Here is a 57131-nt window from a genome sequence, read left to right on the forward strand (position 1 = left end):
GCGCGCTCGAGGTTGGCGGCCTCGCACAGCCAGTCATACAGGCGCCAGCTGAGGGTGGCGGGGGAGAAGGCCGACTGCTCCGGCAGCTGGCCGAGCACCTGGCGGCTCAGCTCCCAGACGAACTTGGCCGGCAGCTGCACCTCCAGGTGCATGGCGATGCCCTGGCTGCGCGCCAGCTCCAGGCTCAGCCAGCGGCCGATGCCCTGGCTCGGCACCACCACCCGTGCCGGCGCCAGCGGATCGCGCTGCGGCTGGGCGAGCAGGCGGGTGGCCAGCGCGCCGAGGGTTTCCAGATCGGGGGCGTGAAAGAGGTTGAGCATGAGGCGAGCCGGCGTCCTGTCGAGGGCGTTAGCGTATCAGCTCGATCAGGAGGGTGGGCAGGCGCGACTGCCGGTGTCGCGCGCGAGGCAGGGCGCCGCGTGGGTTACCGCGCGGCACGGGAACGTAGGTTGGGTTGAGCGCAGCGATACCCAACGGCGAAGGTGATGCCGGAGCGGGTGCTGCGCCATGCCTCGGTCGTTGGGCTTCGTCGCAGGCTCCTCAACCCAACCTACCGGCTACTGCGCCGCCGGCACCACTTCGAGTTTCAGCCGCGGTTTCGCCCAGTAGCCGGTGCAGCTGTCCTCGTTCTTGGCCAGGGCGCCGTGCGGCGGAGCGAGCACGAAGCCGAAGTTGGGATGGTCGTTGAGCACCCACTGCTGCACCTCGGCGGTCACCGGGATGCTCACCCTGGTGGTCGTGCTGCTTTGCGTCACCTGCTTGAGCAGCTCCGGCAGCGGCGTGCCGGCGACCACGGCGAAGTTGCCGCCGGCGTCCGGCGTCTCGCTGGCCATCAGCAACGGCAGGGCGCACTGGTCGCCGCCGGCCACGCGGTTGCTCACTTCGGTGTTGCGCCGCTCGAGCAGCAGCTCGGCGGAGACGATGGTGGCGCCCTGGAGGTCGTCGAGGTTGAAGCCGAACACGCCGTTGTAGGCGTGGCTGATCTGCGTGCTGCAGGGCGAGCCCAGTTCGACGTGGTTGTGGTAGCCGGCGATGAATTCACCGGGCTGGCCGGCGGCGATCGGCTTGGGCAGGCTGGCGGGGTCGAACTCGCCCGGCAGGCAGCCGAAGCGGTCGACGTACTGCGAGACCTTGGTGGCGACCCGCTCGGCGTCGCGTTCGGGCAGGCTCTGCGCGGGCGGCGCGGAGGGCGTGGCGCAGGCGGCGAGGACGGGGAGCAGCGCCAGCAGCAGGGGTAGGCGCGGCAGGGACGGGACGTTGCGCATCAGCGATTCCTCCAGGCGCGTGGGCCAGCGGCGACGAGGGCGGCGCCCGGGCCCGCGGTCAGCAATTGCCGCTGTGGACTGGCGTCGTCACTCATCTACAACTAAAGCTAGACATAGGACCGCGCCGGCGAGGAAAAGTCCGAACTCGCCCGCTTTCACTGCGGTCCCACGAAAGAAGCGGCGCCGGCCATGCGCCAGAGCGCCGCCCGATAACCGGCAAGCCGCCAGGGAGGCCGCTCCATGCTGACCCTGCTGAACCTGTTGTCCGCCGTCGCCTTGCTGATCTGGGGCACGCATATCGTCCGTACCGGCATCCTGCGGGTGTTCGGCGCGCAGTTGCGCAAGATCCTCAGTCAGAACATGAACCGCCGGCCGTTGGCCTTCCTCGCCGGTATCGGCGTCACCGCCCTGGTGCAGAGCAGCAACGCCACCGCCCTGCTGGTCACCTCCTTCGTCGCCCAGGGCCTGATGGCGCTGACCCCGGCGCTGGCGATCATGCTCGGCGCCGACGTCGGCACTGCCTTGATGGCGCGGGTGCTGACCCTCGACCTGTCGTGGCTGTCGCCGCTGCTGATCTTCCTCGGGGTGATCTTCTTCCTCTCGCGCAAGCAGACCCGCGCCGGCCAGCTCGGCCGGGTGGCGATCGGCCTGGGGCTGATCATCCTCGCCCTCGAACTGATAGTTGGCGCCGCCGCGCCGATCACCCAGGCGCAGGGGATCAAGGTGCTGTTCGCCTCGCTGACCGGCGACCTGCTGCTCGACGCCCTGGTCGGCGCGCTGTTCGCCCTGCTGTCCTATTCCAGCCTGGCCGCCGTGCTGCTCACCGCGACCCTCGCCGGCGCCGCGCTGATCAGCCTGCCGGTGGCCATCGGCCTGGTGATCGGCGCCAATATCGGCAGCGGCCTGCTGGCCCTGCTCAATACCAGCATGCAGAGCGCGGCCGGCCGGCGGGTGGCGCTCGGCAGCCTGCTGTACAAGCTGATCGGCCTGCTGCTGATCATCCCGGTGCTCGCGCCGCTGACGCAGTGGCTGGACGGCCTGGCGCTCAGCCCACAGGGCCTGGTGATCGGCTTTCACCTGCTCTACAACAGCCTGCGCTGCCTGCTGCTGCTGCCGACGGTGCGGCCGATGGCGCGCTTCTGCACCTGGCTGCTGCCGGAACAAGCCGAGGCCAGCGGCCTCGCCCGGCCGCGCCATCTCGACCCCGCGGCCCTGGGCACGCCGAGCCTGGCGCTGGCCAACGCGGTGCGCGAAACTTTGCGCATCGGCGACCTGATCGAAACCATGCTGGAGCATCTGCTCGAGGTGCTGCGCGGCAACCAGCCGGCGCTGAGCCGCGAGCTGCACCGCCTGGACGACGACGTCGATGCCCTCTACAGCGCGGTCAAGCTGTACCTGGCGCGGATCACGCGCGAGGGGCTGAGCGAGCAGGACAATCGCCGTTGGGCGGAAATCATCGAGCTGGCGGTCAATCTCGAACAGGCCGGCGACCTGGTCGAACGCATGCTCGGCAAGATCCAGGATCAGAAGACCGCGCAGCGCCGCTCGTTTTCCGCGCACGGCCTGGAGGAGCTGGCCAGCCTGCACGCTCAGTTGCTGGTCAACCTGCGCCTGGGCCTGTCGGTGTTCCTCTCCGGTGACCCGGAAAGCGCGCGCCAGCTGCTGCGCGAGAAACGCCGTTTCCGTGCCCTGCAGCGGCGCCTGGCCCACGCCCATGTCGGCCGCCTGCACCACCAGAACGTGCAGAGCCTGGAAACCAGCTCGCTGCATCTGGAATTGATCGCCGACATGCGCCGGCTCAACTCGCTGTTCTGCAGCAGCGCCTACGTGGTGCTGGAAGAGGCCGACACCGGCGCCCTGCAGCAGGATCTGCCGGCGAACGAGGCGTTGGCCGATTTCAACCATTCGCCCTGAGAACCTGTCTCGGATCTGCTGCGCGTAGGCGATACAGCGTTAAAAACAGCCTCAGAATGCTCATTTACAACGCGTAAACTGCGCTTCTTCGGCTGTTTTTGCCTTGTCTCGCTCTAGCTCGCGAGATCCGAGACAGGTTCTGAGAACCTGTCCAATATCTGCTGCGCTTGGCCATGCGGCGTTGAAAACAGGCTCGCTAGCGCTCACCCTGCGGGCCAGCCTGCGGCTGTTACTCCCGTTGGTCGTAGCGCCTTGCCTGACCTGCGCTCGCGACGATCTTGAACAGGTTCTGAAACTCATAGCGCACTACCGCCTGGCCGGCGCCTTGGGCAGAATCAGCCCCATGACCACGACCGCCCTCGATCCCCACCACGCCTCCGTCAGCGCCAGCATCACCCAGGCGGTGCTGCATGCCGCCCAGCGCCTGGGCCTGGAGCGCGATGCCCTGCTGCACGCCTGCGGCCTGCAGGAAGCGCAGTTGAGCGACCCCGACGCGCGGGTGCCGTTCGCCGCCCAGGAGCAGCTCTGGCAACAGCTGGCCAGCCGGCTGGCCCTGCCCGAGCCAGGCCTGGTCCTGGGGCAGAACCTGGCGCCGGGGCCGTTCAGCGTGCTCGGCTACCTGCTGCAGAGCAGCGCCACTCTCGGCGACGCCATCGCCGCCGGGCTGCGCTACCAGCGCCTGGTCGGCGAGGGCGGTGAGCTGCTGCTGGAGGAGGGCGACGGCGAGCTGCGTCTGGTCTATCGGCCGCTGCACCCCGAGCTGCCGGCGACGCGTACGCGGGTGCTGGCGCTGATGGCCTTCTGGGTACAGATGATGACGCCGCTGCTGGAGGATTTCCGCCTGCTGCGCGCCGACTTCGGGCATGCCGAACCGGCAGCGCTGGAACCTTACGCCGAGGTGTTCGCCTGCCCGCTGCGGTTCAATGCCGCCGCCTACGCCCTGGTGCTGCCGCCGGCGCTGCGCACGGCGCCGCTGATCCAGGCCAATCCGCCGCTGCAGCATCTGCTGCGCCAGCACGCCGAGGCGCTGCTGGCGCGGCTGCCCAGCGAAGGCCTGATCGCCCGGGTGGTGACCCTGCTCGGCGCCCAGCTGGCGCATGGCGAGCCGGACCGCGCCGAGCTGGCGCGCACCCTCAATCTCAGCGAGCGCACCCTGCAGCGGCGCCTGGCCGAGGAGGGCAGCAGTTATCAGCAGCTGCTCAACGACACCCGTCAGCAACTGGCCGAGCGCTACCTGCGCGACGGCCAGCTGCCCGCCGCCGAGATCGCCCTGCTGCTCGGCTATTCGGAGCCCAGCGTGTTCTTCCGCGCCTTCCGCCACTGGACCGGGCTGACCCCCGGCGAGTACCGCGCCCGGCACGGCCAGGCGGGCGGCTAGCCAGCGCTTGGTTCGCCGCCCGGATCCGCACCCCGCGCACCCGGGTTTATTCCCCTTCGGGTCAGCGCCAGCGCTCCTTCGCCGCCCGTAGACGCGGCAATGGCAGGGCCACCAGGATGGTCAGCAACAGCAGGCCGCAGCCCAGCAGCGGCAAGTGCGGCAGACCGAACTGCGTGCTCAGCCACAGGCCGCCGAACCAGGCGCCGCTGGCGTTGCCGAGGTTGAATGCGGCATGGCTCAAGGTCGCCGCCAGGCTCGCCGATTCGCCGGCCTGCTCGACCAACAGCAACTGCAGCGGCGAGGAAATCGCGAAGCTGGCCATGCCCCAGACCAGCAGCAGGGCCAGCGGCGCCAGCGGCAGCTGGATCAGGGCGAACAGGCCGAGCAGGGCCAGGCCACTGACGCCTAGCGCCAGCGGCACCGCATGGCGCAGGCCGCGATCGGCCAAGCGGCCGCCGAGCAGGTTGCCGAGGGTCAGGCCGATGCCGAACAGCAGCAGCGCGCCGTTGTTCTGCTCGGCCGAGTAGCCGCCGACCTCGCGCAGCAGCGGGCTGATGTAGGTGAACACGCTGAACAGCGCCACCGACGACAGGCAGCAGACCAGCAGCGGGTGCAGCACCGGCCAGCGCAGGATGCCGTTCCAGGCGCCGGCCGGGTTGCGCGCCGGCGCCTGCACCGGCGGCAGCCACAGCGCCATGGCCAGCACCGCCAGCAGGCCGAAGCCGGCCACCGCGAAGAAGGTCATGCGCCAGCTGGTCGCCTGACCGAGCCAGGCGCCGAGCGGCACGCCGAGCACGTTGGCGATGGTCAGGCCGCTGAGCACCAGGGCCATGGCCGAGGCGCGCCGATGCAGCGGCGCCAGCTCGGCCGCCAGCAGGGTGGCGCAGCCGAAGAAGCCGGCATGGCTGATCGCCGTGAGCATCCGCGCGGCCAGCAGCCAGCGGTAGTCCGGCGCCAGGGCGCAGGCCAGGTTGCCGAGGGCATAGGCGGCCATCAACCAGAGCAACGCGCGCCGCCGCGGCAGGCGGCCGAGCAGCGGGCCGAGCAGTGGCGCGCCGATCACCACGCCGATGGCGTAGGCGCTGACCAAGAGGCCGGCATCGGCGAGGCTGACGTGCAGGTCGGCGGCCACTTCCGGCAGCAGGCCCATGATGATGAATTCGCTGCTGCCGACCACGAAGCCACCCAGGGCCAGGGCCAGCAACGGCAGGGACAGCAGGGTGCGGGAGTGCATGCAGGGTTCCAACAGTGACGGCGACGGAGAAGGGCGCGCATTGTCGACCAAGCGGCCAGGAAAATCCCGATCTGATGCGGGTGCTGACGTGCCATTCAGGCCGCTTTCCCTCACCCGGCCCTCTCTCAAGGGGAGAGGGCATGGTCCGTTGCGGTCGTGCCGCGCGCGGTTTGCATCTGGCCTCGGTAACCCCTTCTCCCTCCGGGAGAGGGCTGGGGCTGCGGTGGCGTGATGGGGAGCGCCACGCTCGCCCCTGCGCAGCTTGCCTGCCGTGCAACGGCGCCGCGGAAAGCTGGCAGGCCGGGAGCCGGCGACTACCCTGAGGTAACGACGTGAGCCTGGTGCCGATGCGCTGCGGCTGCGTCACCCCGCCGTTCCGGGGCCAGCGGCGCAGCGGCCGGCTCTCCCCAGGCCCAGGCACCAGGAGCATGCTCATGTCATCCATCGCGGTTTTCGGCGCCGGCAACATCGGCTGCTATGTGGGCGGGCGCCTCGCCACCGCTGGCGCGCGCGTCCGTTTCATCGGCCGCAGCCGCATGGCGGATACCCTGGTGCAGCAGGGACTGACGCTCAGCGACCTCCAGGGCTGGCAGGCCACGCTCCCGGCGGAGCAGCTGCGCTTCGGCAGCGACCCGGCCGCGGTGGCTGACGCCGACCTGGTGCTGGTCACCGTGAAGTCGGCGGACACGGCCGGCGCCGCCGCCGCCATCGCGCCCCATCTCAAGCCGTCGGCGGTCGTGCTCAGCCTGCAGAACGGCCTGCACAACGCCGAGCAGCTCGCCGCGCTGCTGCCGCAACATGCGGTGCTCACCGGCGTGGTGCTGTTCAATGTGGCGCAAACCGGCGGCGGACATTTTCATCAGGGGACGGAAGGCGGCCTGGCGGTCGAGCGCTCTGCGCTGCTCGAGCCTGCCGTCGCGGCTTCCGAGCGCGCCGGCCTGGCGCTGGTGCAGCATGACGACATCCTTGCCGTGCAGTGGGCCAAGCTGCTGTTCAACCTCAACAATGCCGTCAACGCCCTCTCCGGGCTGCCACTGAAAGCCGAACTTTCCCAGCGTGCCTATCGGCGCGTACTGGCGGCCGCGCAACGCGAAGGCATTGCCCTGCTGCGCGCGAAACAGCAGCCGCTCGCCCGGTTGACACCGCTGCCGGCGCACTGGGGGCCGGCCCTGCTGGAAATGCCCGACACCCTGTTCCGCATGGTCGCCAGCAAGATGCTGGCCATCGACCCGCTCGCGCGCTCTTCCATGCAGGACGATCTGGTCGGCGGCCGCAGAACCGAAATCGATTATCTGCAGGGCGAGATCCTCAGGCTGGCCGCCAGCCTGGGCCGCCCGGCGCCGGTCAACGCCCGGCTGCTGCAGTTGGTCCGCGCCGCCGAGCAGGGCGGCCGCCGCGACTGGTCGGGCGAGGCGCTGCTGGCCGAGATACGCGCCTGAGCGGTGCGGGGCGGGCATCTTGCGCGCTTTTGCCGGTCCCGGTGGGGCTGCTCGTGGGCGCGGATTTATCCGCGAAACGGGCAGCACGGCATTGTCGGTAGCGAATAAATTCGCGCCTACAACGCCTATGGCGCGCCGAGCTCGTAGGATGGGTTGAGCAACGCGATACCCATCGGCCGGGGGTGATGGGTATCGCTACGCTCAACCCATCCTACGGTTGCGTTGCCTCGCCGAGAAACTTGCGCAGAAACTGCCGGGTGCGCTCCTCCTTGGGCGCGCTGAACAGTTCGCGCGCCGGGCCCTGTTCGACTATCACGCCCTGGTCGATGAACACCGCGCGGTTGGCGACGTCGCGGGCGAAGCTCATCTCGTGGGTGACTATGACCATGGTGCGCTGCTCCTCGGCCAGCGCGCGGATGGTCGCCAGCACTTCGCCGACCAGCTCGGGGTCGAGCGCCGAGGTCGGTTCGTCGAACAGGATCACGTCCGGCTGCATGGCCAGCGCGCGGGCGATCGCCACCCGCTGTTGCTGGCCGCCGGACAGGCGCTTGGGATAGGCATCCTCCTTGCCCGCCAGACCGACCTTGGCCAGCAACGCGCGGCCGCGCGAGACGGCCGCCTCGCGCGGCTCCTTCTTCACCACCACGGGACCTTCGATGACGTTCTCCAGGGCGGTGCGGTGGGGGAACAGGTTGAAATTCTGGAACACGAAGCCGACGTGCTGGCGCAGCCGGCGGATCAGGTTCTGCTGCGCCTTGAGCGGGCGGTCGGCGTCGATCTCGATGCTGCCGACCTGGATCTTGCCGCCGCTGGGGGTCTCCAGCAGGTTGAGGCAGCGCAGCAAGGTGGTCTTGCCCGAACCACTGGGGCCGATGATCGCCACCACCTCGCCGGGGGCGACGTCGAGGTCGATGCCCTTGAGCACCGCTTGACCGTTGAACAGCTTGCTCAGGTTGCGCACGGCGATCATGGGCTGTCCTGCTCATGGCGGTTGACCCGCGCTTCCAGGCGGCCCTGGAAATGCGCCAGGACGCTGGCCAGCACCCAGTAGAGCAGCGCGGCGGCGAGGTACATGGTGAAGATTTCGAAGGTCCGCGCGGTGATCAGCTGGGCCTGGCGGAACAGTTCCGGCACCTGGATGGTGGCGGCCAGGGCGGTGTCCTTGACCAGCGAGATGAAGCTGTTGCCCAGCGGCGGCAGGGCGGTGCGCGCGGCCTGCGGCAGGATCGCCCGGCGCAGGGTCTGCACCCGGGTCATGCCGATGCTGGCGGCGGCTTCCCACTGGCCGCGGTCGATCGAGGCGATGGCGGCACGGAGGATCTCCGAGGTGTAGGCGGCCATGTTCAGCGAGAAGCCGATCAGCGCCGCCGGCAGCGGTTCCAGCTGGATGCCCAGCTGCGGCAGGCCGTAATAGATCATGAACAGCTGCACCAGCAGCGGCGTGCCGCGGAAGAACGACACATAGACCCGCGAGGTCCAGCGCAGCGGGGCGACGCCGTAGAGGCGCATCAGCGCCAGGAGAAAGCCCAGCAGCAGGCCGAAGAACATCCCGCCGAGGCTCAGCACCACCGTGTAGATGGCGCCCTTGAGCAGGAAGGGCGCGGAGTCCAGCGCAAGCTGCAGGCTTGCTTCGATCATTGCGTCACGTCAGCCTTGAACCACTTCTCGGACAGTTGCTTGAGGGTGCCGTCGGCGCGCAGCTTGGCGATCGCCAGGTTGAGCGCCGCGAGCAGCTCGGGATTGCCCTTGCGCAGAGTGACGCCGGCCTCCTGACGGGAGAACGGCGCGCCGGACACCGCCAGGCTGTCGCCGGTCTTGCCGATCAGCTCGAAGGCGGCCAGGCGGTCGACGAGGATGGCGTCGATGCGGCCGACGCGCAGGTCCTGGTACTTGGTCGGGTCGTCGTCGTAGGTCTTGATCTCGGCCTTGGGCACGTTGTCCTTCAGCCACTGCTCGTAGTTGGTGCCGAGGCCGACGCCGACCTTCTTGCCGGCCAGGTCGGCGGCGCTCTTGTACTGGCCTTCGTCGCCCTTGCGGGTCAGCGCCTGGATGCCGGACACGGTGTAGGGCGTGGAGAAGTCGTACTTCTTCTTGCGCTCCTCGGAGATGGTCACCTGGTTGATCACCACGTCCAGGCGCTTGGACTCCAGGGCGGCGAGGATGCCGTCCCACTTGGTCGGCTGGAACTCGGCCTCGACCCCCAGCTGCTTGGCCAGCGCCTCGGCGAACTCGACTTCGAAGCCGGTCAGCTTGCCGTTCTCGTCCTGGTAGTTGAACGGCGGGTAGGTGCCTTCGAGGCCGACCTTGAGGCTGCCCTTGGCCTTGATCTGCTGCAGCAGATCCTCGGCGGCGAAGGTCGGGGCGATGAAGCTGGCGCCGAGCACCAGGCTCAGGCTGCCGAGGAGCAGATGGCGACGCAGGAAGGATGGGATCATGGCTAGCCCCTTTGGCTGAAGGTGTCTATGCAGGGTAGTCGCTACGCCGCCGTCTGTCGGGCGTACTCGCGAAGCAGTGCGGGGGGGCACGCCGGCGAACTGTTCGCGGCGCTCCTGAGCCCGCCCTACGACGCGGTGCCCGCCGTCGCCGGGTGGTAGGCGAACAGCGCCGGCGAGCCGCCGGTGTGCAGGAACAGCAGTGGACCCCCGCCGGCGAAGGCCTGGCGGGCGATGCCGTCGAGCAGGCCGGCGAAGGCCTTGCCGGTGTACACCGGGTCGAGCAGCAGGCCCTCGCTGCCGGCCACGCGGCGGATGGCGTGCAGGGCGGCGGCATTCGGCTCGCCATAACCTGGGGCGAAGTACTGGTCCCAGAGTTCGATGCGCAGCCCGGGCGGCACCGGCACGCCGAGCAACTCGGCGGTGTGCTGCAGCAGGCCCTCGACCTTGGGCCGCTGCTGGGCATCCAGGCGCGACACGCTGACGCCGATCACCCGTGTGCCAGGCAGCGCGTATTCCAGCGCCAGGGCCAGGCCGCTGTGGGTGCCGGCGCTGCCGGAGGCCAGGAGCACGGCGGCAAAGTCCACCCCGCTGTGCTTGATCTGCGCCGCCAGCTCCAGGCCGGCGCGCACGTAGCCTAGCGCGCCGAGCGGGTTGGAACCGCCGATCGGCACTATGTAGGGTTGCTTGCCCGCGGCGTGCAGGCGGGCGGCGCTGGCCAGCAACTGATTGTCGGCATCGTCGAGGTTGGCCACGAGCTCGACCTCGGCGCCGAACAGCTCGAGCAGCAGGCGGTTGCCGTTGGAGAGGTAGTTGCGATCCGTGGTGCCGATCGGGTTCTCCAGCAACGCATGGCAGCCGAGGCCCAGGCGGGCGGCGACGGCGGCGGTCTGGCGCACGTGGTTGGACTGGATGGCGCCGGCGGTGACCAGGGTGTCGGCATCGGCGCGCAGCGCGTCGGCGGCCAGGTATTCGAGCTTGCGCACCTTGTTGCCGCCGAGGGCGAACGGCGTGAGGTCATCGCGCTTGACCCACACCTCGTGGCCGAGCTGGCGCGACAGGTGGGCGAGCTTCTCCAGCGGCGTCGGCGCGCCGATCAGTTCGAGGCGCGGGAAGCGGGCGAGGGCGGTGCTGAGCATGGTCATGGCTCCCGGGGGGATGGTTACCACTCTAGTTCGTAGGATGGGTTGAGCAACGCGATACCCATTACCCCTACCCGATGGGTATCGCTGCGCTCAACCCATCCTACGGTCTGCGCGGTTTTTCACCCTAGGGGCTAGATGTAGCTTGGCGTTGAGCGTAGCGATACCCAACGCGTAGCCGATCGGGCCAAACGGCCGGCTCTCACGCCTTGCGCCAGACGCTGGCCAGCCACGGCTGCTGGGCGCGCGGCAGGCCGGCGGGGCGGTAGTAGTGCTCCAGCTCGACGAAGCCGGCCGCCCGCAGCAGGCGGCGCCAGGCCGCCAGGTCGTGATAGGCGCCGTAGCGCTCGCCATTCCAGCCTTCGTCGTTGTGCCCGCGCGGGTTGGAACTGAACAGCACGCCGCCGGGCTTGAGCGTGGCGTGCAGCTGGCCGAGCACCCGCGGCAATTCCTGCAGCGGCACATGGAACAGCGAAGCGTTGGCGAAGACGCCGTCGAAGCGTGCCGGCGGCAGGTCGAGCTGGAGGAAGTCCTGCTGCCACACCTCGCAGCCGGAATCGGCACGCGCCATCTCGGCGAAGCGCGGGCAGCCGTCGAGGCCGACCGGCGCATGGCCGAGGGCCTTGAAGGTGCACAGGTCGCGGCCCGGGCCGCAGCCGAAGTCGAGGATGGCGAACGGCGGCGCGGCCTGGATATGCCGCAGCAGGGCGGCGATGTTCTGGCTGACATCGTGGTCGCGGGTGCCTTCGCGGAAGGCTTCGGCGCTGCGCTGGTAATGTGCCAGGGTCAGCGCGCTGATCTGGGCGAGTTCTTCGTGGGGCAGTTTCGGGCTCATGCGGCGTTCACGGTTGCGCAGGCGGGCACACAGTTTAGCGGCCCAGCACGCGCCGATAGAACAGCCCACAGATCAGCCCGAACAGCGCCAGGCCCAACCACTGCGCGGTGCCGGCGAAGTTTTCGCCGACCAGTGCCAGCGGCGCGGCCTGGCCGCTGGTGCCGATCAGCGCGGCGAGCAGGATGCCCATCAGGCTTTCGCCGACGATCAGCCCCGAAGCGAGCAGAACGCCGCGGCGCTTGGCGCTTTCCGCATCGCCGCCGCGCTTGGCCAGGGCGTTCTCCAACAGCCAGGCGAGCAGCGCGCCGATCACCAGGGTCATGCCGATGGTCGGTGGCAGGTAGATGCCCAGGCCGACCGCCAGCACCGGCAGGCTGGCGCTGCTGGTGCGGCGCAGGATCAGGTCGAAGAGGATCAGGGCCGCGCCCAGCGCCACGCCGATGAGGATCATGGTCCAGTTCAGCGCGTCGTGGAAAATCCCGCTGGCGATCGCCGTCATCAGCGTCGCCTGCGGCGCGGCGAGCGCCTGCTGCGGGTCCATGCCGGCGCGCGGCAGGGCACCGGTGAAACCGTAGGCGCCGTACAGCAGCTCCAGCACCGGTGGGATCACCAGGGCGCCGACCAGGCAGCCGACGATCAGCGCCACCTGCTGACGCCAGGGCGTGGCGCCGACCAGGTAGCCGGTCTTGAGGTCCTGCAGGTTGTCGTTGGAGATCGCCGCGATGGCCAGGATCACCGAGGTGGTGAACAGCGCCAGGGCGATCGCGACCTGGCCGTCGCCGCTCTGCAGCAGGCCGGCCTCGACGTTGCCGAAGCCGAGGATCAGCAGCGACACGAGGATCACCGCGATGATGCCGATGCCGGAGATCGGGCTGCTCGACGAGCCGACCAGGCCGGCCATGTAGCCGCAGGCGGCGGCGATCAGGAAGCCGAAGATGAAGGCGAACACCACGCACACCAGCACCAGGCTCCAGAAGGCGAAGCCGCTGAGGTGCGGCGCCGCCTCGTGGAGGAAGTAGCTGAACACCAGGAACAACGCCAGCAGCAGCACCGCGGCGATGGCCAGGATCCACTGCGCCGGCATGTCGCGCTGGCTGCGCAGTTCGCTGTGCTCGGCCGTGCCGCGCACCGCGGCGAGCGAGTGCCAGACGCCTTCGGCCATCGGCTTGAACAGCGTGGCCAGGGTCCACAGCGCGGCGACGCCTATGGTGCCGGCGCCGAGGAAGCGCACCTGCGAGGTCCACAACTGGCTGGCCAGCTCGCTCAGGCTCTGCCCGGCCGCCGGCGTGGCATTCACCGTCAGCAGCGGCACCGCCACGCCCCAGGCGATCAGCACGCCGATGATGATGGCGATGCCGGCGGTGATGCCCATCAGGTAGCCGGCGCCGACCAGCGCCAGGGAGAAGCCGGTGCTCAGGCGGAACGCCGCCTGGCCGGCGGTCAGCCACAGGCTGATGCTCTCGCCGAGCAGCTTGAAGCCGCTGCTGGCCAGGCTGAACAGCGCCGCCACCAGGCCGCCGGCGAGGATGTCGCGCAGGCCCGGGGCGTTGCTGTCCTCTGCTGGCCCGCCCTCGTCGTCGCCGCTGCCGACCCGCAGGATCTCCGCCGCCGCCACGCCTTCCGGATAGGGCAGCTGGCTGTTGACCACCATCACCCGGCGCAGCGGGATGGTGTAGAGCACGCCGAGGATGCCGCCGATGGCGCAGATCGCCGCGGTCTGCCAGAACGGGAAGCCGCTCCAGTAGCCGATCATCAGCAGGCCGGGGAGGATGAAGATGATCGACGACAGGGTGCCGGCCGCCGAGGCCTGGGTCTGCACCATGTTGTTCTCGAGGATGTTGGCGCCGGGGAAGTAGCGCAGCACCGCCATGGAAATCACCGCGGCGGGAATCGACGAGGCGAAGGTCAGGCCGACCTTGAGTCCGAGGTAGACGTTGGAGGCGGTGAACACCACGGTGATCAGCGCGCCGAGGATCGAGCCGCGCAGGGTCAGTTCGGCCAGGTTCGCGTCGTCGGGGACTCGTTGCAGCATGAAGGGCACTCGGCAAAGGCGGGAGGTTGCGCCTCAGCTTAGGCCAGGGTGCCCCGCTGCACTTGGCGGGTTAGACGGCTGAGCCGCGCGCCGACATCGGCAGCGCTTCAACTCTCCGCCTCTCCGGCTTTCGCATCGGCAGCTGCCCCACCAGTTCCGCGGCAGCTTGGCGCGAGTGAAGGGGTGTACCCATATATGCATTTAAGTAATTAAAATCTAACTAACAATTCTTTTTTGGTTTATTAATTTTTCATTACTGTTGCCTCCGTTGGCTATGAGCCGCTGTGTAGAGAGCCTGGCAACAAGCGCAGGCAAGGAAAGTTGACTGGGTAGTCATGAGTTTCGCTGTATATTAATGTATATAGCGAGACCTGATTCCCCCTAAGAAAAAATCAAGATCAGACCATTTCTGGAGTAAGCCCCATGAACAAGTCCACCCTGGCGCTGGCCGTCGCTTCCGGCCTGCTGGCCGGCCAGGCCGGCGCTGCCGGCTTCATCGACGACAGCAAGGCCAGCCTCGGCCTGCGCAACTTCTACATCAACCAGGACACCCGCAACGAGCAAGCCAACACCCAGGAAGAATGGGGCCAGGGCTTCCAGTTCAACTACGCCTCGGGCTTCACCGCCGGCACTGTCGGCGTCGGCGTCGACGCCCTGGGCCTGCTCGGCGTCAAGCTCGACTCGGGCAAGGGTCGTCACTACAACCCGGACTCCAGCAAGTACAGCGGCACCGTGTTCCCCACCGAGGAGGATGGCCGTGCGGTAGACGAGTTCAGCAGCCTGGGCCTGACCGGCAAGCTGCGCCTGTCGAAGACCGAGGCGCGCCTCGGCACCCTGCTGCCGAAGCTGCCGGTGGTGACCTACAACGACGGGCGCCTGCTGCCGCAGACCTTCGAGGGTGGGCAGATCAGCTCGAACGAAATCGACAACCTGACCCTGATCGGCGGCCAGCTGGAGCACGCCAAGGGGCGCAGCTCGAGCAGCAGCGAAGGCCTGTCGATCGGCGGCGCCAACAACGCCCAGACCGGCCAGTTCAGCAACAAGTTCTACTACGCCGGTGGCGACTACAAGATCGGCAAGAACCTGCTGGCGCAGTACTACTATGGCAACCTGGAAGACTTCTACACCCAGCACTTCCTCGGCCTGGTGCACAACTGGGCGATCGGCTCGGGCGCGCTGAAGACCGACCTGCGCTATTTCAACAGCGCTTCCGACGGCAAGAACGGCAGCGCCGTCGGGCGTGCCGAAGGCTTCACCAGCACCGGTTTCTACGGCGTCAACGGCGCGGGCCGGGCCATCACCCGCGGCGAAGTGGACAACGACACCTGGAGCGCCCTGTTCACCTACAGCCTCGGCGGCCATGCCCTGAGCGCCGGCTATCAGCAGCTCTCCGGCGACAGCGCCTTCCCCTACCTCAACCAAGGCGACGGCGCCACCGCCTACCTGATCACCGACCGCCAGATCGGCAAGTTCCTCAGCGCCGGCGAACGCACCTGGGTCGCCGAATACGGCTACGACTTCGCCGCGGCCGGCGTGCCGGGGCTGAAAGCCGTCGCCACTTACCTGAAGGGCGACCATATCGACTCGGCCGCTGGCGACAAGCAGGAGTGGGAACGCGACTTCCGCCTCGACTACGCCCTGCAGTCCGGCCCGCTCAAGGGCCTAGGCTTCTCCTGGCGGAATGCCAGCCTGCGAGGCAACGCCAGCGCCGACCAGGACGAGAACCGCCTGATCCTCAGCTACACGCTGTCGCTGCTGTAAGTTTCCTCAAGTGGTGCTTGGCCGGGCCCCAGGGCCCGGCATTTTTTTGCCTGTGCCGCACGCCGGCCAGATCGGGGTGGTCCAGTAGGGCGGATGCAACCCGTAAGGTCAGAGAACGGCTTCGATGCGAAATTGCATGCACTTGACCATGCGTTTGCATTCGCTCTGACCACCTATCGCACCGACTTGACCATCATGTTCGTGAATCGCGTGACAGGCAGAGATCGGCCAGAAGAAGACCATGGGCTAAGGTTTCGCGGAGGCTATCGAAGCCTAGGGCGCCGTCCTGAACGAAGACGAAAATGAGCAGAGGGCGAAGACAGAAACCGCCAGTATCAAAGGCATCGGGAGTCAAACGAAGTCGCTCAAGCACAGGCAGAGAATAGCTATAACGAACAGTGGAGCAGATACAGCTATCCAGCATAGACTGCCGTCGGCGCGGGTCAGGATCGTGGGGAGACCGCACCTCGCCTAAGCCGATGACATCAGCCTTTTGCAGACACATTAGTACCTATGACATTAATCGCTGCGGGCAAAGCATATGCTTGCCAGTGTGTGATGGCGTTTGGCGTAATGCGCGCTAGCTTGCAGAATTCGGATTGCAAGCATCCAAGGACTAGGAATACACGAAAATGTGGTTAGGCCGCTGGATTGCCCTGTTAACGATTACGCTAAGCCCTTTGGCATTCTCGTCTGAGATTAGCTGCAAGGTGGTCGCCATCAGCGATGGCGACACCTTCACATGCCTTGATGCGTCACGATCCCAGATCAAAGTACGCATGGCCAATATCGACACCCCCGAAAGCAAGCAGCCTTACGGCCAAAAGGCCAAACAAGAGCTCAGAGAGCTGCTGTTTGGAAAGTACATTACCCTCGAGGCGGAAGCAAAGACAGGTACGGGCGCACTATCGGGCATGCCTATGTTGACGGCGTACATGCCAACCGAGAAATGGTTGCCCGGGGTGCCGCTTGGGTGTATCGCCAATACAACAGCGATCAATCCCTGATAGACCTGGAGCAGTCCGCTAAGGCCGCACGGCTCGGCCTATGGGGGTTATCAGAGGCTGAAGTAATGCCGCCATGGGAATGGCGAAAAGCAGGTAAAACAACTACAGGCCACCTTCGGGTGGCCTTTTAGCATTAGCGGGTAATACTTCTCTATATAGGTGGGCGTGTTGCTGGTGGCGCGCGCCGCGGGGAGGTGTGAGGTGAACAAGCTATCAATTGTGGGTGCCGGTATGGTGGGTGAGGCGGCGGCTCAGATCATCGCCCGGGAAGAGTTCTGTCGTGAGTTGATGTTGATTGATGTGCAGGGTGAGTTGGCACAGGGCAAGGCGCTGGACGTCTGGCAGGCGGCAGTTGAGTCAGGTTCTGATACCTGGGTTTACGGCGGGTCCAATGCCGAACTGCTGCAGGATTCTGACCTGGTGGTGATTACGGCGGGTGTGCCCCGCAAGCCTGGTCAGTCGCGTCAGGATGTATTGAGTATCAATCTGCCAATTCTCGATAGCATCATGCTGGATATTAATCGTCATGCTCCGGCGGCGACGGTGTTGGTGGTGTCGAACCCGGTCGACGTGCTGACCTATCGGGCTTGGTGTCTCAGTGGGCTGGGACGCGACAGGGTGTTCGGGCAGGCGGGGGTGCTGGATACAGCGCGCATGAAGTGTTTCATTGCCGAGGAGACAGGGTTTTCTGCTCGGGATATCACGGCGCTGGTGCTGGGAGGGCATGGCGATAGCATGGTGCCGCTGATGCGATACTGTGCGGTCGGTTCGGTGCCGCTGTCTCACTTCCTGTCCAGTCAGCAGATAGAGCGGATTGTGGAGCGCACACGTCAGGGTGGCGGCGAGATTCTGGGTTTGAAGAAGCTGGGGAGCGCCTGCGATGCGCCGGGCGTGGCAATTGCAAAGATGGTGGATGCTATCGCCAATGGGCGAAACCGCATTTTGCCGGCGGTCGCGATTCTCGAGGGCGAGTACGGGCGAACAGGTATTGCCATGGGTGTCCCCTGTGTGCTGGCAGAGGGGGGGGTTGCGCGGGTGATCGAGTTGTCTCTGGATGCGCAGGAGCAGGCGATGTTCGACCGCTCTGCAGATCAGGTGGTGCGTGATATTGCTGAAATGAATGCTTTGTGAGCGGGGGTATATGAGGGGGTTTTGGGCGCAAGGGGGAGTGGAGCGCCGGTCCCTGGCGCTCGGGGTCATGGTGTTGCCTGGTGTCAGGCAGTGGCACTATGATCTTTTATGGGTCTGAACAGGCCGGATAGTCGCGTTTCTTTAAACCGGTATACAGCTGGCGCGGACGACCGATACGGTTCGGGCGAGGGTGTGCAGAATTTTGTGTAACCGGGGTTGGGGTTACTGCTGCGGCAGCCTGTCTTCGTAGCTGATCGTAAAGCGGGTCAGCGCCGCCTTCCAGTCACGGATCGGCATCGTCCATTTCTTGCTGATGTTACGTAGCGCCAGGTAGAAGAGTTTCAACAGTGCTTCATCGCTGGGGAACGAGCCCCGGTTCTTGGTGATCTTACGCAGGCTCATGTTCACCGATTCAATGGCATTGGTGGTGTAGATGACCTTGCGGATCTCCGGCGGGAAGTCGAAGAACGGCGTGATCCGCGCCCAGTTGCGCCGCCAAGATTGGCCAATCGGCAGATAGTCATCGCCCCACTTGGCCTCGAACTCGCCGAGACGTAGTTCGGCTTCATCCGCCGTGCTGCATTGGTAAATCCGCTTCAGATCAGCGGCCACCTCGGCGCGCCGCTTCCAGGACACGTAGTTCAGGCTGTGCCTGACCATGTGCACGATGCACAACTGCACGCTGGTGTGCGGGAATACTGCCTCGATGGCTTCGGGGAAGCCCTTCAGGCCATCCACGCAAGCGACGAAGATGTCCTGCACGCCGCGGTTGCGCAGTTCGGTCACCACCTGCAACCAGAACTTGGCGCCCTCGTTCTGGGCGATCCATAGGCCCAGGATTTCCTTTTCACCGGCCAGGTTGATGCCGAGCGCCAGGTAGACGGCTTTCACCCGCACAGCACCTTCGCGCACCTTGGTGTGGATGCAGTCCAGATAGACGATGGGGTAGACCAGATCGAGTGGCCGCGACTGCCAGGCCTTCACCTCATCGGCTACGGCATCGGTTACCGAGGAAATCAAGCTGGGCGACACCTCGGCACCATACATCTCCTGCAAATGGGCCTGAATCTCTCGCACGGTCATGCCGCGGGCATACAGCGAGAGGATCTTGTCGTCGAAGCCCGCCCAACGGGTCTGATGCTTCTCGACGATCTGCGGATCGAAAGTGCCGTGGCGGTCGCGCGGCACCTCGATAGGTAGCTCACCGAACTCGCCCTTGAGCTTCTTGCGACTGAAACCGTTGCGGGCATTTCCGCCAGGATTGGTCACCGGCTGATGTTTGTCGTGCCCGAGGTGATGGGTCAGTTCTGCATCCAGCGCACGCTCGACCAGCTTCTTGGTCAGCTGCTTGAGGATGCCCTCGGCACCGATCAGGTCTTCAGGTTTCTGGTAGTTGCCCAGGAGCTGATCCAGCAGCTCGTCGGTGATGGGGTGTTTCGATTGCGTCATGGTGTCTCCGGTCTGGAGCGACAGTGTCGCTCATGAGCCGGTTACACAAAAATTCGTACACCCTCGTTCGGGCTGCTGTGGAACTCGTTCCAGTGAGAGATCCATATTGCTAGGCCATTCTGTTTGCCATGTAATCGGTCAGGCCCTACAGGCCACGGCATGACGCCGCTGGGCGAGAGCCAGCGGACATTATCCGTTGCGTGTTTCGACTGTCCCCATTCCCTATCAGGCCAATCCTGTTTGATCGTCCTCGCAGCTCCGGTTATGGCCGCTGCCCAGACAGGCTGGTTGATCAAGGGTGCCGAATGTCCCGCATGTCGTTCTCCAGGAGGCGCGGCAAACGCACGCAAACCTCCAGCCCGCCCAGCGGCGACTCAACCAGTTGGATGCTGCCGCGGTGCAGCTCGACCACCCGGCGCACGATCGACAGGCCCAAACCGGCGCCCTGACCCTCGCCCTGACGATAGAAGCGCTCGAAGAGTTTCTCGCGCTGACTGGCCGCGACGCCGGGGCCGCTGTCCTGCACGCGCAGCAATACCGCATCGGCCTGGGCTTCCACTATCACCCTAATCTGTTCGCCTGTTGGGGTGTATTGCACGGCGTTGCCGATCAGGTTTTGCAGCAGGGTGCCCAGGCTGGGAGCATCACCGAGTAACTGGTAGTCGCCGGGCTCTATGGCCTCCAGGGTCAGCTCCTGATCACGTTCAAGGGCCAGGGGGGTGAGTTCGGCCAGTTCGTTGCGGATAAACCCGAGCAGGTTCAGTTCGACCATGGCCAGTTGCACCACGCAGGGGTCGAGGCGGGCCAATGTGAGGAGCTGGGTAATCACCTGGGTCGCGCGATCCACGCCGATCCCCAGCTGGCGCAGCGCTTCCTCGCGGTCACTCGGTTCGGCGGCGTCCAGGGCGTTCTGCGCATGGATGCGCAGCACCGCCAGCGGGGTGCGCAACTCATGAGCGGCATCGGCGATAAAGCGCTTCTCCTGGTCGAGCAACTGGTTGACTTGCAGCAGCAGACGATTGAGCGACGCGCTGATCGGTTCCAGCTCACTCGGCAGCGGAGCCAGCAGCGGTGCATAGACCCCGCCGATATTTTCCAGCAGGGTCGCCAGCGGCAACACGCAGAGGTGCCGTTGCTCCTGGCAGGAGGCGTTGGCCCGATACAGGCAGTCGCGACGGTGAATCAGGGACGTGATATCGCAGCATTCAAGCGACTGGCTGCGACGGGTAAGTCACTCGATGAGGCAGCGCTTTGCAATAGTTCAACACCGCTTCGTAGTCTTCTCTAACCTCTGTTCCAAGCGCATCCAGTGCGCGCAAATATGGCGCCCTCGAGCTAAGGGGGCGCCTGAGTTTCTGCTTTAACTTCAGCGCACATTACGGGTGTTCGATGCTCGTCGAGTGTTCTCTGTGGTGCTGACCCTGTGCGGCGCGGCTCGACCAACATAATCCTTCATGTTGCAGCGTGGTATGACGATGATCGCCACGGTGTGTGAATCGCCCCTGAATAAGTGGACATTCGATGGCCGCTTTTGGCCGCTTTTGGCCGGATTCTGCCGGTTCCCACCGGCAACTTTGGGTCCAGGCTGTGTAAAAACGCATCCCCCGTTTTGAAGTCTGCGTTGCTACGTAAAATCTGCCGGTGTTTGGTTAATCAGCAGACCTGAAATTTACCCAGGAGCGCGATTTTTGTTCCGATTCAGACCACCAAACCTGCTCGAAAACGTTTTTACACAGCCTCGGTCGTTTTGAGCCGGTCGGGCGGCCCACGGAAGTGGTCATCCCTTTTGCTAATCCGTGGTCACATCGAATGCAAATGGCCGGTCAGCGGCAATGCAATTTGGCGGTCAAGTGAGGCGCAATTTTGCGCTTGGCGAGACATAGTCGCGGGCTTCGCCCTCCCTACAAGGTTCGGCGCCAACCAGCTCCGGGCGCCTATGCAGCAAACGAAAAGCCCGGCACTGGGCCGGGCTTCTGGCGCTGCGGGAGAGGGGAATTACTGCCCGCCATAGGCCTGATCGAACACGCCACCGTCGTTGAAGTGGGTCTTCTGGATCTGCACCACCAGCACCGCCGGCTTCACCCGCCCGGCGCGGATTTGCCGCTGCATGCAGGCGCGGATGTCCTCGTCGCTGGCCGGCTAATCCAGCCTGTACTCCTCCCGCCGCTGCGACAACCCAGGCAAATCTGACGTTGCCCTGTTGCCGCTGGCGCTGACTTGCCGTTTTGTCGCCCGGGAAAGTGTTTCAGTCTTGAAGCATTGAGAACTCCAATGAGCCAGGCGGCTAGTCCGAACGAACGATGGGCGGTCAAAGGATGACCAAATAGTCTGCGCAGTTGTACGCCAGTGCCAAGTCGGCCCGAGCCGTACAGCGCCGGCAAAAAACAAAAACAAAAAACAAGGAAAGGTACATGTCGAAGTTATTTGCTCCGAAACTCGCCGTTTTGACCATGGCAGTGGCCTTGGCCAGCGGCTCTGCCTATGGGTCCTTTGATTCGGTGGCGATACTGGATGGTTTCAAGGATATCAGGGCTAATCATCCCGGAGTGTTGGCGGAAAACCTGCAAAAGGTCATAGACGCCACCCGCAACCGCACCCCGGAGCGCCTGGCGCAGGCGATCCTCGACAACGACAACCTGGAGATCAAAACCAGCAGAACGAGCGGCTATTACTATTCCACCTCGCAGAGGATCTGGATCACCCCGGTAGGGCCCAACCTGTCCGATGCCCTGGGTGGCCTGGGTGATGAATGGGCGGCAGCCAAGGCAGCCGGTGAGCTGACCAAGACCATGGAGTTGATTACCCGGACCAACGTCCTGGGTTTGGAGTTCTATTCCCCCGCTACCAGCAACTTTGCCAATATCCGGCCGTTCAAGGTTTCGCCGGATGTCGTGCACGCGTTCCGCGCCGACGGCACCGACCTCACCGGTACCACCACTGCATTTTCCTTCCCCAGCGGCCACACCACATGGGGCTACGGCACGGCACTGGCCATGGCCACGCTGTTGCCGGAGCGCTATGCCGAGCTGATAGCCAGGGCTGCGGACTATGGCCATAGCCGGATCATCCTGGGCGTGCACTATCCGCTGGATGTCATGGGTGGGCGCATAGGCGGTACGGTCGCCAGTACCGCATTCCTCAACGACCCGGCAATGGCGCAACTGATCGAGGAGGCGCAGGCGGAGGTTCGCCGCGTGCTGGAGCGACGCTGCGGCATGTCCATCGCCGACTGCGCCGATGCCGGCACGACGGACGCCTACGCCGATGCCGAAGCCAACCAGCAGCGGTTCACCGAATACCTGACCTACGGCTTCGGCCAGATCGGCGAAGCCGGCAAGGCCATGGTCGTGCCCGTAGGCGCGGAAGCACTCCTGGCCACCCGCTTTCCCTACCTGAGCGCCGGGCAGCGCCGGGAGATCCTGCGCAGCACCGCCCTCGATTCGGGCTACCCGCTGGATATCGACGGCGAGAGCTGGCAGCGCCTGAATCTCTACGCCGCCTCGCAAGGCTTCGGCGAGCTGGCAGCGGACACCCGTGTCGTGATGGACGCGGCCCGGGCCGACAGCAGCCGCAACCCCTTCCATGCCCAGGATACCTGGAGCAACGATATCGGCGGCGCCGGCCGCCTGATCAAGGCCGGCAGCGGCCAGTTGCAACTCAGCGGCATCAACACCTTCGCCGGTGTCCAGGTCGAGGATGGGGAACTGCAACTGAGTGGCCTGCACGCCTTCTCGGGGGCTAGCCAGGTCAGCGGCGGCACCTTGCGGGTGGATGGGCTGCTGCAGTCCGATCAGGCGCTGACGGTCGGCGCCTCTGGACGGCTGACCGGCAGTGGCGTCATCGCCAGCGACATGCAGATCGACGGCACCCTGGACCTCAGCTCGGCGACCCCCATGACCGCGCTCGGCGCGATCAATCTGGGACGGGGCAGCCGCTTCAACGTGACGGCGGACAGCAGCCCGCAACCCTTCGCACTCACGCGGGCGCTGGTGGCGAGTCCGGCACTGACGCTGATCGGTCCCGATGCGCGCATGACCCTCGGCGGCACCCTCAGCGCGGGTGACAGCGAGGCCGGCACGCTGATCGCCACCCTCGACGGGGCGACTGTCTCCGGCCGCTTCGACGGCATCCAGCAGTCGCAGAACCTGCTGGCGCAGGGACTGCGCCATGACGTGGGATTCAGCGCCGCCGGCCTGCAGCTGCTGGTCAGCAGCGCCTACCTGCCGGGGCAGCTGGGTCTCAGCGGTAACGCCCTGGCTGGCGCGACGCTGCTCAATGGTCTGCGCGACACCTCGCTGGGCGTCAGCAACAGCCAGTACAACCAATGGCTGCAGAACAGCCTGGCCACGGGAAGCCTGGGAGGCCTGGAAAGCCAGGTCGGCGGCCAGCTCCATGGCGATTCGCTGGACTACCTGCTCGACCAGCCGAAGCAGCTGAACAGGACTTTGAGCGCCCAGCTGTTCGCCGATCGCCAGCTGCCAAGCGGCCAGGGCCGCCTGTGGGGCGCTGCGCTCAATGACAACCTGACCCATGACGGCGCCGCGGGAGCCAAGGGCAGCAAGGGCAACACGCAAGGCGCGCTGGTCGGCTACAGCCACCGCCTGAACGACAACCTGCAGGTCGCCGGGATGTTTGGCCAGAGCCAGGGCGATGTGAGCACCGGCAACGCCAAGGCCGATGTCGACGTGACCCAACTCGGCCTCAGCCTGCGCTACAGCCCGGCGGGGATGGACCAGGGTCTCTACGCCGAGGGCCAGCTGACCAGCGGCTACATCGACTACAGCAGCGCCCGGAAGCTCGGCCAGTTCGGCGAAGCCAAGGGCGACAGCCAGGGCTGGGTGAACGGCGCCACGCTGAGTGGCGGCTATGTTGCCCATGCCGGCGGCTGGCGGGTCAATCCCGAGCTGTCGCTGCAGAGTACCCATGTGCGGCTGGACGGCTTTACCGAGCAGCACAGCGAACTGGCCCTGCAGGTCGACGGCATGAGCGAGACCCGCAACAGCCTGCTCGCCGACCTGCGCCTCGGTCGCGACCTGAATGTCGGTGACTGGTTGCTCACGCCCAGTCTTTCCGTGGGTTACGAGCGCGTGCTGAACGATGCGCAAGTCGACAGCCAGGCGCTGCTGCTCGGCCTGCCGGTCGAACAGCAGTCCGCGCGCGACACCAAGAACCTCTACCGCGTCGGTCTCGACCTCGATCTCGCCCAAGGGGCCTGGTCGCTGAGCGGCAGCCTGGATGGGCTCAAGGGCGGGGACAGCAGCGGGGGTGGCGCGTCACTGAAGCTTGGCTATGCCTTCTAGGAAGACCTGCAGCCCCGGCTGATACAGGAAGCGGCAGCCCGGCGCACGCGCCGGGCTGCCGCAACGCCGCCCCGCAACGGGGCGGCACCAGCGGCTAGTGGCCGCTGTACACCTGATCGAACACGCCACCGTCGTTGAAGTGGGTCTTCTGGATCTGCGGCCACTCGCCGAAGGTCTTCACCACCGGCAATACCTCGACCTTGGGGAAACGGTCGGCGAACTCGGCGAGGATTTTCGGGTTGCGCGGGCGCAGGTAGTTGTTGGCGGCGATGCGCTGGCCTTCGTCGGACCACAGGTACTTCAGGTAGGCCTCGGCCTCCTTGCGCGTGCCTTTCTTGTCCACCACCTTGTCGACCACCGCCACCGGCGGCTCGGCCTCGGCGGAGACGCTCGGGTAGACCACCTCGAAGCCGCCGCGACCGAACTCGCGGGCGATCATCTCGGCCTCGTTCTCGAAGGTCACCAGCACGTCGCCGATCTGGTTCTGGATGAAGGTGGTGGTCGCCGCACGGCCGCCGGTATCCAGCACCGGCGCCTGCTTGAACAGCTTGCCGACGAACTCGCGCGCGGCCTTGTCGTCGCCGCCCTGCTTGAGCACATAGCCCCAGGCCGACAGGTAGGTGTAGCGGCCGTTGCCCGAGGTCTTCGGATTCGGCACCACCACCTCGACGCCGTCTTTCAGCAGGTCCGGCCAGTCCTTCAGGCCCTTCGGGTTGCCCTTGCGCACGATGAACACCGTGGCCGAGGTGAACGGCGCGCTGTGGTCCGGCAGGCGGGTCGCCCAGTTCTGCGGCACCAGGCCGCCGTGGTCGGCGAGGGCGTTGATATCGGTGGCCATGTTCATGGTGATCACGTCGGCGGGCAGGCCGTCGATCACCGCGCGCGCCTGTTTGCTCGAGCCGCCGTGGGACATCTGCAGGGTCAGCGCGGGGTTGCCTTCGGCTTGCCAGTGCTTCTGGAACGCCGGGTTGTATTCCTTGTAGAAGTCGCGCATGACGTCGTAGGAGACGTTCAGCAGCGTTGCCGCCTGGGCGCCGGAGGCCAGCGCCAGGCCGGCGGCGAGCAGGGAAGAGGTGAGCAGTCGCTTCATATAACAGTCCTTGGGCTGAGCAAACAGGCGAACTATAAGAGACCCTTTTTATTCTAAGAAAGAATAATTTGTTGCTTGCTTATAGCTCCATTGATTTTTCATCGCGCGAGCGGCGGAGCACGAACGTCATCTCTTTATATTTCCAAAAAGAATAGATAAATAGTTATTTATTCTTTTTAATCATGTTCGAGTCTGAGCATAGTGAGCCCACGTCACGACCTGGCACAGGAGCCACAGCATGAGCCTCAGACTCGGCGATATCGCCCCCGACTTCGAACAGGATTCCAGCCAAGGCCGCATCCGCTTCCACGAGTGGCTGGGCGGCAGCTGGGCCGTGCTGTTCTCGCATCCGGCCGACTTCACCCCGGTGTGCACCACCGAACTGGGCTTCACCGCCAAGCTCAAGGATGACTTCGCCCAGCGTGGCGTCAAGGTCATCGCCCTGTCGGTCGACCCGGTGGAGTCCCACGGCAAATGGATCGACGACATCAACGAGACCCAGGACACCCGGGTCAACTTCCCCATCATCGCCGACGCCGACCGCCAGGTCTCCGGCCTCTACGACCTGATCCACCCGAACGCCAACGACACCCTGACCGTGCGCTCGCTGTTCGTCATCGATCCGCAGAAGAAGGTGCGCCTGATCATCACCTACCCGGCCAGCACCGGACGCAACTTCCACGAGATCCTGCGCGTCATCGATTCGCTGCAACTGACCGACCAGCACAAGGTCGCCACCCCGGCCAACTGGCAGGACGGCGACGAGGTGGTGATAGTCCCGTCGCTGCAGGACCCGGAGGAGATCCAGCGGCGCTTCCCGCAGGGCTACCGCGCGGTGAAACCCTACCTGCGCCTGACCGCGCAACCGCAGCGCTGAGGGGCGGGCATGCTGGTGGTTTCTCTCGGCGGCAGCCCGGCCCCGCGCTCGCGTTCCGCGGTGTTGCTGGAACGGGCGCGGCGCTGGCTGCACAGCCACGGGGTCGAGGTGGTCGCCTATCGGATCGGCGACTTCGCCGCCGAGGATCTGCTCCACGCGCGTTTCGACAGCCCGCGCATCGTCGATCTGCTCGCCCAGATCGCCAATGCCGATGGCCTGCTGATCGCCACGCCGGTGTACCAGGCGTCGTTTTCCGGGGCGCTAAAGTGCCTGCTCGATCTGCTGCCGGAGCGTGCGCTGGAACACCAGGTGGTATTGCCGCTGGCCACTGGTGGCAGCCCGGCGCACATGCTGGTGGTGGACTACGCGCTGAAGCCGGTGCTGACCGCGCTGAAGGCGCAGGAAGTGCTGCACGGCGTGTTCGCCAGCGACAGCCAGATCGCCTACGGCGCAGCGGACGCCCCGGCGCAATTGGCGCCGGCGCTGGAGCAGCGCCTGGACGAGGCGCTCGAGCAGTTTCACCGCGCCCTGGCGCGGCGCGCCCGGCCATTGGACTTGAACCTGCTGGCCACGGCCCGCTGGAGTATTTGAAGCACCGAACACCTGCAGGAGCCACCGTAGGATGGGTTGAGCACAGCGATACCCATGACCCATGCCGATGGGTATCGCTGCGCTCGACCCATCCTACAAGTGCCGTTTTTGTTACACCCAGCCTTACTCACCCGCCAACGGGCTAGCAGGCGCAACCAACCCAACGTACTCAGAGGAGAGCGCCAATGCGCACCATTACTCTGCGTCGGAGCCTGGTCGCCCTGTTCGTCGCGGCCATTTCCTTCGGCGCCACCCAAGCACAAGCTCAAGCAGAGTCCGATAGCGTCCTGCGCATCGGCTATCAGAAATACGGCACCCTGGTGCTGCTCAAGGCCAAGGGTTCGCTGGAGAAGCGCCTGGCCGAGCAGGGCGTCGAGGTCAAGTGGACCGAGTTTCCCGGCGGCCCGCAGCTGCTCGAGGGTCTCAACGTCGGCTCGATCGACTTCGGCGTGACCGGCGAAACCCCGCCGGTGTTCGCTCAGGCCGCCGGTGCCGACCTGCTCTACGTCGCCTACGAGCCGCCGGCGCCGACCAGCGAGGCGATCCTGGTGGCGAAGGACTCGCCGCTGAAATCGGTGGCCGAGCTGAAGGGCAAGAAAGTCGCCCTCAACAAGGGCTCTAACGTGCACTACCTGTTGGTCCGCGCCCTCGAAGAGGCCGGTCTCAAGTACAGCGACATCCAACCCATCTACCTGCCGCCGGCCGACGCTCGCGCCGCCTTCGAGCGCGGCAGCGTCGACGCCTGGGTGATCTGGGACCCGTTCCAGGCCGCCGCCGAACAGCAGCTGCAGGCGCGTACCCTGCGCAATGGCGAAAAGTTGGTCGACAACCACCAGTTCTACCTGGCCACCCGTCCCTATGCGCAGCAGCACCCGCAAGTGATCAGCGCGCTGATTGAGGAAGTGCGCGCCGTCGGCGAGGACTCCAAGGCCGATCCGGATCAGGTCACCGAACAGGTCGCGCCGCTGCTCGGCCTGTCCAAGGAGATCACTGCGATTGCGGTGAAGCGCCAGGGCTACGGCGCGCAGTTCCTCACCCCGCAGGTGGTCGCCGCGCAGCAGAAGATCGCCGACACCTTCGCCGCGCTGAAGCTGATCCCGAAAAAACTCAGCATTCAGGAAGTGATCTGGACGCCGCCGGCCGCCGCCAAGGTGGCCAAGGCGCAGTAACCCAGCCCTCTCCCCCGGCCCCTCTCCCATAAATGGGCGAGGGGAGCTTCCGGCTCAGCGTCGGGGGGATGGGCTCGAACATTCCCTCTCCCATTCATGGGAGAGGGTGGCCCGCAGGGCCGGGAGAGGGACGGACCCTCGCCCAGCACGATCAAGGACCGTAGCCCGGATGCCATCCGGGACAACCACCAAGCCCCCGGATTGCATCCGGGCTACGCATGACGAAGGAGACCACTCCATGAGCCTCAACCTTTTCTGGTTCCTGCCGACCCACGGCGACGGCCACTACCTGGGCACCGCCGAAGGCGCACGCGCGGTCGACCACGGCTACCTGCAACAGATCGCCCAGGCCGCCGACCGCCTCGGCTTCGGCGGCGTGCTGATTCCCACCGGGCGTTCCTGCGAGGACTCCTGGCTGGTCGCCGCCTCGCTGATCCCGGTCACCCAGCGCCTGAAGTTCCTCGTCGCCCTGCGTCCGGGGATCATCTCGCCGACAGTGGCGGCGCGGCAGGCGGCGACCCTCGACCGCCTGTCGAACGGCCGCGCGCTGTTCAACCTGGTCACCGGCGGCGACCCGGACGAGCTGGCCGGCGACGGTCTGCACCTGAACCACGAGGAGCGCTACGAGGCCGCGGTCGAATTCACCCGCATCTGGCGCCGCGTGCTGGAAGGCGAGACCGTCGACTACGCCGGCAAGCACCTGCAAGTGCAGGGCGCCAAGCTGCTCTACCCGCCGATCCAGCAACCGCGCCCGCCGCTGTACTTCGGCGGCTCTTCGGACGCCGCGCAGGATCTGGCCGCCGAGCAGGTCGAGCTGTACCTGACCTGGGGCGAGCCGCCGGCCGCGGTCGCCGAGAAGATCGCCCAGGTGCGCGCCAAGGCCGCCGCGCAGGGCCGCGAAGTGCGCTTCGGCATCCGCCTGCACGTGATCGTCCGCGAGACCAACGCGGAGGCCTGGGTCGCCGCCGACCGGCTGATCAGCCACCTCGACGACGACACCATCGCCCGCGCCCAGGCGTCGCTGGCGCGCTTCGATTCGGTCGGCCAGCAGCGCATGGCCGCCCTGCACGGCGGCAGCAAGGACCACCTGGAAGTCTCGCCGAACCTCTGGGCCGGCGTCGGCCTGGTGCGTGGCGGTGCCGGCACCGCGCTGGTCGGCGACGGCCCGACCGTGGCGGCGCGGGTCAAGGAGTATGCGGAGCTCGGCATCGACACCTTCATCTTCTCTGGCTACCCGCACCTGGAAGAGGCCTACCGGGTCGCCGAGCTGCTGTTCCCGCACCTCGACGTGGCGCGCCCGGCGCAGCCGGAAGGGCGCGGCTACATCAGCCCGTTCGGCGAGATGGTGGCCAACGACGTGCTGCCCAAGGCGGCCTCGGCGAGTTGAGGGGCGCGCGGAAAAGCACCCTCTCCCCGACCCTCTCCCATGAATGGGAGAGGGAGCTGGACAGCGCGGCCGGCGAGCCGAGTGGTAGGGGCGCGCACGAATGAACTCCCCTCGCCCCCTTCTTTTTATGGAGAGGGGGAGAGGGGCCGGGGGAGAGGGCGGCCGGTCAGCCCGGCGGCCTACCCCTCGTTACGAACTGAAGGAAAAGGAGCGTTAAGCATGACCCCGCAAACGCTACAACACATCGGTCGCCGCCTGGCGCCCTGGGCCCTGCCCCTGGCGCTGCTGGCCGCCTGGCAGCTGGCCGTCGTGGCCGGCTGGCTGTCGACGCGCATCCTGCCGGCGCCCAGCGCGGTGCTCGCCGCCGGCGTGCAACTGGTGCAGAGCGGCGAACTCTGGCAGCACCTGGCGATCAGCGGCTGGCGCGCCGGCCTCGGCTTCGTCATCGGCGGCGCGCTCGGTCTGCTGCTCGGTTTCATCACCGGCCTGTCGACCTGGGGCGAACGCCTGCTCGACAGCTCGGTGCAGATGCTGCGCAACGTGCCGCACCTGGCGCTGATCCCGCTGGTGATCCTGTGGTTCGGCATCGACGAGTCGGCGAAGATCTTCCTGGTCGCCCTCGGCACGCTGTTCCCCATCTACCTCAACACCTACCACGGCATCCGCAACGTCGACCCGGCGCTGTTGGAGATGGCGCGCAGCTACGGCCTGAGCGGCTTCGCCCTGTTCCGCCAGGTGGTGTTGCCCGGCGCGCTGCCGTCGATCCTGGTCGGCGTGCGCTTCGCCCTCGGCTTCATGTGGCTGACCCTGATCGTCGCCGAGACCATTTCCGCCAGCGCCGGCATCGGCTACCTGGCGATGAACGCCCGCGAGTTCCTGCAGACCGACGTGGTGGTGCTGGCGATCCTGCTCTACGCCGTGCTCGGCAAGCTGGCCGACCTCGCCGCCCGTGGGCTGGAGCGCATCTGGCTGCGCTGGCACCCGGCCTATCAGCTGCACAAGGGAGGTGCGGCATGACCGCCTTCAATCCGCCACAACAGCTCAAGCGCGGCATTCCCCTGGCGCTGCGCGGACTGCGCAAGGACTTCGGCGAGCGCCAGGTCATCAAGGACATCGACCTGCTGATCCCGGCCGGCCAGTTCGTCGCCGTGGTCGGCCGCAGCGGTTGCGGCAAGAGCACCCTGCTGCGTCTGCTGGCCGGCCTCGATCAGCCGAGCAGCGGCGCGCTGCTGGCCGGCTCGGCGCAGCTCGCCGAGGTCCGCGAGGATACCCGCCTGATGTTCCAGGATGCCCGTCTGCTGCCCTGGAAGCGGGTGATCGACAACGTCGGCCTGGGCCTCTCCGGCGACTGGCGGCCGCGGGCCCAGCAGGCCCTCGAAGCGGTCGGTCTGGCCGACCGGGCGCAGGAATGGCCGGCGGCGCTGTCCGGCGGCCAGAAGCAGCGCGTGGCCCTGGCCCGCGCGCTGATCCACCAGCCACGCCTGCTGCTGCTCGACGAGCCGCTCGGCGCGCTGGATGCGCTGACCCGCATCGAGATGCAGCAACTGATCGAACGCCTGTGGCAGCAGCACGGCTTCACCGTGTTGCTGGTCACTCACGACGTCAGCGAGGCGGTGGCCATAGCCGACCGGGTGATCCTCATCGAGGACGGTCGGATCGGCCTCGATCTGCCGGTCGCCCTGGCGCGTCCGCGGGCCCGCGGCTCGGCGCGCCTGGCCGCGCTGGAAGAGCAGGTGCTCAACCGCGTGCTGGCGCAGCCTTCGCTGCCACCGGCGCCGGAACCCGTTTCACCATTGCCCACGCAATTGCGCTGGGCGCTGTAGGGTGGATGCCGCTGTGTGCATCCACCACCTCCGGTGGAAAACGCTTCGCGGTTTTCCACCCTACGGGCCGCGATATCCGTGGCTCGAATCCTTCGACCGCTAGGAGAAACGCCATGACCATCAAAGCCATCAACGTGCGCAACCAGTTCAAGGGCGCCATCAAGGAAATCGTCCTCGGCGACGTGCTGTCGGAAATCGACGTGCAGACCGCGGCCGGCATCGTCACTTCGGTGATCACCACCCGTTCGGTGAAGGAGTTGGAGCTCGGCGTCGGCAGCGAGGTGATCGCCTTCGTCAAATCCACCGAGGTGTCGATCGCCAAGCTCTGAGCGCTCGCGAGCACAACCCGGTAGGAGCGGATTTATCCGCGAAAGAGCGACTGCGTGTTGCCCGCCATCGCGAATAAATTCGCTCCTACGGTTTGCCCAAGACACTGAGTGCGTCCGCATCTTCGACCTGCAGAGCGGGTGAGCAGGCCGCGGCGTTGAACGTCGGCCTCAGCCCGGCCGGGGCCAGTCCGCGGCCGGTTGCGGGCGGCCGAACAGATAGCCCTGGCCCAGGTTGCAGCCGAGATGGCGGAGCGTTTCCGCCTGTTCCGGCTGCTCGATGCCTTCGGCCAGGACCTTGAGGCCGAGGCTGTGGCCGAGGGTGATCACCGAGCGGGCGATCGCCAGGTCGTCGTTGTCCTGCGGCAGGCCGCGGACGAAGCCCTGGTCGAGTTTCAGCTTGTGCACCGGCATGTTCTTCAGCCGCGTCAGCGACGAGTAGCCGGTGCCGAAATCGTCGATCGCCAGGTGCACGCCGAGCTGGCGCAGGCGCTGCATCATGTCCAGCGCGGCGTCCGGGTCGAGCATCACCGCACTTTCGGTGATCTCCAGCTCCAGGCGCTCTGGCGCCAGGCCGGTGGCGGCGAGAATGCGGGCGACCTGCAGGTCGAGTTCGCCGCGGCAGAACAGGCGGCTGGAAATGTTCACCGCGACGAATTCCAGGCCCAGCCCTTGCGCACGCCAGGCGCACAGCTGGCGGCAGGCCTGCTCGAGCATCCAGATGTCGATGGCACCGATCAGGCCGCTTTTCTCGGCGATCGGGATGAACTCGCCGGGCGGCACCAGGCCGCGTTGCGGATGCTGCCAACGCACCAGCGCCTCGGCGCCGACCACCCGGTCGCTGTGCAGGTCGATGATCGGCTGGAAGAAGGCGCACAGCTGCTGCTGATCCAGGGCCTGGCGCAGCGCTGTGGCCAGTTCGACCAGCTGGCGCGAGCGCTCGGTGAGCTCCTGGCTGTAGAAGGCGAAGGTCTCGCGGCCGCTGTTCTTGGCCTTGAACAGCGCCGAGTCGGCGTTGCGCATCAGTTGATCGACGCTCTGCGCATCGCCGGGGTAGAGGCTGATGCCGATGCTGGCGCCGATGACGTATTCCTGGCTATCGAGGCGAAACGGCGTGCGCAGCGCTTCCAGCAGTTGCTCGGCGAGGGCGGCGGCCTGTTCCGGCTGCGCGCAGTCCTCGCAGAGCACGGCGAACTCGTCGCCGCCGATGCGCGCCAGAGTCATGTCGTCATCCAGAAACTGGCCGAGGCGCTCGCCGACCTGCTTGAGCAGCTGGTCGCCGAAGTTGTGGCCGAGGCTGTCGTTGATGTGCTTGAAGTGGTCGAGGTCGAGTACCAGCACTGCACCGCCGTGCTGGGTCTGGCGGATGCGCTCCAGCGCATGGCCGACGCGGTCGGTGAACAGCAGGCGGTTGGGCAGGTCGCAGAGCGGGTCGTGGTGGGCCAGATGGTCCAGTTCGTGTTGCGAGCGCTTGATCGCGCTGATGTCGGAAAACACCGCGACATAGTTGCTGACGGCGCCGGCTTCGTCGTGGATGGCGCGGATGCAGTGCCACTGCGGATAGATCTCGCCGTTCTTGCGGCGATTCCAGATCTCGCCGCTCCACACTCCGTGTTTCGCCAGAACGCGGAACAGTTCCTGATAGAACGCCGCATCGTGGCGCCCGGACTTGAGCAGGCGCGGGTTCTGGCCGAGCGCTTCGATCGCTTCATAGCCGGTGATGCGGGTGAAGGTCGGGTTGACGTGAATGATGCATGAGTGCTGGTCGGTCACCAGCACGCCTTCCTGGGTCGATTCGAATACCGCCGCGGCCTGGCGCAGGCGTTCGCTGTGCTGCTGGAGGATGTCCAAATGGTTCTGCTGGTGGCGTTCATTGACGCGCAGGACCCCGTACAGCAGCAACGCGGTGAGGCCGACGAACAGCAGGCCTTTGAGCAGTTGCAGCGCTTTGACAGAGGTGGTGTCGAAAGACTGGGCACTCAGGAGGAAATCACTGAGAAAGATCCACAGGCAGGCGAGGACCAGATAGATCAGGGTTAGGCGCCAGGGGGTGGTGAGCTGAGTCATGCGCGGGAACACTTCCGGGTGATGCAGGGCAGTATAGATGCGGCTTTGCGGGACATATTCTGATCTAAACGCCAGACTGGTTTTCTGCCCTAAGTCAGCGATAATGCCGGCAGGTTTGGCGCATAAGAACAAACCGTCGGCTCATTTTCCCCGAGGCAATATTCTCTATGTGGTACAACGGTTTACTCGACCTGTCGGCCTGGCAACTGCTGGCGGTTACCCTGCTGATGACCCACGTCACCATCGTGTCGGTCACCGTCTATCTGCACCGCTACTCGGCGCACCGCGCGCTGGAACTGCACCCGGCGCTCAAGCACTTCTTCCGCTTCTGGCTGTGGCTGACCACCGGCCAGAACACCCGCGAGTGGACCGCCATCCACCGCAAGCATCACGCCAAATGCGAGACCGTCGATGACCCGCACAGCCCGGTGATCAAGGGCCTTGGCACCGTACTACGCAAGGGCGCCGAGCTGTATCAGGAAGAGGCGAAGAACCAGGAAACCCTGCGCATCTACGGCAAGAACTGCCCGGAAGACTGGATCGAGCGCAACCTCTACTCGCGCTTCCCGATCGGCGGCGTGACGCTGATGGCGATCATCGATCTGGCCCTGTTCGGCGTGCTCGGCATGACCGTCTGGGCGGTGCAGATGATGTGGATTCCGGTGTGGGCCGCCGGTGTGATCAATGGCCTCGGCCATGCCCTCGGCTACCGCAACTTCGAGTGCCGCGACGCCGCCACCAATCTCGTGCCCTGGGGCATCCTGATCGGCGGCGAAGAGCTGCACAACAACCACCACACCTACCCGAACTCGGCCAAGCTGTCGGTGAAGAAGTGGGAGTTCGACATGGGCTACGCCTGGATCAAGCTGTTCAGCCTGTTCGGCCTGGCCAAGGTGCAGCGCGTGGCGCCGATCGCCCACCGGGTGGCCGGCAAGGGCAACCTGGACATGGATACCGCCATGGCCATCCTCAACAACCGCTTCCAGATCATGGCGCAGTACCGCAAGCTGGTGATCGCGCCGCTGGTCAAGCAGGAGCTGGCCAAGGCCGACGAGTCGGTGCGCCATCTGTTCCGCCGCGCCAAGCGCCTGCTGTCGCGCGAAACCAGCCTGCTGGAGGAGCGCCACCAGGCGCGCATCGCCGACCTGCTGGCGCAGAGCCAGGCGCTCAAGGTGATCTACGAGAAGCGTCTGGCGCTGCAACAGATCTGGGTCAAGACCAGCGCCAACGGTCACGACATGCTCGACGCGATCAAGCTCTGGGTGCACGACGCCGAGGCCAGCGGCATCCAGTCGCTGCGCGATTTCGCCGAGCAGTTGAAGACCTATTCGCTGCGTCCGGCCGCCCTGGCGTAGGGCGGGTTAGCCGCGTGGCGGCGTAACCCGCCATTGCTACGGAGCACTGCGATAGCAAAAAGCCTGCCGTTCGGCGGGCTTTTTTTTGCCCTGTACATTCCGGCGGTATGCTTCAGGCAACGCACCAGAACTGTTCAGGTGGAGGCGTCCAATGGACGAGAAAGCACCCCTCCCGCCGGAGCTTGAGGAGCTGACCTTGGCCTTGCTGCACAGTCGCGCCGAGGTCGAGCGCCTACGTGAGCGCGAGCAGCTGTTCAGCACCCTGCTGGGCGGCGTCAATGCTGTGTTGTGGGCCTTCGATTGGCAGGCGCGGCGGATGATTTACGTCAGCCCGGCCTATGAGCAGGTATTCGGTCGTTCCGCGGCGCTGCTGCTGGCCGACTACGGCGAGTGGCTGAACAGCATCTACCCCGACGACATGGACTATGCCGCCGAGACCCTCGCCCAGGTGCTCGACACGGGCGCCGTAGAGGCGCGCGAATACCGCATCCTGCGCGGCGATGGGCAGCTGCGCTGGCTCAGCGACAAATGCTTCGTCAGCCGCCAGGCCGACTGCGGTCAGCCGCTGATCCTGGTCGGCATCGCCGAGGACATCACCGACAAGAAGCTGCTCGAGGGCGAGCTGCAGCGCCTGGCCACCACCGACGTGCTGACCCAGAGCTGCAACCGCCGGCACTTCTTCGAGTGCGCCCAGCGCGAGTTCGCGGCGGCGCGGCAGAGCGAGGCGCCACTGGCGTTCCTGCTGCTCGACCTGGATGACTTCAAGCACATCAACGACACCTACGGTCACCAGATGGGCGATCAAGTGCTGCAGCGCATCGCCGAATGCGGCGCCAATGCCCTGCGCCGTGGCGATCTGTTCGGCCGCATCGGTGGCGAGGAGTTCGCCGCGGTGCTGCCGCGCTGCGAGTCGATCCTCGCCGAGCAGATCGCCGAGCGCCTGCAGCGCGAGGTGCAGCGCCTGCATTTTGTTCAGGACAGCCAGGAATTCCGGGTCACGGTGAGCCAGGGCTTGACCAGCCTGAGCGCCGAGGACCAGTCCCTGGACAGCCTTTACGCCCGCGCCGACGCGGCGATGTACCGGGCCAAACGCCAGGGCAAGAACCAGATCGTGGTGGCCTGAGCCTTATCTCCTAAGGGTAAAAACGGCAACGCCCGCGGTCAGCACTGACCGCGGGCGTTGGCGTTTTGCCGATTCGTAGGGTGGGTTAGCGGCGCAGCGCACCTGCTGTCATGCCCCGCAAAGGCTGTGCGCCGCGTAACCCACCGGCGGTGTCCGGATTGACTCCGCTCGGTGGGTTACGGCGCGAGAAAGTTCTTCGTGCGGGAAGGCGCCCTGAGCGCGCCTAACCCACCCTACGAGGACTCAGCGCCGTTGCGGCGCCGGCTGCTGCTGGGTGATGCAGTGGATATTGCCGCCGCCGAGCAGGATCTCGCGCCCCGGCACCATCACCACCTGGTGCTCGGGGAACAGCTGCTGCAGGATCGCGCGGGCTTCCTCGTCCTGGGGATCATCGAAGCTCGGCGCGATGATGCCGCCGTTGACGATCAGGAAGTTGACGTAGGAGCCGGCCAAGCGAATCGCCGGGTCGCGGTCCTGGGTGCCGGCAACCCGATCGACATCGGCACATTCCGCGGCGCTGGCATGGATCGGCCCGGGGATCGGCATCTTGTGCACGATGAAGGGCCGGCCCTTGGCGTCGCGCGCCGTCTCCAGCACGCGCATGGCGGCCTGGCAGCGCGGGTAGTTGGGGTCGGCCGGGTCGTCGGTCCAGGCCAGCAGCACTTCGCCGGGGCGCACGTAGCAGCAGAAGTTGTCGACGTGGCCGTCGGTTTCGTCGTTGAACAGGCCGTCCGGCAGCCAGATCACGGTGTCGATGGCCAGGTGCGTGCGCAGCATGGCTTCGATCTGCTCGCGCGACAGCTGCGGGTTGCGATTGCGGTTGAGCAGGCATTCCTCGGTGGTGATCAGCGTGCCTTCGCCGTCGACGTGGATCGAGCCGCCCTCGAGCACGAAGCCTTCGGTGCGGTAGCGGGCGCAGCGCTCGATCTCGAGGATCTTGCTGGCCACCTGGTCGTCGCGTTGCCAGGGTGCGTAGAGGCCGCCGTCGAAGCCGCCCCAGGCGTTGAAGCTCCAGTCCACGCCACGCACGCCGCCCTGGTCGTCGACCACGAAGGTCGGCCCGGTGTCGCGCACCCAGGCGTCGTCGGTGCTGATCTCGACCAGGCGGATATTGCTGTCATCCAGCCGTGCGCGGGCGTTTTCGTACTGCCCGGCGGACACGCAGACGGTGACCGGTTCGAAGCGCGCGATGGCCTTGGCCACCGCGCTGAAGGCGGCCTGCGCCGGCTTGCCGCCGAGGCGCCAGTTGTCCGGGCGCTCGGGCCAGACCATCCAGGTCTGGCTGTGGGGTTCCCACTCGGCCGGCATGCGGAAGCCGTCGGCGCGCGGGGTGCTGTTGAGGGTGGTCATGGTTGCGAACTCGTAGGGTGGGTGGAGCGTAGCGATACCCGCGCGGCCGATGCGATGGGTATCGCTGCGCTCAACCCATCCTACGGCCGTGACCTCACTTCGACGGGTTTTCGCCGTCGAGGCTGGCAATCGGCCCGTAGAGGTTCGGCCGGCGGTCGCGGAACACGCCCCAGGCGCTGCGGACCTTCTCCAGTTCGTCGAGCTCGAAGCGCTGCACCAGCACGCCTTCCTCGGTTTCATTGAGCTCCTGCATTTTCGCCCCGAACTGGTCGGCGATGAACGACGAACCGTAGAAGGTGATGTGGTAGCCGTCCTGGTCTTCGCGGCCGATGCGGTTGCTGGCCACCAGCGGCATCAGGTTGGCGCCGGCGTGACCCTGCTGCACGCGCTGCCAGTGCTCGCGCGAGGTGATGGTCGGGTCATGCGGCTCGCTGCCGATGGCGGTCGGGTAGAACAGGATCTCGGCGCCGAGCAGGGCCATGCTGCGCGCGCACTCGGGGTACCACTGATCCCAGCAGATGCCCACGCCGATCTTGGCGTAGCGGGTGTCCCACACCTTGAAGCCGGTGTCGCCCGGGTTGAAGTAGTACTTCTCGTGGTAGCCGGGGCCGTCCGGAATATGGCTTTTCCGATAAATGCCGAGGTTGCGACCGTCGGCGTCGATGATCGCGATGCTGTTGAAGCGGGCACGGCCGGCGCGCTCGAAAAAGCTGATCGGCAGCACCACCTGCAGTTCCTTGGCAACTTTCTGGAAGTGCGCGATGGCCGGGTTCTCTTCCACCAGGGTGGCCAGCTGGGTGTAGTCGGCGTTGGGCTTCTGGCAGAAGTACGGGGTCTCGAACAGTTCCTGGATCAGGATGATCTGCGCGCCCTCGGCGGCGGCCTGGCGCACCAGTTTCTCGGCGGTGGCGATGTTGGCGTCGCGATCCCAGGAGCAGGCCATCTGGGTGGCGGCGACGGTAACGATGCGGGACATGAAACACCTCGTATGCATGAGAACCGTGGGGTCTTCTGAACCTAGCAGAGACCGGTGACAGCGCCGTGGCGCCCGACTGGCGGCGGCGGATGGTGATTTTATAGCCGATAAAAATCGGCTTTAGAAGCTGTTTTTATCTATCAACCACTAATGATCGATTTAAATACAGATAAATATCGACTTAGTTTCCATGGCGAAGCCTGCACCTACCCACGGTCCGCGCCGTTACGCCAGTGGCGCGCTTCTTTTCGGCAGGCAGGGCGGCAGGTACAGGCCCAGATAGGCATCGAACACGCGCATGCCTTCTTCGCCCAGGCGCGGGGTGATGACGCCGTGCAGCTGCACCGCGCGGGCGTAGACGCGATCGCCGAGCTCCATGGCCAGGGCGAACACGTCGATGTCCTCGGGCAGCGCCGGCAGCTGGAAGTGGCGGGCGAACAGCTCCTGCATCAGCTGGCCGAGCTCGATGTCGTGCTGACGGTCGGCCTGGGTCACCTCGGTGAGGCCGTGCTGGGCGAGGATCAGTTGGCGGGCGGCGGCGTCGGCGGCGTAGATCGCCAGCATGCGCTGCTCGACCAGACGCGACAGGTCGCGCCAGTCGCGCAGCGCGGCGTGTTCGACCGGCGCCTGCAGGCAGGCGCGGAAGGCGGCGTGGATGTCGGCGGTGAGTGCCTCGAGCAGGGCCGGCACGCTGGCGAAGAAGTGGTAGACCGAGGACGGCGGGATCTGCGCGCGCTCGGCCACGCTGTAGATCGACAGGCTGGCCACGCCCTGTTCGGCGAGCAGGGCGCGGGCCGCTGCGAGGATGCCGGCGATACGCGCCTGGCTGCTGGCGCGGGGCTTGCGGGCGGTAGCGGGGCGCGGCATGACGGTCACCTGTCCTTGAGAGCCGCTATTGGACGTCAGCCGGGGGCCGCGAGCAAGTCTGCCGTTGCGGCCGTCGCCCCTACCGGGCGGCGAACCCTGGGGCAAGCGGCTTGCCTGCCGCTTTGTCGCAGCCGGCGAGGCGCTACGCGGCGGCTCAACTGCCTTCGCGAAAACGCGCCCACACCTGGTCGCGGACCACTCGCTGCTTATCCGGCAGGGTTTCCAGGGCGAACAGGCGGCGCTTGGTGTCGCGGTCCGGATAGAGACCGGGCTGCTCACGCAGGGCCGGGTCGAGAAACGCCTTGGCGTCGGCATTGCCGCTCGGGTAGAGGGTTTCCTTGGTGATCAGCGCCGCCACTTTGGGTTGCATCAGGTAATCGATGAAACGGTGGGCGAGGTCGGCACGCTTGGCCGAGCGGGGAATCACCAGGTTGTCGATAAACACCGCCGAACCTTCCTGCGGTATCACGAAGCGCACCGGCTGGCCGGCCGCGGCGGCGGCCAGGGCGTCGCCGACCCAGGTAAGGGACAGGCACAGCTCGCCCTTGCTGAGGTCGGTTAACTGGCGCTGGCCGTCGACGTACCTGAGCTGCGGGCGCAGCTCATCGAGCACGCCGCCAGCCCGTTTGATCTGCCGCGGCGAGCTGTGGGCCAGGCTGCGGCCCTGGTAGTTCATGAGCACGGAGAGGACTTCGTCCCGGGCATCCAGAACGCTGATCCCGCAGCTGGCCAGGCGCTTGCTCTGCTCGGGGTCGAACAACAGGCTCCAGCTATCGGGGAGCGGGCCACCGAAGGCTTGTTCCGCCAGTTGGGTATTCACCGCCAGGCCGACGGCGCCCCACAGGTAGGGAATCGCATAGCGGTGCTGCGGATCGACCGCCGCGAGCTTGTTCAGCAGTTGCTTGTCCAGATGCGCGCGGTTGGGCAGTTTGGCCATCTCCAGCGGCTGCAGGCGCCCGGCTTTGATCAGGGCCGGCAGATCGCTGTGCGTGGGCACCGCGACGTCGATCGCCTCGCCGCTGGCCAGGATTTTCTCCAATTCTTCGGCGGAGCTGAAGGTGTGGTACTCGACGCGGATGCCGGTCTCCTTTTCGAAGTCCGTGAGCACCTGCGGGGCGATGTAGTCGGTCCAGTTGTAGACCCGAATCAGCTCCTCGGCATTGGCCGCCAACGGGCTGGCCAGTAGAGGAGTCAAGGCGAACAGCAGGGGGGCGAGAAAGCGGGACATGACGACCTTCCTTAAGTGTCAGTTCACAGCAGGTGCAGCACCACCCGGTGCTGCGGATGAGTTCCATCTATCCAAGCTGGGCGGCACCGTGCGGGCCTGGCGCTTGTTCGAGTTGCTGCACTTGCGTGGCGGCTGGCGCTAGCCGCGAGCCAGTCCTGAACCCTGACGGGGCCAAGGGTGTGGCGAATAATTCGGGCAGGCCCGACAAAACGACGCCGGCTCAAGGCCGGCGTCGGGTACTACCGTACTACACATTACACCGTGTGCAGATACCAGTTGTATTCCAGGTCCGAGATCGAGTGTTCGAACTCGGCCAGTTCGCTTTCCTTACAGGCGACGAAGATATCGATGTACTGCGGGTCGATATAGCGCGCCAGGACTTCGCTGTCGTCCAACTCGCGCAGGGCATCGCGCAGGTTGTTCGGCAGGCTCTGCTCCAGCTGCTCGTAGGAGTTGCCCTCGATCGGTTCTCCCGGCTCGACTTTGTTGGTCAGGCCGTGATGCACGCCGGCGAGGATCGCCGCCATCATCAGGTAGGGGTTGGCATCGGCACCGGCGACGCGGTGTTCGATGCGCACGTTGTCCGCGGTGCCGGTCGGCACGCGCAGGGCCACGGTGCGGTTGTCCAGGCCCCAGCTCGGCGCGTTCGGCACGTAGAACTGCGCACCGAAGCGGCGGTAGGAGTTGACGTTCGGGCAGATGAAGGCCATCGACGCCGGCATGGTCTCCAGCAGGCCGCCGAGAGCGTGGCGCAGCGGCGCGTGCTGCTCGGGGTCGTCACTGGCGAAGATGTTGTTGCCGTCCTTGTCGAGAATCGACACATGCACGTGCAGACCGTTGCCGGCCTGGCCCGGATAGGGCTTGGCCATGAAGGTGGTGTCCATCTCATGGTCGTAGGCGATGTTCTTCACCAGCCGCTTGAGCAGCAGCGCGTAGTCGCAGGCCTTGATCGGGTCGGCGACGTGATGCAGGTTGACCTCGAATTGCGCCGGGGCGCTTTCCTTGACGATGGCGTCGGCCGGAATGCCTTGCTCCTTGGCGCCTTCGAGGATGTCCTGCAGGCAGTCGGCGTATTCGTCGAGGTCATCGATCAGATACACCTGGGTCGACTGCGGACGCTTGCCGGAAATCGGCGATCGTGGCGGCTGCGGACGGCCGTTCACGTTTTCCTGGTCGATCAGGTAGAACTCTAGCTCGAAAGCCGCACAGATGGTCAGGCCCAGTTCGTCGAACTTCTGCACCACCCGGCGCAATACTTCCCGCGGGTCGGCGAAGAACGGCGCGCCTTCCAGCTCGTGCATGGTCATCAGCAGCTGCGCGGTCGGGCGCTTCTGCCAAGGCTCATTGCTCAGGGTATTGGGGATGGGGTAGCAGATACGGTCAGCGTCACCGATATCCAGACCCAGACCGGTGCTTTCCACCGTCGCGCCGTTGATATCCAGGGCAAACAAAGAGGCGGGGAGATTGATGCCTTTTTCGTAAACCTTGTGAAGGCTGGTGCGTTCGATGCGCTTGCCGCGCACCACGCCATTCATATCTGCAATCAGAAGGTCGACGAACAGGACCTCAGGATGTTCCTTAAGGAACGCGTTCGCTTCGTTAAGCTGAACGGCACGCGGGGGTACCGACATGATGCAACACCTTTATTGTTAAAAATATCAATCATTCGACTGATAGAGCTTGAGTCAATCCCAAACGGCATTGACTGTCAAGGGAGTGCCATTATGCCCTCAAACAGGGCCTTGCGGCCAGTTTTGGGGCGTTGCGGGGGGGTGAAAAGGCGCTCGCGGCCTTGCTCGGCGCGGTGTCCAGAGGGGTGTGTTTGATTTTTTACATAACTGTTGTGTAAAAAAATGAACAACGCTAAGCTCGGCCGAAACCCATAACAGCAATAAATCGGGTGTCTCATGGCTCGCCTGCCATTGATCGGCGTCATCGCTTGTACCAAGCAAATCGGTCCCCACTCCTGGCACATCGCCGGCGACAAATATGTCCGCGCGGTGGCCGTCGGTGCCGGGGGCGTGCCCCTGGTGATTCCGGCGCTGGGTGAGCTGATCGATCCGGCGGAGTTGCTGGCAAGTCTGGATGGCCTGCTGTTCCCCGGTTCGCCGTCGAATGTCGAACCGCACCTTTATAGTGGCCCGGCCAGCGCGCCCGGCACTCTCCATGATCCTGACCGTGACCGCACCACCCTGCCGCTGCTGCGCGCGGCGGTGGCCGCCGGTGTGCCGCTGCTCGGCATCTGCCGCGGCTTCCAGGAAATGAACGTGGCCTTTGGCGGCAGCCTGCACCAGAAGGTGCACGAGGTCGGGTCCTTCATGGACCATCGCGAGCCGGAGAACGAGCCGGTCGAAGTCCAGTACGCTCCACGCCACCCGCTGCAGGTGCAGCCGGGCGGTGTCCTCGCCGGCCTCGGCTTGCCGCGCGAGATTCAAGTCAATTCCATTCATGGCCAGGGCGTTGATCGTCTGGCGCCGGGCCTGCGTGTCGAAGCTCTGGCGCCCGACGGGCTGATCGAGGCGATCTCGGTCGAGGGAGCCAAGAGCTTTGCGCTCGGGGTGCAATGGCACCCCGAGTGGCAGGTGCGCGCGAATCCCGATTATCTCGCCATCTTCCAGGCCTTTGGTGAGGCTTGCAGGAAGAGGGCGGGGCAACGCTGAGCTCGGCTATAACAGTTGCAGCTCTCAACCCTGAGGTCTCTATGAGTACCAAACTCGACCAGCTCTCGAGCTGGCTGAAAGAACGCAAAATCACCGAAGTTGAATGTTTGATCAGCGACCTGACCGGCATCGCCCGCGGCAAGATCGCGCCGACCAACAAATTCCTCGACGAGAAAGGCATGCGCCTCCCCGAGAGCGTGCTGCTGCAGACCGTGACCGGCGACTACGTCGAGGATGACGTCTATTACGAGCTGCTCGACCCGGCGGACATCGACATGGTCTGCCGGCCGGACGAGAGCGCGGTGTTCCTCGTGCCCTGGGCCATCGAGCCGACGGCCATGGTGATCCACGACACCTTCGACAAGCTCGGCAACCCGATCGACCTGTCGCCGCGCAACATCCTCAAGAAGGTCCTGAAGATGTACGCCGACAAGGGCTGGAAGCCGATCGTCGCGCCGGAGATGGAGTTCTACCTGACCAAGCGCAGCGACGACCCCGACTATCCGCTGCAGGCGCCGATCGGCCGCTCCGGGCGCGCGGAGACTGGCCGCCAGTCGTTCTCCATCGACGCGGCGAACGAATTCGACCCGCTGTTCGAGGACATGTACGACTGGTGCGAGGCGCAGGAGCTGGATCTCGATACGCTGATCCACGAGGAGGGTCCGGCGCAGATGGAGATCAACTTCCGCCACGGCGAAGCCCTGCACCTGGCCGACCAGATCACCGTGTTCAAGCGCACCATGCGCGAGGCGGCGCTCAAGCACAACGTGGCGGCGACCTTCATGGCCAAGCCGATCACCGATGAGCCGGGCAGCGCCATGCACCTGCACCAGAGCGTGGTCGACCTGGAGACCGGCAAGAACATCTTCTCCAACGACGATGGCTCGATGAGCGAGCTGTTCCTCAACCATATCGGCGGCCTGCAGAAGTTCATCCCCGAAGTGCTGCCGCTGTTCGCGCCCAACGTCAACTCGTTCCGCCGTTTCCTGCCGGATACCTCGGCGCCGGTGAACGTCGAGTGGGGCGAGGAAAACCGTACCGTCGGCCTGCGCGTGCCGGACTCCAATCCGCAGAACCGGCGGGTGGAGAACCGTCTGGCCGGCGCCGACGCCAACCCCTACCTGGCGATCGCCGCCAGCCTGCTGTGCGGTTACATCGGCATGGTCGACGGCCTGAAGCCGAGCGCCCAGGTCAAGGGCCGCGCCTATGAGCGGCGCAACCTGCGGCTGCCGTTGACCATCGAGGATGCCCTCGAGCGCATGGGCAACTGCAAGGCGCTGGAGAAATATCTCGGTCAGCGCTTCATCGACGCCTACGTCGCGGTGAAGCGTGCCGAGCACGAGAACTACAAGCGGGTGATCAGCTCCTGGGAGCGTGAGTTCCTGTTGTTCTCGGTCTGATCGATCGCGCCTCTCGCGCTGTTGGCGAGAGGCGCCGGATAGCCCGGGGCGGATGCGTCCGCCCCAACCTGAGTTTCGGTCCGCCGCGACGGGCCACATTGCCAAGAGGTGAGTAATGAGCAGCCAAGTGACCAACCCGCAAACCCGTATATGGCAGGAGCTGAGCCATCAGCATCACCTGGCGCCGTTCAGCGACTATAAGCAGCTGAGCGAGAAGGGCCCGCGCATCATCACCAAGGCCGAAGGCGTGTACCTGTGGGACAGCGAGGGTAACAAGATCCTCGACGGCATGGCCGGTCTGTGGTGCGTGGCGATCGGCTACGGCCGCGAGGAGTTGGTCGAGGCGGCCAGCCAGCAGATGCGCCAGCTGCCGTTCTACAACACCTTCTTCCAGACCGCGCACCCGCCGGTGCTGGAACTGGCCAAGGCGATTGCCGATGTCGCCCCGGCCGGCATGAACCACGTGTTTTTCACCGGCTCCGGCTCGGAAGGCAACGACACCATGCTGCGCATGGTCCGCCATTATTGGGCGCTGAAGGGCAAGCCGCAGAAGAAGGTGATCATCAGCCGCATCAACGGCTACCACGGCTCCACCGTCGCCGGCGCCAGCCTCGGCGGCATGAAGTACATGCACGAGCAGGGCGACCTGCCGATCCCGGGCATTGTGCATATCCCGCAGCCATACTGGTTCGGCGAAGGCGGCGACATGAGCCCCGAGGAGTTTGGTATCTGGGCCGCCGACCAACTGGAGAAGAAGATTCTCGAAGTCGGCGAAGAGAATGTCGGCGCCTTCATCGCCGAGCCGGTGCAGGGCGCTGGCGGCGTGGTCATTGCGCCGGACAGCTACTGGCCGCGGATCCGCGAGATCCTCGCCAAGTACGATATTTTGTTCGTCGCCGACGAAGTGATCTGCGGTTTCGGCCGCACCGGCGAATGGTTCGGCAGCGACTACTATGGCAATAGCCCGGATCTGATGACCATCGCCAAAGGCCTGACTTCCGGCTACGTGCCCATGGGCGGCCTGCTGGTCAGCGACAAGGTCTTCGCGGTGATCAACGAGGGCGGTGACTTCAACCACGGCTTCACCTATTCCGGGCACCCGGTGGCGGCTGCCGTGGCGCTGGAAAACATCCGCATCCTGCGCGAAGAAAAGATCGTCGAGAAGGTCAAGGCAGAAACGGCACCATACTTGCAAAAGCGTTTGCGTGAGCTGGCCGACCACCCCTTGGTGGGCGAAGTCCGTGGTCTGGGCATGCTCGGGGCGATCGAACTGGTGAAAAACAAGCAGACCCGCGAACGTTACCCCGCGGAGACTTCGGTCGGCATGGTCTGCCGTGGTCACTGCTTCGACAACGGCCTGATCATGCGTGCCGTTGGCGACACTATGATCATTGCGCCGCCGCTGGTGATCAGCCACGCGGAGATCGACGAACTGGTGACCAAGGCACGTCTGTGCCTCGACCTCACTGCGAGGGATGTTCAGGCCTAAGTGACGGGGCGTGTTCAACGGCTGCGCAAATGTTGTAAACACGCCTCCGACCTTGCCAGACTGCGCCAGTGCGTTGGCCAGGCTCACCGGGTGGTGACACCAACGGTTAACGCCGCCCGGATACTTCAAACAACAGGAGCTGTACGCATGAAAAAATTCGGCAAGTCGCTTCTCGCGCTGTCCCTGATGGGTGCCATGGCGGGGGCGGTCCAGGCGGACGATAAAGTCCTGCACGTGTACAACTGGTCCGACTACATCGCCGCCGACACCGTGGCGAAGTTCGAGAAAGAATCGGGCATCAAGGTCGTCTACGACGTCTTCGACAGCAACGAAACCCTGGAAGCCAAACTGCTGGCCGGCAAGGCGGGCTACGACATCGTCGTGCCGTCGAACAACTTCCTCGCCAAGCAGATCAAGGCCAAGGTCTACCAGCCGCTGGACAAGAGCAAGCTGCCGAACTGGAAGAACCTCGACCCCAACCTGCTGAAGACCGTGGAAGTCAGCGATCCAGGCAACCAGTACGCGTTCCCCTACATGTGGGGCTCGATCGGTATCGGCTACAACCCGGACAAGGTCAAGGCCGCGCTGGGTGACAACGCGCCGGTGAACTCCTGGGATCTGCTGTTCAAGCCGGAGAACATCGAGAAGCTGAAGTCCTGCGGCGTGTCCTTCCTCGACTCGCCGACCGAGATCCTGCCGGCGGCCCTGCACTACCTGGGCTACAGCCCGCTGAGCCAGGATCCGAAGGAGCTGAAGGCGGCCGAAGAGCTGTTCCTCAAGATTCGTCCGTACGTCACCTACTTCCACTCCTCCAAGTACATCTCCGACCTCGCCAACGGCAACCTCTGCGTGGCGGTGGGCTACTCGGGTGACGTCTACCAGGCCAAGTCGCGTGCCGAGGAAGCCAAGGGTGGGGTGACCGTCGCCTACAACATTCCCAAGGAAGGCGCCGGGACCTTCTTCGACATGGTCGCGATTCCAGCCGACGCGGCAAACCCCGCGGGCGCCTACGCCTTCATGAACTTCCTGATGAAGCCGGAAATCATGGCCGAGATCACCAACGAGGTGCAGTTCCCCAACGGCAACGCCGCGGCCACCCCGCTGGTGAATGAGGCGATCCGTCAGGACCCGGGCGTCTACCCGACTCCGGACACCATGAAGAAGCTGTATGCCTTCCCGGATCTACCGGCCAAGGTGCAGCGCGCCATGACCCGCAGCTGGACCAAGATCAAGTCCGGCAAGTAAGCCAACGACACCTTCCGGCGGGTGCTCCCGCCGGAGGCCCGCCAGGAGCGTGTTGCATGGTTGAGCCATTCCCAACCTGCTTCGGTGTTTGCGCTGCCGCTCCTTCGCGGGCGGCGCGGGCGGTGGACTGTGGCCTGTCGCTGACACCGGCGGACTGTCGTGAGACGGTCGCAACCACTAACAAGAATGAGGGCTGATATGTGCGAATTCCCTTCCGTAAAACCCTGATCGGCGCCTTGGCGACGCTGAGTCTGAGCGCTGGCGCCCATGCCGAATCGACCGTGCATGTCTACAACTGGTCGGACTACATCGGTGAAACCACCCTCGCCGACTTCGAGAAGGAAACCGGGATCAAGCCGGTCTACGACGTCTTCGACTCCAACGAGACCCTCGAAGGCAAGTTGCTGGCCGGGCGTTCCGGCTACGACATCGTGGTGCCGTCGAACCACTTCCTCGGCAAGCTGGCCAAGGCCGGGGCGTTCCAGAAACTCGACAAGAGCCAACTGCCGAACTGGAGCAACCTCGACCCGGCGCTGCTCAAGCAGCTCGAGGTCAACGACCCGGGCAATGAATATTCGGTGCCCTACCTGTGGGGCACCAACGGCATCGGCTACAACGTTGAGAAGGTCAAGGCCGCGCTCGGCACCGACAAGATCGACTCCTGGGCGATCCTGTTCGAACCGGAGAACCTGAAGAAGCTCAGCCAGTGCGGCGTCTCCTTCATGGATTCACCCGACGAGTTGTTCCCGGCCGTGCTCAACTACCTGGGCCTGGATCCCAGGAGCACCAACCCGGCGGATTACCAGAAGGCCGAGGCCAAGCTATTGGCCGTGCGTCCCTACGTCACCTACTTCCACTCGTCCAAATACATCACCGACCTGGCCAACGGCGACATCTGCGTCGCCTTCGGCTACTCCGGCGACGTGTTCCAGGCCGCCAGCCGTGCCGAAGAGGCGGGCAAGGGCGTGAAGGTTGATTACGTGATCCCGAAAGAAGGCGGCAACCTGTGGTTCGACATGATGGCCATTCCGGCCGACGCGACGAACGCCAAGCAAGCGCATGCTTTCATCAACTACCTGCTCAAACCCGAGGTGATCGCCAAAGTCAGCGATTACGTCGGTTACGCCAACCCGAACCCCAAGTCGCTGGCGCTGCTGGACGAGTCCGTCCGGAGCAATCCGGCCGTGTACCCCAGCAAAGAGGTGCTGGCCAAGCTCTACGTATCGGCCGAGTTGCCGCCGAAAGTGCAACGCCTGATGACCCGTAGCTGGACCAAGATCAAGTCCGGCAAGTAATCCGCTGTAGATATCCAAGCATGCCCGGCCGCCGTGGCCGGGCCTCAATGAGTTGGGAGTTGTGGTATGGCAATAGCCTCCGGTGCCTACAAGAAAGCCCTTGAGGGCGGCCAGCAAGCGAAAGAAGTGCTGGTAAAAATCGACCGGGTCAGCAAGCAGTTCGACGAGACCCTGGCCGTCGACAACGTGTCGCTGACCATCAACAAAGGCGAGATCTTCGCCCTGCTCGGCGGCTCGGGTTCGGGCAAGTCGACCCTGCTGCGCATGCTGGCCGGTTTCGAGCGGCCGAGCGAGGGCCGCATCTTCCTCGATGGTCAGGACATCTCCAACATGCCGCCCTACGAGCGGCCGATCAACATGATGTTCCAGTCCTACGCGCTGTTCCCGCACATGAGCGTGGCCGACAACATTGCCTTCGGCCTCAAGCAGGACAAGATGGCCAAGGAGGAGGTCGATGCGCGGGTGGCGGAAATGCTCAAGCTGGTGCAGATGAGCCAGTACGCCAGGCGCAAGCCGCACCAGCTGTCCGGTGGTCAGCGTCAGCGCGTGGCCCTGGCGCGCTCGCTGGCGAAGAGCCCGAAGCTGCTGCTGCTCGATGAGCCGATGGGCGCGTTGGACAAGAAGCTGCGCTCGCAGATGCAGTTGGAGCTAGTGGAGATCATCGAGCGGGTCGGCGTGACCTGCGTGATGGTGACCCACGACCAGGAAGAGGCCATGACCATGGCCCAGCGCATCGCCATCATGCACCTCGGCTGCATCGAGCAGATCGGCAGTCCGGTGGACATCTACGAAACCCCGATCAGCCGCCAGGTCTGCGAATTCATCGGCAACGTCAACCTGTTCGACGGTCAGATCGTCGAAGACGCCGAAGGCCATGCGCTGATCGATTGCCCGGTGCTGGAGCGCAATATTTACGTCGGCCACGGCGTGACGACCGCCGCCCAGGACAAGCACATCACCTACGCCATCCGCCCGGAGAAGCTGCTGGTCACCACCGAGCAGCCGGCCAGCGAATACAACTGGTCGCGCGGCACCGTGCACGACATCGCCTACCTCGGCGGCCATTCGGTGTTCTACGTCAAGCTGCCGAGCGGCACCATCGTCCAGTCCTTCGTCGCCAACGCCGAACGCCGCGGCACGCGCCCGACCTGGAATGACGAAGTGTTCGTCTGGTGGGAAGACGACAGCGGGGTCGCGCTGCGCTCATGAACATTTCCAGTCTCAAGAAACGCCTGCCCAGCGGCCGGCATACCGTGATCGGCGTGCCATTCGCCTGGCTGTTCCTGTTCTTCCTGCTGCCGTTCCTAATCGTGCTGAAGATCAGTTTCGCCGAGGCCGACGTGGCGATCCCGCCCTACACGGAGATCTACACCTGGGCGGAGAACCAGGTGCAGGTCATCCTCAACCTCAACAACTACCTGATCCTCAACGAGGACGAGCTGTACCTGGCGGCCTACCTCGGCTCGCTGAAGATAGCCTTCTTCAGCACCCTGCTGTGCCTGCTGATCGGCTACCCGATGGCCTACGCCATTGCCCGCGCCAGCAAGGAAATGCAGACCACCCTGCTGCTGCTGATCATGATGCCGACCTGGACCGCGATCCTGATCCGCGTTTATGCCTGGATGGGCATCCTCAGCAACAACGGCCTGCTCAACGGCTTCCTGATGGACATGGGCCTGATCGCCGCGCCGCTGCAGATCCTCAACACCAACCTGGCGGTGTACATCGGCATCGTCTACTCGTACCTGCCGTTCATGGTCCTGCCGCTCTACGCCAACCTGGTCAAGCACGACCAGAGCCTGCTGGAGGCCGCTGCCGACCTCGGCTCGAGCACCTTCAACAGCTTCTGGAAGATCACCGTGCCGCTGTCGAAGAACGGCATCATTGCCGGCAGCATGCTGGTGTTCATCCCGGTGGTCGGCGAGTTCGTCATCCCGGAACTGCTCGGCGGCCCGGAAACCCTGATGATCGGCAAGGTGCTCTGGCAGGAGTTCTTCAACAACCGCGACTGGCCGGTGGCCTCCGCCCTGGCGGTGGTGATGCTGCTGGTCCTGATCGTGCCGATCATTCTGTTCAACCGTAACCAGGCGAAGGAATTGGAGGGCAAGGTATGAACAAGCTCACTTCGATCGTGCCGTCCGCTTGCCTGTTCAACCCTAATCAAGCCCAAGCACTGGAGGGCAAGGTATGAAGCGCTTCAGTTTCTCGAGGCTGATGCTGTGGCTCGGCCTGACGTTCATCTACGCGCCGATGGTCATCCTGGTGATCTACTCGTTCAACGCCTCCAAGCTGGTGACGGTGTGGGGCGGCTGGTCGGTGAAGTGGTACGTCGGCCTGCTCGACAACAGCCAGCTGATGGGCTCGGTGCTGCGCTCGCTGGAGATCGCCTGCTACACCGCGATTGCCGCGGTGGCGCTGGGCACCCTGGCGGCCTTCGTGCTGACCCGCATCCCGCGCTTCAAGGGCCGCACCCTGTTCGGCGGCATGGTCACCGCGCCGCTGGTGATGCCCGAGGTGATCACCGGTCTGTCGCTGCTGCTGCTGTTCGTGGCCATGGCCCAGCTGATCGGCTGGCCGGCCGAGCGCGGCATCGTCACCATCTGGATCGCCCACACCACCTTCTGCACCGCCTATGTGGCGGTGGTGGTGTCGGCGCGCCTGCGCGAGCTGGACTTGTCGATCGAGGAAGCGGCCATGGACCTCGGCGCCAAGCCGTGGAAGGTGTTCTTCCTGATCACTATCCCGATGATCGCGCCGTCGCTGGCCGCCGGGGCGATGATGTCGTTCGCCCTGTCGCTCGACGACCTGGTGCTCGCCAGCTTCGTCTCCGGCCCCGGCTCGACCACCCTGCCGATGGAGGTGTTCTCCGCGGTGCGCCTCGGCGTGAAGCCGGAGATCAACGCCATCGCCAGCCTGATCCTGCTGGTGGTGTCGCTGTTCACCTTCCTCGCCTGGTTCTTCACCCGGCGTGCCGAGGAACGCCGCAAGCGGGCGATCCAGCAGGCGATGGAGACCATGGCGGAAGAGGCCTCGGCATCCGCCTGGAAGCCGGTGGCTCAGGCGGCCTGAGGCGCCAAGCCGTGACACCAACGGGCCCTGCGGGGCCCGTTGTTTTTTGTGGAGAGTGGTGGTGGGCCCGGAAGTCGGGACAACTCGTAGGATGGGTTGAGCGCAGCGATACCCATCGGCATCGGTTCGATGGGTATCGTCGCTACGCTCCTCAACCCATCCTACGGTCTCCCAGTCACCCCACCCAACGGGCCCGCGGGGCCCGTTGGGTGCCGCGCGCCTATCGCGCTGATGCCGGCACCAGGGTCAGGCTGCTCTGGGTGTTGGCCTTCACATCCTCATCGCTGTAGTGCTGCGGCAGGTACTGGCCCTGGATGTAGGCCTCGGCCTGGTCGGCATAGTGCGCATCGAACGGCACGCCGCTCTGCCCGACCGGGTTGATGCCAAGGCTGTGCTCGGGGTCGGCCAGGTCGATCAGGCGCCGTGTCGAGGGGCCGTAGACCACCTGCCAGGGCGTCGGGCCGACCCGGTGCGAGAGGTTGTTCGGCACCTCGTGGCCGCCCGGCGCGGCGAACGGGCCGACGTTGAACAGCTTGTCGAGCGGCTGCTGCTGACCCAGCGGATGGCCGTGGGTGAGGGTATGCGCGCTGCCCCAGGCCCACTTGCTCGGGTCATCGCCGAGCGTGCTTTTGAGATGCGCCAGGGCCGCCTGCCAGGCGGCCTTGACCGTCTCGGCACGGCTCTCCTTGGCCTCAGTGCCACGGTCGTCCCACCAGGGCGAGGCGGCGTCGGCGGCCAGGCGCGGCAGCGCGGTGTCGAGCACGCGGGTAGACAGCAGGTTGTCGAAGAAGGCGTCGCCGAGCTCATCGTGCATGGCCGCAGCGGCCAGCTGGAAGGTCAGCTGGTTGAACAGCGGCGCGATGCTCGAGTCGAGCTGATGGTCGCCGTTCCAGCTGGCCAGCTGCTCGACCAGGGCGCGCTCGCCGTCGTCCGCCGCGGCGCCACGCAGGTCGGCGAGCAGCGGCTGGAGCAGGCGCTGCGGGTAGCCGGTGGCGGTTTCCAGCTGCAGCGCCTGGCTGTTCTGCAGGTCCCACTTCACGTCGCTCTGTGCCAGGCGGTCGTTGAGGCGCTGACCGCGGTCGGCCAGGTTGTAGTAGCCGGGGACCGCCACGCCGGTCGGTGACAGCGGCTGGTAGTTGGCCGACACGATGTAGCCGCGCGCCGGATTCTCCTCCTGCGGGTTGGCGGTGAACGGCAGGTAGCCGGGTTTGTCCGCCTCGTGGCTGCTGCCGTCGAGGATGAAGCTCGGGTTCACCCCGGCCGGGCGCTGCGGCAGCTTGGCCGCGGCCCACCAGCCGATGTCGCCAGCAGCGTTGGCCCAGACGATGTTGAGGCCCGGCGCGTGGATCTTCGCCGTGGCGTCGCGCGCCTTACTCAGGGTGTCGGCGCGGTTGAGCTGGTAGAAGGCGTCGAGGATTGGGTTCTCGGTCTCGAGGAACGCCCACCACATGGCAATCGGCGTCTGGCCGGCAGCGGCGCCGAGCGCGTCGTTGACGATCGGCCCGTGTGGCGAGCGGCGCAGGGTCAGGGTGACCGGCGCGCCGTCCTTGACCCGGATGGTCTCCTCGCGGCTCTGCAGGTCGGCCCACTGGCCGTTGGCCCAGACCTGATTGGGGTTGTCCGGATTGACCTTCTCGGCGATCAGGTCGAGGTCGTCATTCTGGAACATGGTCAGGCTCCAGGCGAACTGGCGGTTGTGACCGAGCGAGGCGTAGGGGTTGAGCGCCTGGTGGTGGCCGTACAGCTCGAAGCCGGGCGCGCTCAGTTGCGCCTCGTACCACACCGCCGGCACCGCGAAGCGGATGTGCGGGTCGCCGGCCAGCAGCGGCTTGCCGCTCTTGGTGTGGCTGCCGGCCACCGCCCAGGCGTTGCTGCCCTCGAACTGCGGCAGGCCGGCCTCGACCAGCGCCTGCTGGCTGAGGCGGGCGAGGGCGTTGAGGTCCTGCCAGTCGCCGGCGGCCAGCGTCGGAGTCTGGATCACCCCGGCGGAGTGCCAGGCGAGGTCGAAGACCTTCAGGTAGTCGCCGCCGAGCTGGTCGCGCATATGGCTCAGCACCGGCTCGGTGCGGAACGCGGCGGCGAAGCTATAGGCCATGTAGCCGGCGACGCTAACGGTGTCCTCGAGGGTGAATGGACGCTTGTCGATGCCCAGCAGGTCGAACTCCACCGGCGCCGGACGGCTGTCCTGGTACTGGTTGATGCCGTCCAGATAGGCCTGCAGTGCCTGCACCGCCGGGCTGTTCGCGTCGAGGGTTTTGGCGTACTGGTCGGCATGCGCGCGGATGCCGAGGGTGCGGAACAGGCGGTCGGTATCGACCAGCTTGGCGCCCAGCACTTCGGCCAGCTCGCCGCGCGCCAGGCGGCGCAGCATTTCCATCTGGAACAGGCGGTCCTGGGCGTGCACATAGCCGAGCGCGCGGTACATGTCGGCCTCGTTCTGCGCCTGGATGTGCGGCACGCCACGTTCGTCGTAGCGCACGCTGACCGGCGCCTGCAGATGGGCGAGGGCCAGCTCGCCGCTGCGTTGCGGCTGTTTGCTGTGCAGGTACCAGGTGGCGCCGGCAGCCACCGCCGCGACGGCGATGGCCAGGACAGTCAGGCTGCGTTTCATGGACGGACAACTCCTTTTGGTTCTTGTAGTGACCGGATTTTCCGGTGTCGGCCGCCGCTCGGCATTGACTGAACACCTCAGGCCTGCAAGTCTTCGGTCAATTTCTCGGAGTCGTCATGTCCAGTTCCTTCGATCCGCTCCCGGGTGACTCGCCGCTCACCCACTCGGCGACCCTGCGCCGTCTGTTGTACGAGGCGCTGGCCGAACTGCGCCTCGACCCCACCGAGATCTACCGGCGCATCTATCAGCACCGCCGCATCGCCGTGTCGCCCATCGACGAGCGCCTCGAGCACGACAGCGCGCCACTGTTCTGGCAGGCCCTGCCGGAGATCAGCGGCGATGCCGACATCGGTCTGCACCTGGGCGAGGCGATGAAGCCGCGTCTGCTCGACGTGGTCGGCTACCTGTTGCTGGCCAGCCGCGACTTGCGCCAGGCGGTCGACAGCTTCGTGCGCTTCCAGCACATCGTCTCCGGCGGCCTGGTCGCCCAGTTGCAGGTCACCGGTGACGAAGCGTGCCTGGTGATCGATCTCAACTACCTCGGCGTCGCCTCGTTGCGCCAGCAGATGGAATGCGTGGCGCTGCTGACCCTCAAGCTGCTGGCCTTCGTCAGCGACGACGAATTCCGCCTCACGGGCCTGCACTTTCGCCATGCCCAGCCGCGCCAGTTGCGCGAGCACCGCCGTCTGTTCGGTCTGCAGCCGGAGTTCGGCCAGCCCCACGACGCTCTGCTGTTCCCCGCGGCGCTGTTGCAGCGGCCGTCGCGCACCGCCAATCCGGGCCTGCACGCGCTGCTCAGCGAACACGCGCAGCGCCAGCTCGACGGCTTGGTGGAGAACCAGTTGCTCAATCGCCTGCGCTATCTGCTCGGCGTGCGCCTGGGTGGCGGCGATTGCACCTTGGCCGCCTGTGCCCGCGAGCTCGGCCTGTCGGTGGGCATGCTGCAGCGCGCCCTGGCGGCGCAGGGTTACAGCCTGCGTCAGGTGCGCGAGGCGGTGCGCCGCGATCGGGCGACCGAGTTGCTGCGCGGCGGCGGCTCGATTCGCGAGGTGGCGCGCGCCTGCGGCTTCGCCGAGCTGTCGCCGTTCTACCGGGCGTTCCGGCGCTGGCACGGCGAGACGCCGGAGCAGCATCGCCTGCGCGTGCGCGAGGCGTAACAGGGCCGCGCCCGGGGCGGGCGCGGCGTGGCGGCTTATTCGACCAGCGGGACTTCGCGGGTGTTGGCCAGCAGGCTGATGGCGTCGAGCTGATCCTCGATCTGCAGCCAGCGCAGCGAGCGCTTCGACGAGACTTCCTTGGCCACGCGCTGGGCGTACTTCTCCTTCAGCTCCTGACGGTCTTCCTGCAGGTCGAGCAGCTGCTCCTGCAGCTTGGCCGCGGTGGCATCGTCGATGGAGTTGGCGTTGTAGGCCTTGGCGTAATCGAGCAACAGGGCGATGGCGCCCTTGCTCAGCTTGTCGGCCTCGGTGCGGTAGCTGTTGTACACCGGCCAGAAGGCTTCGCCTTCCTTGGCATCCAGGACCATGGCGGCCTCGACGATCTGCTTGCGCTTGTAGTCGATGTCGGCGATCTGGTTCTGGATCGAGGATTTGTACTCTTTCATGATCTGCTGGGTGGACGCGGCATCGCCGGCGACGGCGAACAACGGCAGGGCGGTGCTGACGAGCAGGGCGAGGGCGGAAGCTTTGAACATGGCAACTCCTTGAGGCTAACGAGATCCGTCTTGGATCAAGCGAGGAGTCTAGACCGCTTTGTTCAGGCTGCCAGGCAACCTTAGTCGGGGGGCGCCCAGTTGCAAAAGCAGCCGACCGCCAGGGTATTGCTGGCGTTGACCGCGCGGCCGGCGGCGAGCGCTTCGAGAGTCGGCTCGATGAAACTGTTGCTCGAGGTGCAGGTGGCGCCCTCGCTGTAGGGGCCGAAATAGGCCAGGCGGCCCTGCTGGTCCCAGATGCCCACCGCCGGGCTGGCCGGCAACTGTGCACTGCCGGGCAGCGCCGGCAGCGCCTCGATGGCGCTTAGGGTCGGCGGCAACTGGCCGCGGCTGCCGGCTTTCTGCACCGCGTAGAACCTCACCCCCTGCGGCACGAAACGCGCCAGCAACTCGGCTAGGTGCTGCTGGTTGCCGACGTTGCAGGGGCAGGCCGGGTCCCAGAAATGCACCACGCGAATCGGCCCGGGTCCGGCCAGTTCGGCCGGCAGGCGCAGCTGGGCGCCGCTGAACAGCGCGGTCTGGGTGCCGAACGGTCGCACATAGCGGCCCTCGAACCACCAGAAGGCGACGAGCATGGCGAGCAGCCAGACCACGGCGAGCAGGCCGGCGAACAGGGTTTTGCGGCGGGGCAGGGGCATGTTGGGTCGGTCGAATGAAGGGCGCATAGCTTGCCATGCCGCGTGCGCCAGCTGAATATCGGCAGCCGCCCGCCAGTCAGTGCCCCGATAGAGCTTCTATGGAAGATCCCATGCCTGAGCGTTTCCAGCCCGAATTGCTGCGTTCCCATCTGCACACCCTGGTGGAGCCCGCACTCGAGCCACCGCAGTTGGTCGCCTACCGGGCCTTCTACGGTCTGGAGTTCGCCGGCGCGCACGGCCGCATGGGGCTGTTCCCGGCGGCTGGCTACCAGATCGTCGCCCAGGCCTGGTGGCCCGCGCAGCCGCGCGGCACGCTGCTGCTGCAGCACGGCTACTACGACCATGTCGGTCTGTACCGCCATCTGATCGGTTGGGCGCTGGAGCGGGGCTTCGCCGTGCTCGCCTGCGATCTGCCCGGCCACGGCCTGTCCAGCGGTGCGCGCGCCAGCATCGACGATTTCGCCG

General features: G+C 65.7%; 47 protein-coding genes and 2 pseudogenes (2 of these 49 only partly in view). 28 read left to right on the plus strand and 21 right to left on the minus strand.

Annotated elements, in window-relative coordinates:
- Together recC and D3880_RS00800 are read right to left on the minus strand one after the other, a co-directional pair.
- Nucleotides 1–320: the 5' portion of an exodeoxyribonuclease V subunit gamma gene (gene recC / locus D3880_RS00795; protein ID WP_119891646.1), read on the minus strand. Its footprint begins 3031 nt before the window's first position; the window shows 320 of its 3351 coding nt (coding positions 1–320); its start codon is at nt 318–320; its stop codon lies off the left edge, out of view.
- 237 nt (nt 321–557) lie between these two features.
- Nucleotides 558–1265, minus strand: a complete 708-nt coding sequence (locus tag D3880_RS00800) for a hypothetical protein (RefSeq protein WP_119891647.1) — start codon at nt 1263–1265, stop codon at nt 558–560.
- 240 nt (nt 1266–1505) lie between these two features.
- Between D3880_RS00800 and D3880_RS00805 the strand changes: the two genes are divergently transcribed.
- Nucleotides 1506–3179, plus strand: coding sequence for a Na/Pi cotransporter family protein (locus D3880_RS00805; protein WP_119891648.1), 1674 nt, complete (start codon nt 1506–1508; stop codon nt 3177–3179).
- A gap of 343 nt (nt 3180–3522) precedes the next feature.
- On the plus strand, nt 3523–4557 hold the full coding sequence (locus tag D3880_RS00810) for an AraC family transcriptional regulator (RefSeq protein ID WP_119891649.1): 1035 nt from the start codon (nt 3523–3525) through the stop codon (nt 4555–4557).
- Between the two features lie 61 nt (nt 4558–4618).
- Here D3880_RS00810 and D3880_RS00815 read toward each other — a convergent pair whose 3' ends face one another.
- Entirely contained in the window at nt 4619–5791 is a 1173-nt protein-coding gene (locus D3880_RS00815; RefSeq protein ID WP_119891650.1) for an MFS transporter, read from the minus strand.
- Nucleotides 5792–6225: 434 nt separating this feature from the next.
- Between D3880_RS00815 and D3880_RS00820 the strand changes: the two genes are divergently transcribed.
- Nucleotides 6226–7230 carry a 2-dehydropantoate 2-reductase gene (locus tag D3880_RS00820; protein ID WP_119891651.1) on the plus strand — a complete coding sequence of 335 codons (1005 nt, stop codon included), beginning with the start codon at nt 6226–6228 and terminating at the stop codon, nt 7228–7230.
- A 211-nt stretch (nt 7231–7441) separates the two neighbouring features.
- Here D3880_RS00820 and tcyN read toward each other — a convergent pair whose 3' ends face one another.
- The 6 genes from tcyN to D3880_RS00850 form a co-directional block, all read right to left on the minus strand.
- Nucleotides 7442–8200, minus strand: a complete 759-nt coding sequence (gene tcyN, locus D3880_RS00825) for an L-cystine ABC transporter ATP-binding protein TcyN (protein ID WP_119891652.1) — start codon at nt 8198–8200, stop codon at nt 7442–7444.
- A complete protein-coding gene (gene tcyL, locus D3880_RS00830; RefSeq protein ID WP_119891653.1) occupies nt 8197–8868 on the minus strand; it encodes a cystine ABC transporter permease in 672 nt (223 codons plus the stop codon). The genes tcyN and tcyL overlap by 4 nt, the downstream gene beginning before the upstream one ends.
- Nucleotides 8865–9665, minus strand: a complete 801-nt coding sequence (gene tcyJ, locus D3880_RS00835; RefSeq protein ID WP_119891654.1) for a cystine ABC transporter substrate-binding protein — start codon at nt 9663–9665, stop codon at nt 8865–8867. Before tcyJ ends, tcyL begins: the two co-directional genes overlap by 4 nt.
- A 125-nt stretch (nt 9666–9790) precedes the next feature.
- Nucleotides 9791–10801: a D-cysteine desulfhydrase gene (locus D3880_RS00840; protein ID WP_119891655.1), complete on the minus strand. Its 1011-nt coding sequence runs from the start codon at nt 10799–10801 to the stop codon at nt 9791–9793.
- 205 nt (nt 10802–11006) lie between these two features.
- Nucleotides 11007–11639 (minus strand): class I SAM-dependent methyltransferase, encoded by a 633-nt coding sequence (locus tag D3880_RS00845; RefSeq protein WP_119891656.1) that lies wholly within the window; start codon nt 11637–11639, stop codon nt 11007–11009.
- Nucleotides 11640–11673: 34 nt separating this feature from the next.
- Complete coding sequence (locus D3880_RS00850; RefSeq protein ID WP_119891657.1) at nt 11674–13671, minus strand: OPT family oligopeptide transporter; 1998 nt, start codon at nt 13669–13671, stop codon at nt 11674–11676.
- 423 nt (nt 13672–14094) lie between these two features.
- Here D3880_RS00850 and D3880_RS00855 point away from each other — a divergent pair, with 423 nt between their 5' ends.
- The 3 genes and pseudogenes from D3880_RS00855 (at nt 14095) to D3880_RS00865 (ending at nt 17570) form a co-directional block, all read left to right on the plus strand.
- On the plus strand, nt 14095–15432 hold the full coding sequence (locus tag D3880_RS00855) for an OprD family porin (RefSeq protein WP_119891658.1): 1338 nt from the start codon (nt 14095–14097) through the stop codon (nt 15430–15432).
- Nucleotides 15433–16211: 779 nt separating this feature from the next.
- Nucleotides 16212–16570: pseudogene (locus D3880_RS23235) on the plus strand (thermonuclease family protein).
- A gap of 70 nt (nt 16571–16640) precedes the next feature.
- Nucleotides 16641–17570, plus strand: coding sequence for a malate dehydrogenase (locus tag D3880_RS00865; protein WP_119895641.1), 930 nt, complete (start codon nt 16641–16643; stop codon nt 17568–17570).
- Nucleotides 17571–17792: 222 nt separating this feature from the next.
- Here D3880_RS00865 and D3880_RS00870 read toward each other — a convergent pair whose 3' ends face one another.
- Both D3880_RS00870 and D3880_RS00875 read right to left on the minus strand, forming a co-directional pair.
- Complete coding sequence (locus D3880_RS00870; protein WP_119891659.1) at nt 17793–19019, minus strand: IS256 family transposase; 1227 nt, start codon at nt 19017–19019, stop codon at nt 17793–17795.
- A gap of 292 nt (nt 19020–19311) precedes the next feature.
- A pseudogene (locus D3880_RS00875) lies at nt 19312–20088 on the minus strand (sensor histidine kinase); the annotation flags it as partial.
- Between D3880_RS00875 and D3880_RS23275 the strand changes: the two are divergent.
- The gene (locus D3880_RS23275; RefSeq protein ID WP_420800843.1) at nt 19972–20307 is read left to right on the plus strand and encodes an oxidoreductase C-terminal domain-containing protein; all 336 of its coding nucleotides are present in this window, start codon (nt 19972–19974) and stop codon (nt 20305–20307) included. The pseudogene D3880_RS00875 and the gene D3880_RS23275 overlap by 117 nt on opposite strands.
- A 1123-nt stretch (nt 20308–21430) precedes the next feature.
- Nucleotides 21431–24319, plus strand: coding sequence for an autotransporter domain-containing protein (locus D3880_RS00885; protein ID WP_119891661.1), 2889 nt, complete (start codon nt 21431–21433; stop codon nt 24317–24319).
- Nucleotides 24320–24413: 94 nt separating this feature from the next.
- Here D3880_RS00885 and D3880_RS00890 read toward each other — a convergent pair whose 3' ends face one another.
- Nucleotides 24414–25409 carry a sulfate ABC transporter substrate-binding protein gene (locus D3880_RS00890; protein WP_119891662.1) on the minus strand — a complete coding sequence of 332 codons (996 nt, stop codon included), beginning with the start codon at nt 25407–25409 and terminating at the stop codon, nt 24414–24416.
- Between the two features lie 238 nt (nt 25410–25647).
- On the opposite strand from D3880_RS00890, the gene D3880_RS00895 reads away from it, so the two are divergent.
- The 7 genes from D3880_RS00895 (at nt 25648) to D3880_RS00925 (ending at nt 31585) form a co-directional block, all read left to right on the plus strand.
- Nucleotides 25648–26286 carry a peroxiredoxin gene (locus tag D3880_RS00895; protein ID WP_119891663.1) on the plus strand — a complete coding sequence of 213 codons (639 nt, stop codon included), beginning with the start codon at nt 25648–25650 and terminating at the stop codon, nt 26284–26286.
- Nucleotides 26287–26295: 9 nt separating this feature from the next.
- Nucleotides 26296–26877 (plus strand): NADPH-dependent FMN reductase, encoded by a 582-nt coding sequence (gene ssuE / locus D3880_RS00900; RefSeq protein ID WP_119891664.1) that lies wholly within the window; start codon nt 26296–26298, stop codon nt 26875–26877.
- Nucleotides 26878–27062: 185 nt separating this feature from the next.
- Entirely contained in the window at nt 27063–28046 is a 984-nt protein-coding gene (locus tag D3880_RS00905) for a sulfonate ABC transporter substrate-binding protein (protein ID WP_119891665.1), read from the plus strand.
- Between the two features lie 238 nt (nt 28047–28284).
- Nucleotides 28285–29433, plus strand: a complete 1149-nt coding sequence (ssuD, locus tag D3880_RS00910) for an FMNH2-dependent alkanesulfonate monooxygenase (protein ID WP_119891666.1) — start codon at nt 28285–28287, stop codon at nt 29431–29433.
- Between the two features lie 219 nt (nt 29434–29652).
- Nucleotides 29653–30450: an aliphatic sulfonate ABC transporter permease SsuC gene (gene ssuC / locus D3880_RS00915; protein WP_119891667.1), complete on the plus strand. Its 798-nt coding sequence runs from the start codon at nt 29653–29655 to the stop codon at nt 30448–30450.
- The gene (ssuB, locus tag D3880_RS00920) at nt 30447–31256 is read left to right on the plus strand and encodes an aliphatic sulfonates ABC transporter ATP-binding protein (protein ID WP_119891668.1); all 810 of its coding nucleotides are present in this window, start codon (nt 30447–30449) and stop codon (nt 31254–31256) included. The genes ssuC and ssuB overlap by 4 nt, the downstream gene beginning before the upstream one ends.
- Before the next feature lie 113 nt (nt 31257–31369).
- Nucleotides 31370–31585, plus strand: coding sequence for a TOBE domain-containing protein (locus D3880_RS00925; protein ID WP_119891669.1), 216 nt, complete (start codon nt 31370–31372; stop codon nt 31583–31585).
- A 168-nt stretch (nt 31586–31753) separates the two neighbouring features.
- On the opposite strand, the gene dibA is transcribed toward D3880_RS00925, so the two are convergent.
- The gene (dibA, locus tag D3880_RS00930) at nt 31754–33649 is read right to left on the minus strand and encodes a phosphodiesterase DibA (RefSeq protein WP_119891670.1); all 1896 of its coding nucleotides are present in this window, start codon (nt 33647–33649) and stop codon (nt 31754–31756) included.
- A gap of 167 nt (nt 33650–33816) precedes the next feature.
- Here dibA and desA point away from each other — a divergent pair, with 167 nt between their 5' ends.
- A complete protein-coding gene (gene desA / locus D3880_RS00935; RefSeq protein ID WP_119891671.1) occupies nt 33817–35004 on the plus strand; it encodes a delta-9 fatty acid desaturase DesA in 1188 nt (395 codons plus the stop codon).
- 151 nt (nt 35005–35155) lie between these two features.
- On the plus strand, nt 35156–36127 hold the full coding sequence (locus D3880_RS00940) for a GGDEF domain-containing protein (RefSeq protein ID WP_119891672.1): 972 nt from the start codon (nt 35156–35158) through the stop codon (nt 36125–36127).
- 243 nt (nt 36128–36370) lie between these two features.
- Here the strand turns inward: D3880_RS00940 and aguA are convergent, their stop codons facing one another.
- From aguA to D3880_RS00960, 4 genes are all read right to left on the minus strand, one after another.
- Nucleotides 36371–37477: an agmatine deiminase gene (aguA, locus tag D3880_RS00945; protein ID WP_119891673.1), complete on the minus strand. Its 1107-nt coding sequence runs from the start codon at nt 37475–37477 to the stop codon at nt 36371–36373.
- A 94-nt stretch (nt 37478–37571) separates the two neighbouring features.
- Nucleotides 37572–38453: an N-carbamoylputrescine amidase gene (gene aguB, locus D3880_RS00950; RefSeq protein ID WP_119891674.1), complete on the minus strand. Its 882-nt coding sequence runs from the start codon at nt 38451–38453 to the stop codon at nt 37572–37574.
- A gap of 225 nt (nt 38454–38678) precedes the next feature.
- On the minus strand, nt 38679–39320 hold the full coding sequence (locus D3880_RS00955) for a TetR/AcrR family transcriptional regulator (RefSeq protein ID WP_119891675.1): 642 nt from the start codon (nt 39318–39320) through the stop codon (nt 38679–38681).
- 154 nt (nt 39321–39474) lie between these two features.
- Nucleotides 39475–40548, minus strand: a complete 1074-nt coding sequence (locus tag D3880_RS00960; RefSeq protein ID WP_119891676.1) for a polyamine ABC transporter substrate-binding protein — start codon at nt 40546–40548, stop codon at nt 39475–39477.
- On the opposite strand from D3880_RS00960, the gene D3880_RS22590 reads away from it, so the two are divergent.
- A complete protein-coding gene (locus tag D3880_RS22590) occupies nt 40547–40690 on the plus strand; it encodes a hypothetical protein (RefSeq protein ID WP_162934916.1) in 144 nt (47 codons plus the stop codon). The two genes, D3880_RS00960 and D3880_RS22590, sit on opposite strands and share 2 nt — an antisense overlap.
- 112 nt (nt 40691–40802) lie before the next feature.
- On the opposite strand, the gene D3880_RS00965 is transcribed toward D3880_RS22590, so the two are convergent.
- On the minus strand, nt 40803–42179 hold the full coding sequence (locus tag D3880_RS00965; protein ID WP_119891677.1) for a glutamine synthetase family protein: 1377 nt from the start codon (nt 42177–42179) through the stop codon (nt 40803–40805).
- A 276-nt stretch (nt 42180–42455) separates the two neighbouring features.
- On the opposite strand from D3880_RS00965, the gene D3880_RS00970 reads away from it, so the two are divergent.
- From D3880_RS00970 to D3880_RS01005, 8 genes are all read left to right on the plus strand, one after another.
- Nucleotides 42456–43208: a gamma-glutamyl-gamma-aminobutyrate hydrolase family protein gene (locus D3880_RS00970; RefSeq protein WP_119891678.1), complete on the plus strand. Its 753-nt coding sequence runs from the start codon at nt 42456–42458 to the stop codon at nt 43206–43208.
- A gap of 41 nt (nt 43209–43249) precedes the next feature.
- Complete coding sequence (locus tag D3880_RS00975; protein ID WP_119891679.1) at nt 43250–44608, plus strand: glutamine synthetase family protein; 1359 nt, start codon at nt 43250–43252, stop codon at nt 44606–44608.
- 115 nt (nt 44609–44723) lie between these two features.
- Entirely contained in the window at nt 44724–46097 is a 1374-nt protein-coding gene (locus tag D3880_RS00980) for an aspartate aminotransferase family protein (RefSeq protein WP_119891680.1), read from the plus strand.
- A 147-nt stretch (nt 46098–46244) separates the two neighbouring features.
- A complete protein-coding gene (locus D3880_RS00985) occupies nt 46245–47342 on the plus strand; it encodes a polyamine ABC transporter substrate-binding protein (protein ID WP_119891681.1) in 1098 nt (365 codons plus the stop codon).
- 224 nt (nt 47343–47566) lie between these two features.
- Complete coding sequence (locus D3880_RS00990; RefSeq protein ID WP_238474472.1) at nt 47567–48637, plus strand: polyamine ABC transporter substrate-binding protein; 1071 nt, start codon at nt 47567–47569, stop codon at nt 48635–48637.
- Nucleotides 48638–48703: 66 nt separating this feature from the next.
- Nucleotides 48704–49846 (plus strand): ABC transporter ATP-binding protein, encoded by a 1143-nt coding sequence (locus tag D3880_RS00995; protein ID WP_119891683.1) that lies wholly within the window; start codon nt 48704–48706, stop codon nt 49844–49846.
- Between the two features lie 23 nt (nt 49847–49869).
- Complete coding sequence (locus D3880_RS01000; protein WP_162935035.1) at nt 49870–50751, plus strand: ABC transporter permease subunit; 882 nt, start codon at nt 49870–49872, stop codon at nt 50749–50751.
- Nucleotides 50752–50824: 73 nt separating this feature from the next.
- Nucleotides 50825–51706: an ABC transporter permease subunit gene (locus D3880_RS01005; RefSeq protein WP_119891685.1), complete on the plus strand. Its 882-nt coding sequence runs from the start codon at nt 50825–50827 to the stop codon at nt 51704–51706.
- Nucleotides 51707–51926: 220 nt separating this feature from the next.
- Here D3880_RS01005 and D3880_RS01010 read toward each other — a convergent pair whose 3' ends face one another.
- Nucleotides 51927–54317, minus strand: coding sequence for a penicillin acylase family protein (locus D3880_RS01010; protein ID WP_119891686.1), 2391 nt, complete (start codon nt 54315–54317; stop codon nt 51927–51929).
- Between the two features lie 116 nt (nt 54318–54433).
- On the opposite strand from D3880_RS01010, the gene D3880_RS01015 reads away from it, so the two are divergent.
- Nucleotides 54434–55474, plus strand: a complete 1041-nt coding sequence (locus D3880_RS01015; protein ID WP_119891687.1) for an AraC family transcriptional regulator — start codon at nt 54434–54436, stop codon at nt 55472–55474.
- Between the two features lie 35 nt (nt 55475–55509).
- Here the strand turns inward: D3880_RS01015 and D3880_RS01020 are convergent, their stop codons facing one another.
- Nucleotides 55510–56010 (minus strand): transcriptional regulator, encoded by a 501-nt coding sequence (locus D3880_RS01020; RefSeq protein ID WP_119891688.1) that lies wholly within the window; start codon nt 56008–56010, stop codon nt 55510–55512.
- A gap of 80 nt (nt 56011–56090) precedes the next feature.
- Nucleotides 56091–56666 carry a DUF6436 domain-containing protein gene (locus D3880_RS01025; protein ID WP_119891689.1) on the minus strand — a complete coding sequence of 192 codons (576 nt, stop codon included), beginning with the start codon at nt 56664–56666 and terminating at the stop codon, nt 56091–56093.
- A 110-nt stretch (nt 56667–56776) separates the two neighbouring features.
- Between D3880_RS01025 and bipL the strand changes: the two genes are divergently transcribed.
- A protein-coding gene (bipL, locus tag D3880_RS01030) for a phospholipase BipL (protein ID WP_119891690.1) crosses the window boundary here: on the plus strand, nt 56777–57131 show its 5' portion. Its footprint extends 572 nt past the window's final position; only the first 355 of its 927 coding nucleotides appear in the window; it begins with the start codon at nt 56777–56779; its stop codon lies off the right edge, out of view.

Source organism: Pseudomonas cavernae, from assembly GCF_003595175.1.
Classification (GTDB): domain Bacteria; phylum Pseudomonadota; class Gammaproteobacteria; order Pseudomonadales; family Pseudomonadaceae; genus Aquipseudomonas; species Aquipseudomonas cavernae.

What these genes read in the sequence shown, in the direction of transcription:
- D3880_RS23275 (WP_420800843.1), top strand. Translation starts at nt 19,972, where the DNA reads ATGAGCGGCATCGGCGATAAAGCGCTTCTCCTGGTCGAGCAACTGGTT.
- D3880_RS00810 (WP_119891649.1), top strand. Translation starts at nt 3,523, where the DNA reads ATGACCACGACCGCCCTCGATCCCCACCACGCCTCCGTCAGCGCCAGC.
- D3880_RS01015 (WP_119891687.1), top strand. Translation starts at nt 54,434, where the DNA reads ATGTCCAGTTCCTTCGATCCGCTCCCGGGTGACTCGCCGCTCACCCAC.
- D3880_RS00855 (WP_119891658.1), top strand. Translation starts at nt 14,095, where the DNA reads ATGAACAAGTCCACCCTGGCGCTGGCCGTCGCTTCCGGCCTGCTGGCC.
- D3880_RS00905 (WP_119891665.1), top strand. Translation starts at nt 27,063, where the DNA reads ATGCGCACCATTACTCTGCGTCGGAGCCTGGTCGCCCTGTTCGTCGCG.
- ssuC (WP_119891667.1), top strand. Translation starts at nt 29,653, where the DNA reads ATGACCCCGCAAACGCTACAACACATCGGTCGCCGCCTGGCGCCCTGG.
- ssuB (WP_119891668.1), top strand. Translation starts at nt 30,447, where the DNA reads ATGACCGCCTTCAATCCGCCACAACAGCTCAAGCGCGGCATTCCCCTG.
- tcyJ (WP_119891654.1), bottom strand. Translation starts at nt 9,665, where the DNA reads ATGATCCCATCCTTCCTGCGTCGCCATCTGCTCCTCGGCAGCCTGAGC.
- D3880_RS00845 (WP_119891656.1), bottom strand. Translation starts at nt 11,639, where the DNA reads ATGAGCCCGAAACTGCCCCACGAAGAACTCGCCCAGATCAGCGCGCTG.
- D3880_RS00925 (WP_119891669.1), top strand. Translation starts at nt 31,370, where the DNA reads ATGACCATCAAAGCCATCAACGTGCGCAACCAGTTCAAGGGCGCCATC.
- desA (WP_119891671.1), top strand. Translation starts at nt 33,817, where the DNA reads ATGTGGTACAACGGTTTACTCGACCTGTCGGCCTGGCAACTGCTGGCG.
- D3880_RS01010 (WP_119891686.1), bottom strand. Translation starts at nt 54,317, where the DNA reads ATGAAACGCAGCCTGACTGTCCTGGCCATCGCCGTCGCGGCGGTGGCT.
- D3880_RS00870 (WP_119891659.1), bottom strand. Translation starts at nt 19,019, where the DNA reads ATGACGCAATCGAAACACCCCATCACCGACGAGCTGCTGGATCAGCTC.
- D3880_RS00885 (WP_119891661.1), top strand. Translation starts at nt 21,431, where the DNA reads ATGTCGAAGTTATTTGCTCCGAAACTCGCCGTTTTGACCATGGCAGTG.
- aguB (WP_119891674.1), bottom strand. Translation starts at nt 38,453, where the DNA reads ATGTCCCGCATCGTTACCGTCGCCGCCACCCAGATGGCCTGCTCCTGG.
- D3880_RS00800 (WP_119891647.1), bottom strand. Translation starts at nt 1,265, where the DNA reads ATGCGCAACGTCCCGTCCCTGCCGCGCCTACCCCTGCTGCTGGCGCTG.
- D3880_RS00955 (WP_119891675.1), bottom strand. Translation starts at nt 39,320, where the DNA reads ATGCCGCGCCCCGCTACCGCCCGCAAGCCCCGCGCCAGCAGCCAGGCG.
- D3880_RS00840 (WP_119891655.1), bottom strand. Translation starts at nt 10,801, where the DNA reads ATGCTCAGCACCGCCCTCGCCCGCTTCCCGCGCCTCGAACTGATCGGC.
- D3880_RS00820 (WP_119891651.1), top strand. Translation starts at nt 6,226, where the DNA reads ATGTCATCCATCGCGGTTTTCGGCGCCGGCAACATCGGCTGCTATGTG.
- D3880_RS00815 (WP_119891650.1), bottom strand. Translation starts at nt 5,791, where the DNA reads ATGCACTCCCGCACCCTGCTGTCCCTGCCGTTGCTGGCCCTGGCCCTG.
- D3880_RS00890 (WP_119891662.1), bottom strand. Translation starts at nt 25,409, where the DNA reads ATGAAGCGACTGCTCACCTCTTCCCTGCTCGCCGCCGGCCTGGCGCTG.
- dibA (WP_119891670.1), bottom strand. Translation starts at nt 33,649, where the DNA reads ATGACTCAGCTCACCACCCCCTGGCGCCTAACCCTGATCTATCTGGTC.
- D3880_RS01025 (WP_119891689.1), bottom strand. Translation starts at nt 56,666, where the DNA reads ATGCCCCTGCCCCGCCGCAAAACCCTGTTCGCCGGCCTGCTCGCCGTG.
- D3880_RS00805 (WP_119891648.1), top strand. Translation starts at nt 1,506, where the DNA reads ATGCTGACCCTGCTGAACCTGTTGTCCGCCGTCGCCTTGCTGATCTGG.
- D3880_RS00995 (WP_119891683.1), top strand. Translation starts at nt 48,704, where the DNA reads ATGGCAATAGCCTCCGGTGCCTACAAGAAAGCCCTTGAGGGCGGCCAG.
- aguA (WP_119891673.1), bottom strand. Translation starts at nt 37,477, where the DNA reads ATGACCACCCTCAACAGCACCCCGCGCGCCGACGGCTTCCGCATGCCG.
- D3880_RS00980 (WP_119891680.1), top strand. Translation starts at nt 44,724, where the DNA reads ATGAGCAGCCAAGTGACCAACCCGCAAACCCGTATATGGCAGGAGCTG.
- D3880_RS00940 (WP_119891672.1), top strand. Translation starts at nt 35,156, where the DNA reads ATGGACGAGAAAGCACCCCTCCCGCCGGAGCTTGAGGAGCTGACCTTG.
- ssuD (WP_119891666.1), top strand. Translation starts at nt 28,285, where the DNA reads ATGAGCCTCAACCTTTTCTGGTTCCTGCCGACCCACGGCGACGGCCAC.
- D3880_RS00985 (WP_119891681.1), top strand. Translation starts at nt 46,245, where the DNA reads ATGAAAAAATTCGGCAAGTCGCTTCTCGCGCTGTCCCTGATGGGTGCC.
- tcyN (WP_119891652.1), bottom strand. Translation starts at nt 8,200, where the DNA reads ATGATCGCCGTGCGCAACCTGAGCAAGCTGTTCAACGGTCAAGCGGTG.
- D3880_RS22590 (WP_162934916.1), top strand. Translation starts at nt 40,547, where the DNA reads ATGACGACCTTCCTTAAGTGTCAGTTCACAGCAGGTGCAGCACCACCC.
- D3880_RS00895 (WP_119891663.1), top strand. Translation starts at nt 25,648, where the DNA reads ATGAGCCTCAGACTCGGCGATATCGCCCCCGACTTCGAACAGGATTCC.
- D3880_RS01005 (WP_119891685.1), top strand. Translation starts at nt 50,825, where the DNA reads ATGAAGCGCTTCAGTTTCTCGAGGCTGATGCTGTGGCTCGGCCTGACG.
- D3880_RS00960 (WP_119891676.1), bottom strand. Translation starts at nt 40,548, where the DNA reads ATGTCCCGCTTTCTCGCCCCCCTGCTGTTCGCCTTGACTCCTCTACTG.
- D3880_RS00975 (WP_119891679.1), top strand. Translation starts at nt 43,250, where the DNA reads ATGAGTACCAAACTCGACCAGCTCTCGAGCTGGCTGAAAGAACGCAAA.
- ssuE (WP_119891664.1), top strand. Translation starts at nt 26,296, where the DNA reads ATGCTGGTGGTTTCTCTCGGCGGCAGCCCGGCCCCGCGCTCGCGTTCC.
- D3880_RS00850 (WP_119891657.1), bottom strand. Translation starts at nt 13,671, where the DNA reads ATGCTGCAACGAGTCCCCGACGACGCGAACCTGGCCGAACTGACCCTG.
- D3880_RS00970 (WP_119891678.1), top strand. Translation starts at nt 42,456, where the DNA reads ATGGCTCGCCTGCCATTGATCGGCGTCATCGCTTGTACCAAGCAAATC.
- D3880_RS00965 (WP_119891677.1), bottom strand. Translation starts at nt 42,179, where the DNA reads ATGTCGGTACCCCCGCGTGCCGTTCAGCTTAACGAAGCGAACGCGTTC.
- D3880_RS01020 (WP_119891688.1), bottom strand. Translation starts at nt 56,010, where the DNA reads ATGTTCAAAGCTTCCGCCCTCGCCCTGCTCGTCAGCACCGCCCTGCCG.
- tcyL (WP_119891653.1), bottom strand. Translation starts at nt 8,868, where the DNA reads ATGATCGAAGCAAGCCTGCAGCTTGCGCTGGACTCCGCGCCCTTCCTG.